28 protein-coding genes and 1 pseudogene (1 of these 29 running past the window's edge) are annotated in these 57,671 nt (G+C 39.7%); 5 read left to right on the plus strand and 24 right to left on the minus strand.

All coding sequences use genetic code 11. The features are described from left to right. Positions 1-544: 544 nt before the first annotated feature. Positions 545-1,795 carry a divalent metal cation transporter gene (locus AACZ88_RS23230; protein ID WP_339715985.1) on the plus strand — a complete coding sequence of 417 codons (1,251 nt, stop codon included), beginning with the start codon at positions 545-547 and terminating at the stop codon, positions 1,793-1,795. A 100-nt stretch (positions 1,796-1,895) separates the two neighbouring features. Here the strand turns inward: AACZ88_RS23230 and AACZ88_RS23235 are convergent, their stop codons facing one another. From AACZ88_RS23235 to AACZ88_RS23285, 11 genes are all read right to left on the minus strand, one after another. Continuing rightward, positions 1,896-4,733 (minus strand): right-handed parallel beta-helix repeat-containing protein, encoded by a 2,838-nt coding sequence (locus AACZ88_RS23235; RefSeq protein ID WP_339715987.1) that lies wholly within the window; start codon positions 4,731-4,733, stop codon positions 1,896-1,898. 9 nt (positions 4,734-4,742) lie between these two features. After that, positions 4,743-6,215 (minus strand): sulfatase-like hydrolase/transferase, encoded by a 1,473-nt coding sequence (locus AACZ88_RS23240; protein WP_339715990.1) that lies wholly within the window; start codon positions 6,213-6,215, stop codon positions 4,743-4,745. A 9-nt stretch (positions 6,216-6,224) separates the two neighbouring features. Next, positions 6,225-6,956, minus strand: a complete 732-nt coding sequence (locus tag AACZ88_RS23245) for a DUF6250 domain-containing protein (RefSeq protein WP_339715993.1) — start codon at positions 6,954-6,956, stop codon at positions 6,225-6,227. A 135-nt stretch (positions 6,957-7,091) separates the two neighbouring features. Beyond that, positions 7,092-9,329: a cytochrome C gene (locus AACZ88_RS23250; RefSeq protein WP_339715996.1), complete on the minus strand. Its 2,238-nt coding sequence runs from the start codon at positions 9,327-9,329 to the stop codon at positions 7,092-7,094. Positions 9,330-9,464: 135 nt separating this feature from the next. Continuing rightward, positions 9,465-10,685 (minus strand): putative glycoside hydrolase, encoded by a 1,221-nt coding sequence (locus AACZ88_RS23255; RefSeq protein WP_339715999.1) that lies wholly within the window; start codon positions 10,683-10,685, stop codon positions 9,465-9,467. 8 nt (positions 10,686-10,693) lie between these two features. After that, positions 10,694-13,450: a six-hairpin glycosidase gene (locus AACZ88_RS23260; protein WP_339716002.1), complete on the minus strand. Its 2,757-nt coding sequence runs from the start codon at positions 13,448-13,450 to the stop codon at positions 10,694-10,696. Between the two features lie 26 nt (positions 13,451-13,476). Further along, positions 13,477-14,841 carry an alpha-L-fucosidase gene (locus AACZ88_RS23265; RefSeq protein WP_339716005.1) on the minus strand — a complete coding sequence of 455 codons (1,365 nt, stop codon included), beginning with the start codon at positions 14,839-14,841 and terminating at the stop codon, positions 13,477-13,479. Between the two features lie 42 nt (positions 14,842-14,883). Beyond that, complete coding sequence (locus AACZ88_RS23270) at positions 14,884-17,718, minus strand: heparinase II/III family protein (RefSeq protein ID WP_339716008.1); 2,835 nt, start codon at positions 17,716-17,718, stop codon at positions 14,884-14,886. A gap of 69 nt (positions 17,719-17,787) precedes the next feature. Next, complete coding sequence (locus AACZ88_RS23275; protein WP_339716011.1) at positions 17,788-20,607, minus strand: heparinase II/III family protein; 2,820 nt, start codon at positions 20,605-20,607, stop codon at positions 17,788-17,790. A 12-nt stretch (positions 20,608-20,619) separates the two neighbouring features. Beyond that, complete coding sequence (locus AACZ88_RS23280) at positions 20,620-22,071, minus strand: sulfatase-like hydrolase/transferase (RefSeq protein WP_339716014.1); 1,452 nt, start codon at positions 22,069-22,071, stop codon at positions 20,620-20,622. Positions 22,072-22,157: 86 nt separating this feature from the next. After that, positions 22,158-23,378 (minus strand): glycoside hydrolase family 88 protein, encoded by a 1,221-nt coding sequence (locus AACZ88_RS23285; RefSeq protein ID WP_339716017.1) that lies wholly within the window; start codon positions 23,376-23,378, stop codon positions 22,158-22,160. 658 nt (positions 23,379-24,036) lie between these two features. Here AACZ88_RS23285 and AACZ88_RS23290 point away from each other — a divergent pair. Both AACZ88_RS23290 and AACZ88_RS23295 read left to right on the plus strand, forming a co-directional pair. Further along, a complete protein-coding gene (locus tag AACZ88_RS23290) occupies positions 24,037-27,297 on the plus strand; it encodes a TonB-dependent receptor (RefSeq protein ID WP_339716019.1) in 3,261 nt (1,086 codons plus the stop codon). 44 nt (positions 27,298-27,341) lie between these two features. Continuing rightward, on the plus strand, positions 27,342-29,096 hold the full coding sequence (locus AACZ88_RS23295) for a RagB/SusD family nutrient uptake outer membrane protein (protein WP_339716022.1): 1,755 nt from the start codon (positions 27,342-27,344) through the stop codon (positions 29,094-29,096). 144 nt (positions 29,097-29,240) lie between these two features. On the opposite strand, the gene AACZ88_RS23300 is transcribed toward AACZ88_RS23295, so the two are convergent. Next, positions 29,241-33,455 (minus strand): two-component regulator propeller domain-containing protein, encoded by a 4,215-nt coding sequence (locus AACZ88_RS23300; RefSeq protein WP_339716025.1) that lies wholly within the window; start codon positions 33,453-33,455, stop codon positions 29,241-29,243. 283 nt (positions 33,456-33,738) lie between these two features. Continuing rightward, a complete protein-coding gene (locus AACZ88_RS23305) occupies positions 33,739-35,409 on the minus strand; it encodes a response regulator (protein WP_339716028.1) in 1,671 nt (556 codons plus the stop codon). A gap of 667 nt (positions 35,410-36,076) precedes the next feature. Here AACZ88_RS23305 and AACZ88_RS23310 point away from each other — a divergent pair. Continuing rightward, a complete protein-coding gene (locus AACZ88_RS23310; RefSeq protein WP_339716031.1) occupies positions 36,077-36,847 on the plus strand; it encodes a polysaccharide deacetylase family protein in 771 nt (256 codons plus the stop codon). Between the two features lie 64 nt (positions 36,848-36,911). Here the strand turns inward: AACZ88_RS23310 and AACZ88_RS23315 are convergent, their stop codons facing one another. From AACZ88_RS23315 to AACZ88_RS23365, 11 genes are all read right to left on the minus strand, one after another. Next, the gene (locus AACZ88_RS23315) at positions 36,912-38,174 is read right to left on the minus strand and encodes a sialidase family protein (RefSeq protein ID WP_339716034.1); all 1,263 of its coding nucleotides are present in this window, start codon (positions 38,172-38,174) and stop codon (positions 36,912-36,914) included. Between the two features lie 73 nt (positions 38,175-38,247). Then, on the minus strand, positions 38,248-39,066 hold the full coding sequence (locus AACZ88_RS23320; RefSeq protein WP_339716037.1) for an aldolase/citrate lyase family protein: 819 nt from the start codon (positions 39,064-39,066) through the stop codon (positions 38,248-38,250). A gap of 58 nt (positions 39,067-39,124) precedes the next feature. Beyond that, positions 39,125-41,824, minus strand: a complete 2,700-nt coding sequence (locus tag AACZ88_RS23325; protein WP_339716039.1) for a sodium/solute symporter — start codon at positions 41,822-41,824, stop codon at positions 39,125-39,127. After that, positions 41,808-43,463 (minus strand): sialidase family protein, encoded by a 1,656-nt coding sequence (locus AACZ88_RS23330; protein WP_339716042.1) that lies wholly within the window; start codon positions 43,461-43,463, stop codon positions 41,808-41,810. The genes AACZ88_RS23325 and AACZ88_RS23330 overlap by 17 nt, the downstream gene beginning before the upstream one ends. 29 nt (positions 43,464-43,492) lie before the next feature. Further along, the gene (locus AACZ88_RS23335; protein ID WP_339716044.1) at positions 43,493-45,217 is read right to left on the minus strand and encodes an arylsulfatase; all 1,725 of its coding nucleotides are present in this window, start codon (positions 45,215-45,217) and stop codon (positions 43,493-43,495) included. A 271-nt stretch (positions 45,218-45,488) separates the two neighbouring features. Further along, entirely contained in the window at positions 45,489-46,682 is a 1,194-nt protein-coding gene (locus tag AACZ88_RS23340; RefSeq protein WP_339716047.1) for a sialidase family protein, read from the minus strand. 29 nt (positions 46,683-46,711) lie between these two features. Further along, the gene (locus tag AACZ88_RS23345; protein WP_339716050.1) at positions 46,712-48,157 is read right to left on the minus strand and encodes a RagB/SusD family nutrient uptake outer membrane protein; all 1,446 of its coding nucleotides are present in this window, start codon (positions 48,155-48,157) and stop codon (positions 46,712-46,714) included. 23 nt (positions 48,158-48,180) lie between these two features. Continuing rightward, positions 48,181-51,450: a SusC/RagA family TonB-linked outer membrane protein gene (locus tag AACZ88_RS23350; protein WP_339716052.1), complete on the minus strand. Its 3,270-nt coding sequence runs from the start codon at positions 51,448-51,450 to the stop codon at positions 48,181-48,183. Positions 51,451-51,571: 121 nt separating this feature from the next. Then, positions 51,572-52,504: a dihydrodipicolinate synthase family protein gene (locus AACZ88_RS23355; protein WP_339716055.1), complete on the minus strand. Its 933-nt coding sequence runs from the start codon at positions 52,502-52,504 to the stop codon at positions 51,572-51,574. 6 nt (positions 52,505-52,510) lie between these two features. After that, positions 52,511-53,212 carry a FadR/GntR family transcriptional regulator gene (locus tag AACZ88_RS23360; protein WP_339716058.1) on the minus strand — a complete coding sequence of 234 codons (702 nt, stop codon included), beginning with the start codon at positions 53,210-53,212 and terminating at the stop codon, positions 52,511-52,513. A 678-nt stretch (positions 53,213-53,890) separates the two neighbouring features. After that, positions 53,891-54,472, minus strand: coding sequence for a TetR family transcriptional regulator (locus AACZ88_RS23365; protein WP_339716061.1), 582 nt, complete (start codon positions 54,470-54,472; stop codon positions 53,891-53,893). 679 nt (positions 54,473-55,151) lie between these two features. Between AACZ88_RS23365 and AACZ88_RS23370 the strand changes: the two are divergent. Further along, positions 55,152-57,671, plus strand: a pseudogene (locus AACZ88_RS23370) (hypothetical protein) (its annotated part continues 1,084 nt past the right edge of the window); the annotation flags it as partial.

Raw genomic sequence — 57,671 nt, forward strand, 5'->3', positions numbered from 1 at the left:
CATCAGCAAGGAAATCCTCGCAAATCAAGACTTCGATGCTTTAAAAAATATCGTTAAGAATACTTTAGAGAGAATCTCGACATTACGAAATTAGTCGTTCTGATTTACCTAAGACCAGTGCTTACCGTTTATAGACCAAGGGACTTGATAGTATTTGTTCAAGCTGGAATTGGTGTGGATTATGTATCCTAACGTTCAAGGCCCATGTTACATCATCTAAGGGCGGGTGACAAATCAACCGCTATGTATTGAATTGAAGAATCAAAAATAATTTATCGACAAAGGTAACATACAGCCATTTTAAGTCCTGAAATACAAAGAAAAAAGTAGTATCTTGATCGAAATCGGAGATTCTATTAGTATGGGGCAGCTAACCTGACATTGGTATGAAAAGAATAATTATTATGTACTAAATACGATTATTAACTCCTGAAAAACATTTGGTGGAAAAACAACAAAAGTTTGAAATATGGTACTAAACAAATGTTTAGCACCATATTTTTTTTTAAATCATTGACATCCCTTTAAAAGTAAAAAAACAATCATGGAATCTAGTAGTACATCTGTTTTACAAAAAGTTAAAGGAGGACTGAAAAATTTCGGGCCGGCATTTTTTATCATCGGCTATGTTGTGGGTACGGGAAGTGTAACTTCTATGGTAATTTCCGGAGCCAATTACGGCTTGAGTCTTTCTTGGGCGCTTTTACTCTCTTGTTTCTTTACTTATTTCCTCCTAATAGCCATTAGCAAATTGACCATTGTTTCTGGAAACACCCTGATGTATAATTTTAAAATTGCTTTTGGCAGACCATTGACCATTTTTATAATTACCGCACTTCTTGTTTCCATCGTTTCCTCATGTATCGGGGTTATGGGCGTGGTAGCCGAAGTCACTATGGAATGGATTTCTGTAAATACATCTATTTCTTTTTTAAATGGCCCTGTCATCGCTAGTTTACTTATTGTTTTATTAATAGGCCTTTTTTGGACAGGAAAGCATGAAAATTTCATTAGAATAATGAGCATTATGGTTGCTTTTATGGCCTTTGCATTCATTATCACCAGTATCATGGTAGTTCAAGAAGCTAGTACAGGTATTCTTGAATTCTTCCCTAAATTGGAAGGAGGGCAAAGCACAGGACTTGTCATTGCAGGAATCGTGGGTACAACTATGGCCGGAGTATGTTTGGCATCAAGAAGTATTTTAGTACAGGAAGAAGGATGGGGGATGAAAGATTTAAAAGCCGAGAATAAAGATGCCATGTCTTCCATGGTCATGACATTTTTTATAAGCCTAGCTATTATGATCAGTGCAACAGGCACACTTTATTTCAAAAATGTGCAGGTAGAAGACGCCACCGATATGATGCACGCCTTGGGGCCATGGGCAGGAGATTTTGCGCTTACCCTATTTACATTGGGTATCATAGCGGCAGGTTTATCTTCTATTTTTCCAAATCTTTTATTATTTCCTTGGTTAATTTCTGACTATACCCAAACGAAACGCAACATGAAAAGACCGCTATATAAACTAATTGTAATCTTAGTGGCCCTATCAGGGCTAATAGTACCCCTTGTCGGCGGTAAACCCGTTTGGATATTAATTGCCTCCCAAGCCCTAAGTCCTTTTATAATGCCTTTAATTACTCTCTTTTTATTGATTTTGCTTAATAGGGAAACTATTATGAAAGAACACAAAATAAAACCAGGAATGAACTTTGCACTAGGTGCTACACTCATTTTTAATTGCTATATGCTCTATGTCGCTTTGGATGGATTCCTGAAATTTATTTAACTTAAAAAGGCAATGTTATAAGTGTAGCTTTGGTTACACTTTGGCCCTTTCTTGCCAACCACTTACCGGTCTTGCCATTATTAAAAAATTCCCTGTATAATCAGTCGACCATTAATTTAAAAATCTTCTCGTTGTAATTTCGTACGGCTCGCAGTTCTATTATTTTACCACTAATTTTTTCTAATACCTTCTTTAGTTCATTAGAATTATCAATATTTTTACCATTCACTGCCTGAATGACCCAACCGCTTTCCAATCCCGATTTTATCCAACTTTTACCCAATTCCGTATCAATAGATTTTATAAAGCATCCAGAGTTATATCCCCCAGATGCATCTATTAAATCTGGATCATCGGCTATGTTGATAAGGGTAGCACCTTTAATTTCAACAGAACTCACGATTTTATGTTCTTCCCTTGCTTTTGAACCCGAGTAGCTACCAGAAAGCAACGTACCCAACCAACTGGGGTGCACTAGCTTGTCGACTTTCTTATAATCTGTTGAAATTACGAACCCAACGGCATGACCCTTTTCATTGAAAGAACGAAATTTCAAGTGGGTAGATCTGTCAAATTTGAAAGGTTGCACATATACGGGGGATGCTAGCGTGGGTTCGGACCCATCTGTCGTGTAACGGGTACTTCCCGATCCACCAATTCTTGTATCGGCAATAAGCGTAACGGATATTTCTTCTTCAAACTCACCACCAAAAGGAACTGCCCTAGTCATTTGATGGCCGAATTCATCCATCGGGAAATTTTTAAATCCCAATTGCAATGCGGGAGAGTTCGCGGCTACCGAATAATCGCCATTTTCCGGGTCTACGAATAGGGGTTGTGCAATTTTGGCGTTTTGATCATAACCTTCGGCTTTCCATTGCTCGAAATTCGTTTCTGTTGTAATCTGTTGTGTTTCCGGAAAATTCACATTCCAATAAAGATTATGGTCATAGTGGTTACTCCACTTGGCATTATCAAGCATTCGTATGGGACGTATAAAAATATCCGTTGGTGCATCTTTACCTGGCACGCTTCCTGAAATAACAAAAATATTCTTATAGACCTCATCTTCCGAAGCCCTTGGCCAAACATGCCAACCAAGGGGAACGGCACTCACACTGATATTATTGAACACCTTACGGAACATACCATCCCGTAATTTTATAGTAGATCCTAGATTGAGGTTATTGTATATCTCAAAAAAACTAGAGCCATCGTCCAAATCGATTGTCCAATTTCCGGCACTTATCGATTTTCTATAATTGGCGATCCGGTTGTTTCTAACGATAACGGGATCAATGGCATCCAACTTTACATATTCCTTTATAAAATCAGTGTCTGCACTCCCCCCTGAAGCCAACCATTGGCGCTCTCTGCCCCAAGAATTAAACGGACCGTGCTCACCTGTTTCACGTACCGTTTCCCATATATCGTTGTGCTCAATAATATGACCACCCCAGGTACCATCATTGATACAAATACCTGCTCTCGGACAATTATAAATGGTATTATGCGCGGCGGTTATTTTATGACTCATGGAAATATAGACCCCGGCCACTTGTTTGCCGTAATCGCCAAAATCGTGCATAATATTATTTTCTACTAAACAATTTTTGGGATAGTCTGGCGATTTAGGACCCGGCTCCAAATCCATTTCCTTTCTCATTTCACTCCAATCCTTTCCATGGATTTCCTTATCGTCCCAGGTTTGATAAAAACGTACGGCATCGGGAGAACCCACCAAACATACCGTGCTTTCCCCAACATGAAAAAATCGACAATTGCTAACCGTATTATTGCGATTATAGCCGCTCATAAAAACCCCGTTGCCGCCCAGGTATTCAAAATTACAATCGGTAATGGTACAATTTTCAGCTCTTTCCAAAAAAATGGCCCCGCCACGATGTATAGCCCAGTCTCCTCGGGCGAGCGGTTCGTAAGCCTCCATAAACGTGGTGTTGCTTTGGGAAAAATCGAGTCCCGTAATCGTGATATGGCTTACCGGTTTTTTACTGTCCCCTTTGATCTGGATCAAATCTTTAAGCACAGGAACTTCGAACACGGCATTCTTTAAATCAATACCTTCTTCCGGATAATAATAAAGTAGTTGCTCTTCTTTATCAAAAAACCACTCCCCAGGTACCGTTAATTCCTCAAAAATATTCTCAATAAAAAACCAAGAAGCGTTTTTCCCCTTTCCGCCAATACCAAATGCCCGCTGTAATTGCCACCCTCCTTCATCTAAAAATATTTTATTTTCACTTGCTTCGACACTTTTTATGCGGTACTGCATATTGCCCCAATTGTGGCTTTGAAAAGCATGAACGATTCCCGTACTGGGGTTTTTCCAGTTTTTGTTGTTAAAGTCTTCAGGCTTTAGGGTAATCCATTCATCATACCTACGATCGGTACCGTCTGCCACTTGCAAATAACCTTTTCCATCTCGCAACGGGTTTTCATAATCAAAATCGGGAAAGCGGGAACGCACTTGACGGTGACCGTTTACAAAAAGCTGGTCAAAAGCGATAGCTGACGGAAGCTTGGCCACGTAAATTCCATCTTTGTACGGTTGCCATTGTAATCCTTTCATGGGGCGTGACCCCTTAATAATCACCTCAGCACCCGGTTCACTTGAAAAAACAACGGGATTTTCTGCAGTACCTGATAATTCAGGACCTAAAACGATGGTCTTCTCCAAGTAATAGGTACCAGTAGCGAACCAAAGGGTTACGGGTTCTTTGCCTGCAAATTTGTGAAGCTCCTCAACCGCACGACCGAAAGTGGCAAAGGGTGCCATTTTCGTACCAATATTTTGGTCATTGCCCTTTTCGGACACGAAAATATCTTGCGCCCCAAATACTTGTATTGAACATAGCAGTACAAGGAATAAGCAAATTTTAGCCCTGTCCGTATATATCGATTTATGTATAAATTTCATTTTGAACTTCTATTTTGTTTGGTTCCAAAGTCGGTATGGATCGTCGTGTAGTTTCATCTGTTCTAAAAGCAGTTGCTCCATTTCGGCTAATTTTTTAGCATATTTTGGATTTTCGGCAAGATTAGTTTGCATTTCGCCCTCTTTCTGATGCTCTTTTAGATACTCATGTGGGTTTTCGGCTAAATTGAAAAGTTGTGTTTCACGTACCGATCCGTCCATCATGTCATATTTTATCAATTTCCAATCGCCTTTTTTCACCGTTCGCATTCCGGGTTTTGTACCTCCTGAATAAACGCCATACATCACTTCCCTGACAGTTTCCTTTTCCCCGTTCAAAATGGGTTTAAAGCTTGTACCCTCAACAGATTCAGGAATCGCTATTCCCGCCAAATCACAAAGTGTCGGTAAAACATCGAGCAAATAGATATTACCCTTAACTCTTTTCCCAGCCGTTATTCCTGGCCCTTTTACGATAAAAGGTACACGCCATGTATGTTCGTATAGGTTTTGTTTCCCCATTAAACCGTGTCGCCCAACCGACATTCCATGATCTGAAGTATAGATTATATAGGTATTGTCCAGCTCACCCATTTCCTCCAATTTTTTTAGCACCTTGCCCAATTGAATATCGATATTCTCTGAGCAAGCATATTCACGCCCCAATTCGTTGCGAACGGTTTGTTCATCCCGATTTTTCCATACGCCACTTACCCGTTCTTCGTCCCTAAGTTTCGGGTGGCCATGAAAAAAAGGATGGGCCTGTAAGTAATTTTCTTGTAATGGAGGCTGCTTGGCATTAGCCGGAGGAAGGGTAAGGGTATCGGTATGATTGACAGCCCCATATTTTTCCAAAAGTTCAGGAGTACCATCGCGAGTATCGTGCGGATGCGAAAAACCAAAGTAAATCAAAAAAGGATCTGTGGCTGCGGCACTTTCCCTATCATTCAAGTAACTCATTACTTGTTTGGCGTGCCAAGCACTGCCACTTTCTTCTGTGCCACCCCTCTTGGTTGCATCGTGTACTACCGTGAATTGCTCATTTGCGGCCGGGTAAGAATTGCCTTTTTTACATGTTCGCATAGTTGCATACCCCGCCCGGTTGAAAACGGCTCCCATGGTTTGCTGTTCTAAACCATCGGGTTCGTCGGGGTTTTTAAAATTACCTCTAGAAGGCAGATGCCAAAGGGTGCGCCCGCTCATAATCATGTGCCGTGACGGGGTACAAACGGCCCCCAACCAAGACCCCATATGCCGCGCACTTTCGAAAACCATGCCCTCATTGGCCAAACTTGAAATGTTAGGAGTTTCCAGTATGGATTCCGGATCATAGGCTTGCAAATCAAAAGGCGATTGGTCATCGACCAATACGAACAAAAAATTAGGGCTTTTTTTCTTTGTGACTTTATCTTCCCCATTTTTACAGGAGAAAATCAAACTCAAAAAAAATATCGGTAATACAAAGATTTTCAGACTACTGTTCATACTACTTTTCTATTCTGATACTAATTCAAATACTTTAAAATTATCTACAGTCATATGGTTGTTTACCGTTCTGAAGCCAAAATGTCCTGATTTATAAGGATTCGGATCATAAAAATCGATGATGAGATCCCCATCACGGTAATACTGAATAATGCCGTCGAAAGCAACGATCTTGATTTGTGTGGTCGTATTCGGTTCTATCAGATATTTTTGGGCTGAAAGATCATGTTCGGGCAACAAGGGTCTATTGCCATCGCCTGTATATCTTCGGAAACGTGTTTTGGAATTATCATGCGCGCCAACCCCCATATAATAAAGGCGGAGGCTATCGTAATTTGAAAATTTGCCACCCCGTTCGCTCGAGTTTGCAAAAAGATTATCAGGATACTCCATATCTTGGGCCATCCAAAAGCAGTTTAGATCCGATACCCGATCTTGAGGACCTTCATTATCGATTACATAGGCATCATAGGTAATCATAATGGGGCCTTTCAACTTTTTTTTCAGCCAAATGGTACACCCCGAAACATCGGTAATTTCCATTTTTCCGTTATTCGATTCCACCAATCCTCCGGGCATCTGCTCTACCTCCCAATTTTGGAGTCCGACTTCGAAAGAATCAAAATACACCATGTTCTTTTTCACCGTTAGGGTATCATTGATACGTTCGCTTTCCTCCTGCCCTGATACTACCGCCGAAACGAACAAAAGCATTACAATCAATAAGGTTTTATTATTCATACGTTTAAATTAAATGTTTGTAATACGTTATATCCTGTGTATCACATTAAATTTTTGAGCACTAATTTTAGAAAAGATTACTACAAATTTTCTTCATTACGAAACCGATTTTCCATAAAAATTCTGCCCTTTGTATCATTTAAGCTCTTCTTTTTCTAATTCTTCCAAAGTCCAGTAATCATCTCTTTCCGCAGATTCATTCCGTGCATCACGTACCACATTTCTATGAACACCATCTTCATCATTCATTGCCCTAATATAACTCATTACATCAGCAATCCATTGATCACTGTTACTCTTTAGAGGCATCATTATACCGTAATCTTTTCCTTCTACCGGTCCAATAAGTCCGTTTAGCAATATTTTACCAAGTGTACCTTTATCACCTTTAACCCGTGGGCTACCGATTAAAGTGGGAGCAATCAGATTTCCATCTTCTGTAGGCAGGCCTTTTAAATCTGAACCATGGCAGGTGATACATAATTGCTTGTAGGAGTCATATCCTCCAAGCACGCTCTTCTTATCCCTCTGACCTCTATTCGCTATTCTTTCTTTTAGCTTGGCCAGTTCTGAATCGTCTTTTTTAAGACTCTCCACTACGGAATGGGATACAATTTCATTTTGACTGTATTTTTCAAAGATGAGATGCAAAAGATCCGTAGCTTTTTGGTCTTTACTAAACCTCAAACTTAATGCGAGTTGGTTTACGACTTCTAAGATAGGGTCATCGATCAATTTTTCTAAATCGGTCAATATGTTTGAATCGTCGGAACTGAAAAAGTTTTCACTCAAACGAATTGCGGTTACCCTGACTCTCGGATCTTCATCCTTAAGTTTAGCAACTATCAATGCTGCGTCAACAATACCCAAGCCCTCTAGAGTCCATAGAGCATGAACCCGCTCTATTCCAAAATCTTTATCGCTTTTGAACATACCATCAAAAACAGATGTATTGTCTTTAGCCATCTCCGTTAATTCTGGAACAACCGATTTATCAGCTTTTAAAATAATAAGTTTCTGAGCGGTATTGCGATACCAACCATTAGGATGCCCTAAAAACGGTAGCAATTCCGATGCATCTTTTCCTAAAAGTTCAGGTTTTTTATCAGGCTTAATATCTTTATGTACAATTCTATAAATTCTACCTTTTCCTATATTTTTGTCTAATCCTTTACGAACAATTACAGGGCGAAGGAAACTTCCTTTTTTTGTCCAGTTGCTTTCTTGAATAATGCCGCGATACATATCTACGATGTATAGGGCTCCATCAGGACCCGTTTTGGCTTGTATCGGTCTAAAATTAAGATCAGTTGAAGCCATGAATTCAGCTTCATCATACGCATTGTAAAGCACTTTTTTACCCTCTTCTATTTTTACTTTTGCACGGCGAATGAGTCGTCCGACAGGTTCGGGAATAAATAAGTCACCATAGGTCGAAGGTGGTAATTTATGACCTCTGAATATCTCCTGACCTGCCACACCCGTAAAATGATTGAGGGTGTTATCTTCACGTAATTTTTTTAGTCCCCCTTGTACATCAGGAGTGCCCACAATTGGCCATGGCTGGACAAATTCTTTAGCCAATCTTCCCGGGGGATTGTAATCTCCATAAGCCGCAGGTTGTTGAAAGCCATATGCAGGATTTTCGCTGCCAGCGGAAGAATAATACATGGTGCCCATGTCATCTTGGGTTAACCCCCATTGACCACTGGCCATATTGTCTAGGGTGTCTACTTCTACTTTTCCTTTGGTAAATTTAAATCGATAAGGATTATAGGTTGTATAAACCCAATTGTCTAAATTCCACAACAACCCGCTTTGTTGGTGTTCCAAGTTTCCTCCACGACGATTAGGATTGTAATATACCCGTTCTTTTTTATCGGCCACCCCATCATTATCTGTGTCTTTATAACTCCATAAATCGTAGGAATAGGTTTCATTAACAATAAGTTCGTTTTCTAATGGTAAAATCATCCTGGGCAGCATAAGACTATCTATAAAGACAGAACTTTTATCCATTTTTCCGTCGCCATTGGTATCTTCGAGTAATTTTATCTTACTTACCGATTTATTTGTACCCGAACCATCTACATCTTGCATATAGGTATTCATTTCGGCAACGAACATGCGTCCATTTCCATCCCATGCTATGGTAACCGGTTCATCTATCATAGGTTCACTGGCTACCAGTTCTACCTCGTATCCTTCTGGTAAATAAAAGGTCTTCATACTTTCTTCGGGGGAAAGAAAATCGGAGACTGCCTCTTTTACAATCTCTGGTTTTTTATATATTTTTTCCGAGTATTCTTTTTCTTGGCAGCATGACAGTAGAGCGACGGCCAAAATCGGGAATAGGTTTTTAAGGTAGGTCATGGTTATGTTCATGTTTGGTTAATTGTGAATGTATCATCTCTATTGATGGAATCATTCTCGGAAAGTAATAATTAAAATTTTATATGTATTATTTATTGAATAGAATTAAACTGGTAAAATGCCCGATATGGTTTCTCAATGCCACGTAATTTTAGCCCTTTTAGTCTCGGTATTCACCCAAACATTGGCATGCTCAAATTCACGTGTAAATATCCATCCATCCGGTTTTTCACGTTTAAAGGCTCCTTTGGGGCGCCCGAGTGGTTTTTGTAAAGCAGGATAATCTACTAGGTTGCCATCCTTTAAGTTCCAACCCCAATTCCATTGAAAATATGAATAAGGCTGTGCGCCAATAAGGTAACAGGCATGGTAGTATTCCAATTGATCCATGGATCGTTGTTCGATCCCATCTGTTTTTGTGGCTCCTATGGTAATATCGCTTTTTCCCTTTCCTTTGGCCCCGAAACGATAGATCGAAATTTTTCCGGCTTTGGCAACACGGACCATATCTTCCCATTCTTTGAGTAGATTTTCTTTATTGGTTACGGTTGCATTATAATGCTCGAACATAAATGCATCGCAGACCGGGAAAACTTCTTTAGTACGGGCCCCATTGTTGCCGACCAAAATTTTATCTGGCCCTATTTGTGCTTTTAATGCCGCCATCATTTCACCTTTGGCTTTTGCCAGTTCGTTTAAATCATCTACGTGATAATCTGCATTTTCGTCTACATTCATGCGATCGACAAAAATGCCATCAGCCCCTGAAATTTTAAGCCCTTCAACTGCCGATGCCACCCACCACTTACGAAATTCTGGATTTAAAGCATCGAAATAGTATGAAAATGCCGATCCGTTCGTTTTTTCCAGAAGTTTTCCGGTCTTAGGGTCAATGGCCAAAAATTCGGCCAATTCTTTGTTTTTGGCAAGGCCCTCTGGTGTAAATTCTTTATTGAACCGAGGAAAGGGCCACGCCACATATGAATTATAATAGAATAGTACTTTGGTTTCCGGCTTTATTTGATGAAAAGCTTCTACTTCGTACTTTGTGCCCATCACTTGGTCGCCAAGCTTATTGTATGCATGTGATTTTTCAATGCAGACAAAATCTGTTCTATTCGCTATAAATTTCGCCTCATCGGTTGTCAATACCCTATCAATATCACCAAAATGATAGTACATGGGCGTCGTTTCCCAACTGAATTCTGGAAAATAGGCCTTCGATTCAAAACTGGAACCGTCACTAATAGCAAGCGTTGATTTTTGTTGTGCGTGCGCACTCAAACTTAGCATGATAAAACAACTTGCCAAGCCTGCCGCTATAATGGACTGAAACTGTACTCGTAATTTTTTCATTTTTCTTTTTAATTTATTTCAATTTTGCGCAATGGCCCTGCACTAAATTTATTTTCTGCATTATTGTCGCTAATAGTCACGGGCACTTCGTTATGCAATAGCAATTCATCTTCTTTAACCTCCAATACGACATTACCGACTTCAGAAGCCGAAATCGTATATCCTTTGGCGGTAACTTCTTTTCCGTTACCCATAAAAATTACCCCATCCCCATTCTTTTCATTGGCGATTAACGTATAGGTGGCATCGGTGGACATCCCTTTATAGTTGATCTTTTTAGTATTGGCCGAAGAAAAAACAAAATCTTCACGACCTGTTTTATGCCTGATATTCAAGCCTACGAATTCAGTACTTCCATTTTCATCTTCAAAACTCGTGATCATTTCAATACTTTTTCCTTCACCTGAAGTGAAAGGCTCGAAAACAGCTACAAATGGATGCTCCCATGCTGCTCCATACTGTCTTGCCGCAAAGGTTAGATAAGGTGCTTCGTCAACGTCATAAGGTAGGCCATGGTTTCCTTTAAAAGCTTTGTTTGGTGGTGACTTCAGTGAAAATATTTCCCTGTTTTCTGCGCCCATCATCCAAAGATTCATAAACACATCTTCTTCTTCATCTGGCCGATCTATTTTCCATTGGGCTTGATAATTTTCGTTAGTTTTAATCGATTTTTTATCCCATTGATAATCAAAAGCATATAAATATCCGCCCGCAAAAGCCATTTCTTCCGTTGGCATCAGCTTTAAGGGTTGCCCGGAAGCATCCAAAACCTCCATACTTTGACCCAAATTATGATAGAAATAATCGTGGAACTTATCGCCTTTGTGCTGTTTTTTAGAACGAAAAACATCAATATAGTAGCCGGTGGCCTCCCCTGTTTTCACAGCACTTACCAATCTCGATTGGTCACTACGGGTTTCAGGTTCTAAAAAGTAAACATCGGAATACGTAATATTCGAATAATAGCCCTCTTTTTTCTCTGACTTAGGATATGCTCCCATCAAGTCAAACGCATGATTACTGAACATTTCGGTATAAGAAGACACGCCATCGACCATCACCGTATTGTGTGCCGGGAACTGCGAATAAAACTCCAAGTATATCGGTTGTAGGTAACCAGCACCTTTTCCAGGATCGCTGCCTTGAACAAAACCCTTGCCATAAAGCTCCAGGTTGATGCCATTGGCATGCATATGGTTTCCTAGTGACGCATTCAAGGATGCCATCATACCATCTTTACCAGTTCCAATACGTTGTACATGCCAACTCACATTGGGCGCGTAAAAAGCTTGGGTGATGTAATCTTTTAAATCGCCCTCTTTGTACTTTGGGTCAAGCTCTAAAGGTTTGCTTGCAAAAAATGAACTTATGTCGGCTTTTGGTTTTCTTATTCTGTCCGCTTTTTCATTCTTGGCAAATAGGCGATACAAACCTGTAAAATCTTCTTCAAGGTTTTCATCATCGTTTTTCTGAGCAACGCGTATTAAATTTGCAAAAGCTTCTGTTTCAATACCCCCGTAATTGGAATCACCAAAAGCAACTGTTTGCCCATTGGGAAATAAATACTGGGGCAACATTTTTACAGCCTTCTGCATTACGGGCATGTAGGGTAAAATATTATGGTCGAAAGTATTGTCGAAATCCTTAATAAAAGTTGTTAAATCTTTAGTTACGCCTAGAGAATACCCCGGACACTCTGCCCAAACACCATTGTTCTTGTCATACCCAAAATTCATAAACTTCGTTAACGACCATTGCCGTGCCGAAGTAACATTCAAAATATAGTCGATGTAATATTTCCGTCCTTTTTGATCTTCATAATACTCATTATCCTTTAAGACCATTGCGGCCTTTAAAATTATCTTTGCCTGATGTAGGTTCCAGTTATTTTGTGGTACTCCATTTTTAATGATCTGATCTGTCCATCTCTTGATGGTTTTGTCATACATCGGAATATTTTCAGCATGGTTCGCTTCAATGTACTGATGTAAAAAATCATAAAGTTCGGCTACATCAATAAGCACATTTTCATGTATTACTTGAAAATTCGTAAACCCGACAAGCGTTTGAATGTGTCCGTTTAACAGATCGATAGGTTCACTTCTATACGACATGCCTTCCAAATAGGTATGCATAATAGCATTGGCAAACTTAGCGTACCGTTCATCGTTTTCCAGCCAATAGACAAATGCCGCATCTCGTGCCAACTCGATTATTTGCTCATTAATGGAGTAAATTACCCTTCCTGTTTTTGATATTTCAGCCCATTCAAAGGGATTCCCCTCTTTGCTTCGATTTGGTAGATACAGACCACGTGGGTCATCCATGTAGGGTAAAATATCTTCCAATTTTGGCGTTCCGTACGGTGTTGTATAGTCTCTTGCACCTACAAAGCGAACCGTAGGAACCGGTGCTTCCCCATCGGCATGCGAATAATTAACACCGTTAACATAAATATTGGTGGCTTTGGTCTTCCAATACATCTGCAGGCGAGAAACCATCCATTCGGGGTCTGTAACATGGCGTTCTACATGTGCATCAATTCGATTGTGGATTCCCGCCAACACGTCTTGCGCCCATTGCTCTTTTTTTATGGTTTTTTCTAAATCCTTTTTTCCTGATTGGGTAATGTACAATCTGGGATACCCCTGCTCAAGATTTTCAGGAAGCGGTATAGTACCTTCAATTTGTGCCTGAACGCTAGAGCCCGCTAGACATATCAATAAGTGAACTGCTATTTTGATATATTTTATATTACCTTTCATCACGTACACTTATCTAAATTGAACCTTTAATTTAAAGTCAATTTTACAACAGAAACTGACGCATCAGGCGCTGATTTAGGTACGCTGATTGTGAATCCTTGGTCACTTGATTCTGTTGTCAACTTCGACTTGGGGTCGGTCAACAAACTTGCCTCTTTAAGTTTAATATCGCCATTAAGAACCAATTTGCCATCTTCCGGCCAATCGAAAACATGGGCGTAAAGCACACCATCTTTTTTAGTATAGCGTCCCCATTCCGGCCTGTCATAAGGGCTAGCCGTAGCACCGTAAATCGCCTCCCCATTTGCTTTGGTCCATGCCCCCATATCATTCAGTCGTCTAATACTTTCTGCAGGAAATCTTCCAAAACCATCAGGACCGATGTTCAATAAGAAATTACCTCCTTTTGAAACGATATCCACTAATTTTTGAATAAGGTCTTCACTACTTTTCCATTTATGGTCAGATGGTTTATAGCCCCAGGATCCGTTCATAGTCATACACGCTTCCCAGTCTGAATCGATTCCTGTAGCCGGAATTTCTTGTTCGGGCGTACCAAAATCGCCTGCAAAATTCCCTTCCATGTCCATTCCTTCCATTCCCATTCGGCCTTTATCAACTCTATTGTTTACTATTGTGTTGGGCTGTATGTCACGGATAAAATCATAAAATTCCTTACCCATTTCGGTCGTATAATCGGCAATCCAGTCCCCATCGAACCAGACTACGCCTACGTCACCATAACCGGTCAATAATTCTTCTACCTGTGGCTTTAGGTAATTTTTAAAATATTTTGGGAACTCTGGATTCACCACGGTCTGGTCTTTTTGCCCCGCATTATAGTTGGGAAATAAATTGCCCTGTGCCTGCGGATGGTGCCAGTCAACGATGGAATGGTAAAAACAGAATATGATGCCCTGTTTTTTGCATGCTTCCGCCAATTCTTTGATGATATCCCGCTTAAATGGCGAGGAATCCATGATATCATAGTCGGATACTTTGGAATCCCAAAGCGCAAATCCATCGTGGTGTTTTGAAGTGATTACGATATATTTCATTCCCGCATTTTTAGCCATGGTCACCCACGCATCTGCATCAAAAAGCTCTGGATTGAACATATTAGGGAATTTTTCGTACTCCTCTATCGTGTAGTCCAACTTGTCCATGGCCCATTCGGCTCCGCCACCCGCTATTTGTTCTCCACGTTCACCACCTATAATTGAATATGCCCCCCAATGAATGAACATACCGAATTTGGCATCGCGCCACCAGGCCATACGTTCGTCATCTGAAAGCTTTTTTACATCGGAAGTTTGTTGCGAAAAAACAACACTGAAGTTTAACAGTAGCAACGTGGCCAGTGTTATGGTCTTTTTTATTTTCATTTTCATTTTGTCTAAATTTAAAATCGATTCTACTTTTGTCTCTCTTTTCTATGACTTTAAAATAATAAGAACTGTATCGTAGCCCTTTTCGAGCTTGAATACCACTTGATCGGGGTTGTTTCTGTTCGTTGTTCCTATTCTGCGCGCCACCATTTTACCATCTTCGTATAATTGAATCTCAGCTTGTTCGATTCCCTTGGGCAAAGGCATATTTATGGTCAGGGGCCTGTCGTTGGAAACCTTGAACCCATTGGGTCTGGTCTCCAAGGAAAAAGTGAACGGTACGCCCGATGAAACGATATCCCACCCATGGGATTCGAATTTTTCCATTCCCGAAAGAAACATAAGCTCAATTTTCGAGTCTTTTGTTGGTTGACGGGTTAAGGAAAAAAGTCCTTTTTGGTAGAAACCCTCACGAACGGTAATATCATTTTCGGAAACATTGAGCACCATTTTATCTTCCGTTATTTTATCGTTCAACAGCACATCGATAAGTTGTGTATTCGGAAATTCTTCTAAGGTAGAATAGGATACATTCGCAATGGGATTTACACCCCCAGACATATAGGGATTGAAAACTACGGCAAAAGGATTTTCCCAGGCAGCCTCTCCCCTCTTGAGTATTAAAGTAGGCGTCGGCTTATCTAATATTTCAATCGGGGCCGTTCCTTTACTCAAGGCATTCGATTTTGGCGAATTGACCTTATAAATGGTCTGGTTCTCACTTCCCTTTACCCATAGCTTCATCAAATTCTCGGGCTTATTTTCGCTTTGCAACGTAAACAGGGCCTGAATATCCCCAGAATTTGCGGCCTTCATTTTATCGGTGAAATAATCGTAGCCTTTTAAATCTCCATGTTTTGAGGATAAATCGTCGGTGGAAACAAAGTCTAAGGGTTTGTTATTTGAATCAAAAATCTCAAACTCCTGGCCTAGATTATGATATATATATTCGTGTTTTTGCTTTGTTTCCTGTTGTTTTTTAGATCTAAAAACATCAACGATATAGGACTTGTCAACATTTGATTTTACAATGGCGGTAAAGCGCTGCTGGTCAGAGATTGTCTTTGGCTCTAAAAACGACACTTTTGAAAAGGTTACCTTATCAAAAGATGGCCTTTCGCCAGATTTCGGATACACATTCTCCAATCTAAAAGGATGATATGTTCGCATCGCCGAATAATCGGAGATGCCATCTACGACAACCGTATTATGGGCTGGAAAACGCGAATAAAACTGCCGATGGTCAGGATGCCAATAACTTGGCCCCCGCCCCATATCGGGACCCAATACATAGTGGTTCGCATAGAGTTCCAAAGAAATTCCATTGGCATGGGCATGATTACCGAACGACCCTACCGTCGATACAAATACAGCGTTTTCGCCGGTGCCCATTCTTTGATTGAGCATGCTGACATTGGGCGCGTAAAACGTTGGTGACATCAAGTTCCCTGTATTTATATTGTTAGACGACGATTGGATTTCGTTCAAGGCATCCACGTAGAAAAACAACTCGAAGAAATTATCGGCTTTTCGTTCATACAGACCATCTGAGACCATTTGCGCTAAAAACCCAGAGATTAATTTTTCCTTATCATTCTGCTTGTATTTTCTATAGTTCGCTACCAACAGTTCGAAATTTTCAGGCGGAAGCGGTCTATGATGTGAATCTCCAAAACCAACAGTATATCCACTAGGAAACAAATACTGAAAAGATGCCAAGGCTGCTTTTTCTACAATAGGAAAATTGGTGAATTCATTGTTATTCGTCGCATGATCCAACAACGTAAAAATTCGCAATAATGTGGTGATAACATGAACCGAATACGAAGCGCTCTCGGGCCATATCGCATTTTCTTGATCGTAAACCAAAAGCGTTTCCTTAATGGCTATTTGCCTATCGGTAGATTTACTGAACGTATGGTCTAGAAAATATTCACGTCCCTTACCATTTTTGTACGTTTTATTTCCTTCAAGAACCAGGCCGATATAAGTAAGAAACCTTGCTTGAAAAAGGTTCCAATTATTGTCCGGTATTCCTTTTTTGATAATCTGGTCTCCCCATTTTTGAAACACGGCCACGGTAGTATCCAAATCGGCATTTTTAGCTTTGAAATAGTTGAATAAAAAATCATAGGTGGTTACCAAGGGTACAACTATTCCTTCGTGAATTACTTCAAAGGTGGCTAGGCCGGAAATATTCTGTTGGTTTGATTTTTCTAAATCGATCGGGGCATCCCTATGAAACATACCATTCATATAGGTAAAGAATACAGGGGCGGCAAACTCTGCATATTTTTCTTGCCCGGTAAGCCAGTAAAAAAAGGCCGCATCGGCCACAAGCTCCATGATCTGTTCGTTGGTATTCTCAATGGCAAATCCAGATTTTGATGGATGTACCCATTCCATCTTTCCGGTTTTCTTATGTTCTAAATACAACCCCCGTGGGTCATCCAAATACGGTTGAACATCTTTTAGGTTGGGCCGCTTATAGTCAGTCGCCCAATCACGAGTGCCCGAATATCGTACGGTCGGCACAGGGGCCTCACCTTCCGAATGTGAAAAATCGCCGCCTTTCAAAAAAACTTTGTTGTGTTTGGTCTTCCAATTCATTTGCAATCGAGAGACCAGCCATTCCGAATCCTTCTTCCAAAATTCAATATACTTTTCAAGTTTTTCCTTTTTTTTATCGACCAGCTCCTTTTTCCATTGAACGGTCTCTATCGATTCTACGAAAACTTCCTTTTCTTGATCGGTAACGTAAATTCTCGGGTGCGCTGTAGTTTGTGCGACCAAAACAGGTATCCCAAGAAAAAAACAGCCTATAATTAGGAGTATTTTGTCTCGCATTGCTTTTATCCTCATGCTTAAATTCAATTGCATTTTATTTGTTTTACCCGCTTTGGCCCCATGTTACTTCACTACAGACATTGACAGGCTTTGGTTACCTGGTTAGGGTTTTGTTTTAAACTCGATCGTTTGAAAATCCATTTTAGGAACAATAAACCGAACCACATCTTTCGTGTCGATAGTTGTGCGCTTTCCTCTTATTTGTTTGTGTGCGTAGGTCAAAGACACTTCATTACCTTTGAATGTATCAGGAACTGTCAATACTGTTGATTCGTTACAGGTCAACTGCACCTTTTTACCATAAACAAGGGCCGCGGCACCCGATTTTTTCCCTAAAACTTCAATAGACCAGCCATCTTTTGTGATTTTTTTCCCAGAACCTAGAAAAAGTGTGGTACTTCCCTTCTCTTCGGTTACCAAGCCGAAGCTTCCCTCGAAATCAATATTTTTATAGCTATAGGCGTTGCTTTTTTCGGAAGAGAATAGCAAATCTTCCCGACCGGTATTATGATCTATTTTCAGTCCTACAAACCCCTTGTCTCCATTTCCAACGTTAAAAGACGCTATGCTTGTTATGGTAGACAGCTCACTTGCCGTTGTAGGTTCATAAATGGCCACGAACGGCCGATTCCATGCCTCACCATACTGCCTGACCACGGTGGTCAACAATGGAGCTTCTTCGATTTCCTTTGGTATCATACCATTTCTGAATGCTTCCGATGGTGGCGATTTGACCCTAAAGACTTCACGATCACTACCACCTAACATCCACATGTTCATGCTCACTTTCCCTTCTCCCTTAATCGATAAATTGAATGTGGCTTTGATGGGATCACTAGTCATTAACGATTCTTCATCCCAGAAATAATCGTACGCTTTTATATTTCCTTCCTTAGAAGATAATTTAGTGGTTGTTTTCAATGGAAATAATTCATCATTCCCATTCTTCAATAGCAATTCCTGCCCCAAATTGTGGTAAAAATAATCGTGGTATTTATCGTTGTTTTCCTTTGTTCGAGATCGAAAAACATCGATATAATAGCCCGTTTCTTCACTGGTTCTAACGATGCCCATGACTCTATTCTGGTCGGCATTGGTACTAGGCTCGTGGAAATATAGATCCGAAAAAGTGATGTCGGGAAAATATCCTGTTTTACGCTCAGATTCGGGATAGAGGGTATTGACTTCAAACGCGTAGTAACTGCGCATTTTTTCATATCGTGATTTTCCATTAACCGAAACGGTATTGTGTGCGGGAAACTGCGAATAATATTCCCGATAATCGGATTGAAAATAACTGGACCCCCTCCCTCCTTCCGGTCCCAGAACATATCCTTTTCCGTAGAGTTCCATGGCAATACCATTGGAATGTGCATGATTACCCAATGAGCCTGCCTGGGAAATCATTAAACCATGTTTGGGGTCGAGTCCGTTTCGCATTGCAACCCAACTAACAGTTGGCGCATAGAAGGTTGCTGTCATAAAATCAGCCTGATTTGCCGGTACGATATTAGGATTCAAAGGTACTTCCGTCTTGTACAAAAAGTTATAGAAAGAATTCTTTGTTTTTTTTTCTTTTTGAGTTTTCTCTTTCCCTTCAAGCATGTACAATAACGAAGTAAATTTCTCCTCTTGTGGTCGCTTATCGAACTTTTGGGCATTGGCCACTAAATCCAGAAAAGGTGCTGTTTCCAGCGGTCCGTAGTGGGAATCACCAAATGCCACAATATATTTGTTGGGATATAGGTACTGTGGCATTACCTCAACCGCTTTGGGAAGAATGGACATGTACGGCAAAACATCAATGTTCAATGCTTCTTGAATTACCCGAGTCAAATGGGTATACCCTTTTGCGACACTTAGGGCATAGCCAGCACTCTCGTTCCAGATTCCGTTATTTTGGTCATAGCCGTATGCCAAAACATCGGCGATCGACCACTGTCTGGCCTCGGTTTCATTGAAAACACGGTTTAGGTAATATTGACAACCCTTACCATCTTCATAAGCACTGTCATCGTCTAATGCCAAAGCCAGTTGTATTACGAAATTCGCTTGATGTAGGTTCCAGTTATTATCGGGTACCCCATTCTTAATAATGATTTCAGCCAATTTTTTCAATGAACCCGTGTAAATTGGGATCATTTCTTTTTTGTTCTCCTGTAGATACTCATACAAAAATTCATAGGTTTCGGCCAGTTCATCTACAATGTTCTCCTTGATTACCTGAAAGGAGGTCAATCCTATAATTCGCTGAACATTACCATTTTTCAGGTCTATAGGTTCGTTTCGATAATACAATCCGTGCATATATACATCGAATAGGTGAGCCGCCAATTCGGCATACTCCTCATCACGTTCAATAAAGTAGACCAAAGCCGCATCACGTGCGATTTTCATGATATTCTCATTGGTATTCTCAATGACCCTGCCCGTTTTGGAAGGTATTACCCATTCCCATTCGTTCGTTTTCTTATTTTGTAAAAACAGGCCTTTATCATCTTCTAAAAACGGTTTTACATCTTCCAATTTTGGCGTTTTGTAAAGTGTCACATAATCGCGCTGCCCCGTAAACCTTACTGTGGGAACGGGTGCACGCCCCGTTGCATGGGAATAGAACTCTCCATCAACGAATACGTCGGTGGCATGCGATTTCCAATACATCTGAAACCTGGAAGACAGCCACTCTGGGTCTTTCTTATATTGTAATACATGCTTTGCGATTTTGCGCTTGAATACGTTGTAGGATGCTTTTATTTCTTCGGAATTCTCAATTTTTTGAAGGATGTTATCCTTGTTCAAATGAGGTGCCAACATTCGCGGATGTTCCCTTTCAATAGCATCTGGGAAGACAAACTGCGCAGCTGCCCAATCACTAGAAAACAGGAAGGCTATCGCAACAATAAGAAAACAGCGTTTCTGCATAAGATTGATATACTAGGGGTTACGTACCCAAATGTAACTACTATCCAAAAGTGCTTGATACTGAATTTCAAACTCCTCCTTTATTTTCTCAAAAATTTCCGGTTCCTTTAAAGATAAATCTTCAGACTCGTTGCTATCGTTCTTTAAATTAAACAAAACATAGTCCGTCAGTTTTGCATTTTTTACCAAAACCTCATTCCCATCGTATAAATTATTTAACCGAGGTACGGTTTCCCCATTGGCTTCAATACGTGCCATTATTTTCCAATCACCTTTTCGCATAGCCACCCTGCGCTCGTTCAAGGCGTTGTAAAATGCCCAAATTAAAGGTTTACTTCGATTAAATTCCCCATTCTCAAGAAGTGTGGTAAACGATTCCCCGTCTAATTCCCTATCGGGTAACGCAGCACCGGAAAGCGCCACAAATGTTGGAAGAAAATCTAAAGCGGATACCACTTTATCGGAGGTTCCGGTAAACGTTTCCTTTCCTATCCAATTGATGATACCAGGCACTCTAAAACCAGCCTCGTTAGTCCATAATTTCATGCCTCTTAGTTCCCCTGGAGTACCGTATGAACGTTTTGCCCTTTGATACCTCATTAAGGTTTCGGGGCCATTATCGGAACTAAACACAATCAAGGTATTATCTATATTATTTTTCTCAAAATAGGCTACCAAACGCCCAACTGCCAAATCGACATTTTCGACATTGGCAAAGTATTCCGCCTCTTCCCTATTCTTAGCCTTGGGCAAATATTTTTGCACCAAATCTTCCGGAGAAGCAATTGGCTCATGTGGTTCGTGAAAGGCGACTTCTAGAAAGAATGGGGCATCATTTTTTCTGCTATCCAACCAATGTATAGCCTCATTGACGATTACCTGGCTACTAAAACCTTCAATCTTACCGACTTCCTCACCATTTCGTACAAAGTTATCAGGGTCTTTATGACTGGGGGAGGCATTGTTATGTGTTGCCATCCAATGGTCGAACCCAAAATCATTCGGTTGTGGCTGTTCATCGGAATTAAACTTCGAACTACCATGCCATTTACCAACCAAACACGTGGCATATCCTACAGATTTTAACAGCGCAGGTATCGTCTGTTCATTTGCTTGTAGATGCACTAAATCTCTATAGTCCTGACTTTTTTTAGGGCCCGGAATAAAATCATAAACGCCTGCTTTATTTGGACTACGGCCAGTTAATAAACCAACGCGGGAAGGCGAACATACCGGTGCTGTCGAATAAAAATTGGTCAGCTTAATTCCTGTTGAGGCCAGCTTGTCTAAATTCGGTGTTTTAATAATAGGATGACCGAATGAAGCTAAATCTCCATACCCCAAATCGTCACATAACAATACTACAATATTAGGTTGCGTTTTTTCTAAACCCTGAATAGCTTGGGCTTGTGATTTCCCTACTATCAGAAAACACATTCCTAAAAAAAGAATAAAAGTTCTCATAAAATTGATTTTAGTTTCAGCATGATAAATTATATGGTGGCTTTTGTAGAAGAAAAACAGCTGCAATAGAGCCATTGATTACCTTTTCAGCTCTTTTGGGCTTTTAACTTCTTTAATCGCAATAGGGCCTCTATATAATAATAGTCTGCATAATTGATGGAATAGTCGATTTCACTACCGGCAGGTTTGTGGCCTGTTGAATGCAGTAAAAATGCCGAATTCTTTTCCTTGCTCAAATAGTTTTCGGAAAGTTCGACAATCATTTTCTCGGCCTTGTCGGCATACATTTTTGCCAAATCAGCATCTTTGGTAAGTGTTGTAAGTTCGAGAAGTGCCGATGCAACCAAGGCCGCGGCCGAAGCATCCCTAGGTGCTTTCGGAATATCGGGTGCACTAAAATCCCAGTAGGGTATAAGATCCTCTGGCAGACGATCTAAGTACACTTGTGCCACTTTTTGGGCCCAATCGAGATATTTTTTATCCCCTGTTTCCCGGTAGACCATCGTATAACCGTAAATGGCCCATCCTTGTCCGCGTGCCCACATACTCTCATCTTCATATCCTTGGTGGGTGACCGCTTTTATTTTTTTGCCGGATTCCCGATCATAGATGACCACGTGGTAGGAAGTAAAATCAGGCCGAAAATGATTTCTCATCGTAACATCGGCATGGCTAGCCGCCATATCATATAAAGACTTATCCCCGCCATTTTTCGACGCCCAGAACAGGAGTTCAAGATTGATCATATTGTCCATAATGGTATTATGCTGTGGCCACTCCATATTGGGAACATCCCGAGGCCAAGAAAGAATCGTACCTACCTTTGGATTGAACAGGGTTGCCAGCGTATCGGCCGCTTTCAAGATAATGTCTTTGTATTCGGGGTTTCCGGTAAGGCGATAGCCATTACCAAAACTATTGAATACCTGAAAACCTATGTCATGATCAAGGGCAGGAGTTACCGACAGTGGTGTTAGGTATCTACTGAAGGCATCAGCCTCTTTTTCCCATTTCTTATCATTTGTTCCTTCATATAAATACCATAAGGTTCCGGGCCAAAAACCACTAGTCCAATCTTTGTAATCGATAAACCGCCATTCTTTACTATCATGGGCTATATTTCTAGGAAGGCTGCTGGAATCATTGGGTATGAGTAGCAATGTTTTGGCAGCCTGATCCGCACAGTACTCCAGTTGTGCATTGACGTTAAAAGTGGAATCCCTTTTTTTTTCGGGTGATACATTACCACACCCCAATGCAAGGGTCAATAAAACCAAAAGGCTTAACAATCGTACACAGTTCCTCATAATTCTGAATGATTCAATTTATTTTCATTTGTCTTTGGTCACTTTTGGGCCGAGACTATGCAATTATAGTTCGATTATCAACAAAGCAACATAAAATATAATCCAAAGGCTATAAATTATGATTCTTTGTCTTGTGGTCTGAAGCCCTACACTAAAACTTTTACATTGCTACCTTATGAAATCATGAGACTTCTGGTAGTGCGCTGTGAATATATTTGTATAAAGCTATTTTAACTTTTCGAGACCTAAAAATGGAAATCTCGAAATTTATTCAGACTGCGACTTTCGCAAGCAGAATTGATAATTGTCTAGTGTCTACTACTATTAACTGCCGCATATTAACGTGGTATTTCGATTAGCAATTGGTTTATGGGGCATAACCATGTCTCTTAGGCAGTAAAAATAATTGAACTATTCTCCCTAAAGAACCGTTCGCCGTACCTCTTGCTATTCGTACTTTTTTTTAGAATTTCTTTCAAAAATTTTCATTTGCATTGCCCACAAGCTATAAAGAACCATAATTTATAATCAATGAACAATAAGTTATCGCTTACTACATCCTTTCTTTTTAACATTGGCTTAACGATTTCAAAGAAAGGTCGCGCACTCTAAACTTTGTTAAATCAACTCAACTTTTAAGAACTTTAAATAACACTTTATGAATACAATTAAAAACTATCAAACTATCCTAAAGTATATGGCAGGTTTGTTAGGAATCTTAAGCTTTCTATGCAGTGGTATGCATACCTCTTTGTATGCTTCAGATCCTGACGCAAATTGGAAGAACTCCATACTGAATATTGAAGTCACACAAGACCTTACGATAAAAGGTACGGTAATCAGTTCCGATGATGGCTTACCCGTTCCGGCGGCCAATGTAATCGTAAAGGGAACAACAAGTGGAACCACCACAGATTTTGACGGAAATTATACTATCAACGTTCCGTCGGAAAATACGGTACTAATATTTTCTTCCATTGGTTTTACGAGCCAAGAGATTACCGTAGGAACCAACAATACCATTAATGTTTCTTTAGAGACCGATGTTAGCGAACTTGACGAGGTAGTAGTTGTTGGCTACGGTACAGCTAAAAAGGAAACCTTGACCGGCTCAATTGAACAGGTAAAGCCAGAGGTCTTTGAAAGTCGAGCGGTAACCAATGTGGCATTGGCTTTGCAGGGTCAATCTCCGGGATTAGTGATTAACAGGAGTGCCTCAAGACCTGGTAATGAAGATATCAATCTACAAATTAGGGGTGCTACATCGGTCAATGGTGGAAGTCCCTTGATCGTTATTGATGGTGCTCCAGCTTTTGATGACAGTGAGTTTTTTCAAATGAATCCAGATGATATTGAATCGATTAGTGTTCTTAAAGATGGCGCCGCTTCAATATACGGTTCTAGGGCAGCGAATGGGGTAATTTTAGTTACTACCAAAAAGGGTCGTGGAAAAATGAAGGTGGAGTTCAATACAATGATTAGAGCCAATTTTATTGGTCTAAACCCTCCAGTTCCTACTATGCAGCAATATGGTCAACTATGGTTGGATGCCGCAGAACAAGATGCCGTTCCTAATTATTGGAATTGGGGCGAAGAAACCGTAAGGGGTTTTGCAGCGGGTGAAGCCAGATTCTATCAAACGCTTCCAGCGGTATGGGGATATGATGGACTCGTATATATGGCACCGGCCAATCGTTTTGATGAATTATATGGGTCTAACTTTGGCCGTCAAAATACCTTGAGTATTTCCGGGAGTTCAGATCAAGCTAGGTACAGGTTATCTATTGGAGAGTCTGAATCTCAGGGTGCCTTAAAAACTGCCTATGACGGTATAAAGCAATACTCGGTAAGGTTGAATAGCGACTATGATGTTACGGAAAAACTAAACTTGACGGCGAATATTGCCTTACAGAAAAATATTACATCAAGTCCGTCACAAGGGTTTGGACGTACACTCGTTGCCCAAGATGCCCCCGTATTTCCTTCAAAAAATCCTCAAGGGCAGTGGTACGGTAATTTTGGCATAGGAGGAACGAATTCAGTAGCCGCAACTTCAGAAGGTGGCAGAGATAATCTCGAAGAAAATCTAGCTAAACTAACACTGAACCTTAACTATGACATAGGGTATGGCTTCAGTGCCATGCTAAATGGGACCTATAACCATGTGAATAGCAGACGGGATGTCTACAATATAGCGGTACCTACATATAATTGGAATGGTGAATTGGTGAATGCGGTAACCAATAATCCAACAATTTCGGCGCTACATATCACTAAATCTTATCAAACCTATGGAGGCTTTCTAAACTATGACAAAAGTTTTGGCAAGCACAATTTTGGGGTAATGGCAGGTATAACTGCCGAAAAAAACGATTTCAAGGCTCTTTATGGGCATAGAACCGGTTTCGTAGATGAGGGTGTATATGATATATTGGTCGCAACAGGGGTTCAGACCAATGGAGGAGCAAATAATAACAATAATAGAGGTCAAGATCATGAAGGACTATTTTCCTATTTAACAAGAATCAATTATGATTATGATGAAAAATACTTGGTAGAACTCGTTGGTAGACGAGATGGTTCTTCCAGATTTGCACCTGGTTTTAAATTCAATAATTATGGCAGTGTTTCTGTGGGTTGGAATGTTCATAAAGAAAAGTTTTTGGAGAACGTAGATGGCTTAAACAACTTAAAAATCAGGGCCAGTATCGGTTCTAGTGGTAATCAGGTAGGTATAGGTCCGTACGACTATGTATCTACCATAGCAACCGGCACTGAACTTTTTGGCGAAGGGGGAACGCTTAGTCCAACTGCTTGGGTTAGTGGCTTGACCACTACTACACGTTCTTGGGAAGACGTTGTCATGAAAAATATCGGAATTGATTTTGCGTTGTTCAACAACAAACTATCCGGTAGTTTCGACACCTATGAAAGAAAAAACAATGGCATGCTTGTAAACGTGACATACCCCGAGGTATTAGGGGCCGAAGCGCCTGAAACCAATAGTGGAAATTTAGAAACCACAGGTTGGGAGGCCGTTTTGAATTGGAGGGGCGGTAAAAATGATTTCTCGTATAACATTGGCTTAAATATGAGCGATAGCAATAATATGTTAGTCAATTTGGAGGGAGGAAACGCTATTCAAGCAGGCTTACGCCGAACCGTTGAAGGGTATCCTCTGAACTCCTATTTTGCCTGGGAAACTGATGGACTATTCCAAACACAAGCTGAGGTTGATGCATATAACGCCCAATATGCCGGCGATGGCTCAGAAGTGCCTACCGGTGCCTCTGCCTTGCGAATTGGGGATTTAAGAAAAGTTGATTTGGATGGCAATGGTGTTATCAATGATCAAAACCCCGATGCAGAAAAAGGGCAGGGTGATGTAAAATTTGTTGGAGATGCCCAAGCACACTACGTTTTTGGTATTAACCTGGGAGCAAAGTATAAAGGCTTTGATTTTACAGCCTTTTTTCAAGGTCATTTAGAACAAACTGTGTATCGAAATGGCGTCTTGCAAGCACCTTTCGTTTTTCCTTGGCCAAACCAGACCGTAGCTTATAATGGTCAGCAGTGGACTCCGGAAAACACTAGCGCCACCTACCCTAGGTTAACAGCGCAGACAGGTCTAGCCCGGTGGAATTGGTTTGAAACTGATATAGCTGCCCAAAACAGTAAATATGTGCGTCTTAAAACACTTGTTATAGGTTACAGTTTGCCATCTGATGTTATAAATAAATTAAACCTGGATAAACTACGTATTTATTTTTCTGGCAATGATTTATTTGAGTTCACCTCATTGATCGATGGTCAAGATCCTGAATCTGGCGTTACCCCGTTGTCAACAGATACAAACATAAATAGGTCAATCTATCCGTTTCAACGTACTATTGCCATAGGTCTAAATTTAGCATTTTAGTTCTTATGATAAGGCAAGTAATAATTAACGAAAAAAATATACAGATGAAAAAAATAATATCCCTATTCTCAGCGGTCTTCCTCTTACTAGTAAGCTGCGAGGATACATTTCTTGACTTACAAGATTTAGATAGTGTAACTGAGCAGGTCTACTTTGACGATCCCCAGAATTTTGAGGATGCCGCAAATCGCTTCTATAGAGGGTTGCATTCTCCATCTCCAACAATGAATGATGGTTGGGACATGATAACCGACTATGGAACGGAATTATCAGGAAGAATTCAAGATTACGGGCAAGGTGTAAATACCGCAACAGATGAAGATATCTATTGGAACAATGGCTACACTTACCTCAGAGAGATAAACCTTTTACTTCAAAAAGCAGAGGAGTATGTCGCCGATGGAGGTGATGCATCTGAAATAAGGGAGTCCATTGCAACTGCTCATTTCTTTAGAGCCTACCAACACTTTAGATTATTAAAACGATTTGGTGGTATACCCCTTGTGACCGAGGTGACCAATGTGGATTCAGAAATTCTATTTGCCCCTAGAAATAGCAGATACGAAGTGGTAGAACAAGTTCTTTCAGATTTAGATTTGGCTATTGCAGGCTTACCCCAAACAGCGACGGGTGCAAATCTTGGAAAAATCAGCAGTATCGCCGCCATGGCCTACAAAGCACGTGTGCTTTTATTTGAAGGTACTTGGGAAAAATACGTCGGTACCGCTACTGATTTTGAAGGTTCTGGAACCGAAGATAATTCCGTGGCCTATATTGCGGCAGCGGTGACTACCGCAAAAGCCGTAATGGACAGCGGTCAATTTGCAATTTGGAATCAAAATGCTGACCCTATTATGGAAAATAATTCTTACAGATGGTTGTTTTCTTTGGAAGGTGCGGAGTCAAACCCTGGTGGTTATACCAAAGCATCAAACAACGAATTCATTATACAAACCATATATGATTTTGGTACGCAGAACACCATAAACAGTCTATTTACCCAAATCAATTTTGGGAGAAATTCACCTACACAGGTCGCATTAGACATGTATGTGAGCGATGATGGGTTGCCTATTGATAAGTCACCCCTATTTCAGGGCTATGCCGTGCAGTCCGACCAATTTATTGATAGAGACCGAAGAATGTGGGCCAATTTTGGCGAACTGGTACTTGAGGGCGAATCTCTTCCGATATTAGCTATCACAGCAGAAAGTGGTACAAATTTATCTAATTGGAAATTCACGACTTGGAATAATTATCGAGTGGTCAGAACAGAAGGGTACAACTATCCCCATTTAAGATATGCAGAAGTATTATTGATCTATGCAGAAGCATTATACGAGCGTGACGGTTCTATTTCAGATTCCGATTTAAATATCTCAGTCAATTTAGTTAGAGATAGGGCTGCGGTAGCCCCGTTAACCAATGCGCTGGTTTCTGCAAATGGATTAGACATGTTGGAAGAAATAAGAAGGGAAAGAACTGTAGAGCTTTATATGGAAGATAACAACCATTGGAATGACATAAGACGATGGGATACAGCCAAAGATTTACTTAGTGACGACCTTATCGGATATGTCATTGAAGGATCTGAATATGAAACCGACTCCTCCCTTTTTGATTCATCGAATGCTATTTTCGGCTTCAAAGAAGATTACCCATCTGGGGTTGGTCCGGTGAGGGCTCTAATTATCGACCCATCATCAAATAGACCATATAACCAAAAAAATTATCTATGGCCACTGCCAATAAATGAAACCGTAATAAACACAAACTTGGTACAAAACCCAGGTTGGTAATCGATATTAACAATAGTTTTTTTGAGTTAGTTTTTCTGGGGAAGCAGCTGTGGTGAGAGCCACAGCTGTTTTTTTGATAGTAAATACAATCTTGTTGCATGGCAACGCTTACTTTGGAAAAGGCTTTTACATTAAAACATACAACTAATCGATATCTACACTGGAACCGGACCTTCCTTTCTTCTCCATAAATTCAGTTGGTGTCAAATCAAATAATTCTTTGAAGGTTTTGCTAAAATAGGCCGTCGAATTAAAACCGGTCATATAGCTCACCTCTTTAATGGAGTATTGATTTTTCAAAAGAAGTTCAGAGGCATGCCTCAATCGCACCGTACGTATAAAGTAGCTAGGGTTATTCCCCGTAAGCGAACTAATTTTTCGATATAATTGTGAACGTCCGACCCCTAACCCCTTTAAAAGATCATCCTGCTTAAACTCCATGTCACCAATATTGTCCAAGACAATTTTTGTGGCCTTGTCTAAAAAAACAGCATCGATATTGTTCGAGGTCACTTCACTCGAGGGAAAGATGCCCCCTACCTCAGAAAATCGTTTTTTAAGCCTTTTCCTGGCCTCTAACAAATTGCTTATCCGAGCCTTTAAAACCTTAGTTACAAATGGTTTGGACAAATACCCATCTGCCCCGCTATGGTACCCTGATACCCGGTCATCGTCTTGACTTTTTGCGGTTAATAGCAATACGGGAATATGACAAGTTTCAAATTCGGTTTTAATGCTTCGACACAATTCAAAACCATCCATCTTGGGCATCATCACATCGCTAATGATGATATCGGGGTAATACTTTCGGGCCATTTTCAAACCTTTTTCCCCATTGGCAGCCTCCTTGACATTGTAGGTGCTTGCCAAATCGTTTGTCAAATGCATTCTCAGCTCCTTATTGTCTTCAACAATGAGTACCGTTGGGAGGCTCGTGCCCTCGGGTCGGGCTTTTTTCGTGACAACATCAATTTCCTCATTGGCAATCAGCATATCATATTCTACGGCCTTCATTGAGTTAATACGAAATTCGTTCTTCACGTTCTCAACCTTTTCCGTCCGTGCTTTGAGGTTTAAAGGCAATCGAACCATAAATTTGGTTCCCTTTTTATGTTGGCTTTCTACCGAAATATCGCCTCCATGAATTTCAACCAATGCCTTTGTAAAATTAAGCCCTATACCAGTACCCGACTTGGTAACATCCAAATTATAAAATCGCGAAAAAATATTCTTCAATTGTTCTTTGTCTAGTCCTACACCGGTATCTTCTACAATTATTTCAACATATTCGCCTGGTTTTTCCTTTGTAAAGAATAGCGAATCGTATATTTTTTCTGTTCGTGACACCTTCTTCATGGCGACCGTAATGGATCCCCCACTATTCGTAAACTTAATGGCGTTGGAAATTAAATTGGTAATTATTTTTTCTACCTTATCTTGATCAAAAAGCGTCGTAATATTTTCCGGATCCGATTTGAACCGGTAGTCTATTTCTTTTTTATTGGCCAAGCCTTTAAAAAGTGAAAAAATATCCTCGCAGAACTTAACGATATTTCCTTTTTCGAGTTGTAGGGGAGACATGCCGACATCCATTTTCCTATAATCCAGCAATTGATTCATTAGATGTAATAATCGCCTAGCACTTCTTTGAATGGTCAGTGCTGAAGATTTGACAGGACTCTTTTCAGGCACACTGGAAAGTATGTTATCGATCGGGTTCAGGATTAAGGTCAAAGGCGTTCTAAATTCGTGCGACACGTTCACAAAAAACCGCAGTTTCATCTGATCTAACTCGTGTCGTTGGTTTTCCCTTACTTTTTGGGTGTAATAATACATTATGGCCCAAAAAAGCAAACCACCTACGAGCATGTAGATACCATACATCCACCAAGTTTTCCAGAAAGGTGGTAAAATCTCGATATTTAATTGTGCGGCCCCTGCATCTTCCCAATCGCCGTCAATGGATGCCTTTACCTCAAAAACATAGTTACCCGGTTGCAAATTGGAGTGGTTGACAACCCTATTGGATCCAATATCAATAAATTCACCATCTAGACCATGCATCTTATAGGCGTATTGTACTTGTTCGGGGTTTTCAAAATAAAGTGCGACGAATTCAAAGGAAATATAATTTTCATCGTACCTCAATTTAAGTTTCTCTCCGGAATTCAATGCCCCATTGATCAAGACTCTGCCATTTACAGTGTCGCCCTGCACCACTTTTATATTATTCAGTTTAAAATCGGTGATTTGGGGATTCAGCACAATGGAAGAAGGAAAAGTAATATCATCTGGGTGAAAGATATTAAAACCGTTAATACCGCCTACCAGAATGCGTCCGTCTTTGGTCTTTTCTATTGATTGGGTCTGAAACTCCGAGCCCTGCAAACCATCATGTACATTAAAGTTTCTGAATTGACCTGTACTCGAATCCAAAAATGATAGTCCGCTTTTAGTCGAAATCCAAATATTGTGATTATCATCTTCCTTAATACCTACGACAAGGTTATTGGGCAGGCCGTTCTGGGAAGAGTACGACCTTATCAGTTTAAGATTACTATCAAGCTTGAATATACCGTTGTCAGTACCCAACCAAATATTTCCGAGATGATCCTCGGTAATATAATTTATTCTATTGCCTTGTAAGCCGTTTTCCCTTACCTCAGAAAAATAGATTTGTTCAGGTACATATTCTTGTATTTCATCAAGGGCAACGACATTCAACCCAAGGGTCGTACCAACCAATAAACGGTTCTTCGAATCAATGAACAGCCGTAACACAGAATTGCTAGACAAACCGTCTTCGTTCAACGAAGTATTCTTATAACTATGAAAAATTTGATTTTGGGGATCGAACAGGCTTATACCCTCAGTGCGAAGGCCGAGCCATAGTCTCTTTTGGCGGTCTTCGACCCCTGCCCATACAGAATTTTGACCAATGGAATTCGGCGCATCGGGACGATGCCCATATCTAACGAACCGCTCTTGTTCAGGGTCGAAGCTGTTCAGCCCCCCATCGAGGGTACAAATCCAAATTTTACCATCTGATGATTCAAAGGTATACAGTATTTTATTGGAACTTAAAGAATTGCTGTTACCATACTCATGGCTGTAATGTCTATATGTCTTTTTTTCCTCGTTAAAAAGATTGAGACCTCCATTATAGGCACTGATCCAAATTCTTTGCTTGTCATCTTGTAATACTGACTGGACGATTTTTTCATTTAATCCGTTAGCATTATCCGGTTGATAATAATAATGGCCGAATGAGTATTTTGAGGGATCTAATTTACTTACACCTTTGTCGTAGCTTCCTATCCAAAGTATACCGCTATTATCTTCCAAAACGGTAGAAGGCTTGTTGTTAGGCAAGGAAAACGGGTCAAAATGATTGTTTACGATTTGATGCTCGACTGTCTTTTTATTTTTATCTAAAAGAAAAAGACCATGACCATCTGAAGATACCCAAATGATACCTTGATTATCCTGATATAGATTTCTAAAGGGTATATGAACATCTGCGAACGAGAGATGGGTAAAGGAATTACTTTTTCGAGACCATAAAACTATATTCGAAAGGTCGTTACCGATCCAAAAATCATCATCAGAATCTACAAACACATTTTTGGGCAAATGATTTAATTCGTAAGGTCGCTCATGATCGATATAAATGCGGTCAAAATTATCGGTCTTCCCGTTATACCGATTTAAGTATGGGCCATCGGTAACTAAAAAAACATCATATTTCTCATCGACAATAATCGAATTCACACTATTCTCGTCCAACGAATTACTATTGGATTCATCGTTCAGATAGTAGGAAACTTCTATTTTGTTTTGTGTTACTAGCTTGCCCTGTAGTCGTATTTTTATCGCGCCATTATTCGTAGCCGCCCATAACACATTGTTTCTTTCGTCGTACAATATATCATTAATAACTTTTCTTGGGCTGTTTGAAAGAGACAATTGGTCATTCAGACCTATTCTATAGAATTTATCGGTTTTTTTATTAAAAACATTTAAGCCGTTGTTCGTGCCAACCCAAATGTTACCATATTTGTCTTCAGTTATGGCATTTATTCTATTATTACTTATCGAGGTTGAATCATTCAGAATAGCACGGTAAATTTCAAACTCGTAGCCGTTATATTGGTTTAGGCCATCGATGGTGGCAAACCATAAAAACCCTTCGCTATCTTGAAATATTTCCGTACATGTACTGCTTGACAGCCCCTCGGCCGTATCAAGATTTTCAAATTTAAGATTAGGGAACTGAGGGTACGTAAGCGGTATGGCCGATAGCCAAATCAGCACAAGAGCAATTCTTTTTACTTTTTTCAAACTTCTACGCTGTCCCATATCATGCCAAAAAGTACTTTCCAACCACTAACTACGTGAGGTCTGGCCCTATTTCATTAGTAATCAAAGTTATTGAAAAGAATTGATTTTTGTTTATTTTTCAATACTTGTAGCATTCTTCGTGGCTCTAAAATTTACCAAAAGAGCGGGTGTCGCGAAGTCTGAAATCACATTCAAAAAAGTCGGAAATCAACCCTTTGAAAATTATATCTTCAAAGTGGTCATTTATTAGGCGATTAAAAAAGTAAAATAGCTTTAACGTGCTTTCTATGCGCCACAGAAACTATTTATGAACTATCTCTTCTATTTTGTTTAGCAGGTCTTCGGGGTCAAAAGGTTTAAAAATAAAACCATCCATACCACTTTCTATCATTTTGTCTTTTACCTCTTGAAACACCGAGGCCGAAAGGGCAAGAATGGGTACATCTGTGTTAAATCTTCTAATTTCCTTAGATGCCGTATAGCCATCCATAACAGGCATTTGAATATCCATCAAAAGTGCATCATACTCATTATCGCGTACTTTGTTTACGGCAAGAAGTCCGTCATAAGCGACGTCTACAACCAAGTTGGCCTTCTCCAGTATCTGTTTGCCCACCATAACATTGATTTGATTATCCTCAACCAACAATACTCTTTTACCCTTGAGATCATGTACCTTTTTTTGGGTAACCTGGTCCAATTCACGACTCGAGGCCAGTTTTAATTCCAGATTGAAATAAAAGCGGCTTCCGTTCCCGACTTCACTTTCAACCTGCACCGTAGACCCCATCGCTTCAATTATACTTTTTACAATTGGCAAACCAAGTCCGGTTCCACCATACAGGCGATTTGTACTGCTGGAAGCTTGTGCAAAGGCCTGCCAAACCTTTTCTTGTTGTTCTTCATCAATGCCAATGCCTGTATCTATGATTTCGGTACGGATAATTATCGTATTATTTGTCGCAGCTTCTTTGACAATTTTCAAGGTCACGCTTCCCTTATCGGTAAACTTAATGGCATTGGAAACTAAATTATTGATTACCTGATTGAAACGAACAATATCTAACCATACTATAGGAAGTTCATCATCAATTTCCAATTCCAGCGTAATTCCTTTACGTAAACAACTGGACTCATGAATTTTTTTTATCTGCTTTACGGCTGCCAATATATTAGTAGGAATCGGATCTAATTCGATTTTTGTTGATTCCATTTTACTGAAATCCAAAACATTATTTAGTAAATTCAGCAGTATTTTTCCGGAGTAATTCAGCGCTTCAATATTCGGCTTTTGATCCTCACGCGGATTCGTATCGCCCAATATATGTGAAAGACCGGTGATGGCATTCAGCGGGGTTCGTATTTCATGGCTCATCATACTTAAAAATCTAGACTTGGCATTTGACGCCTCAATGGCCATCTCTCTTTGATTGTGTATTTTCGAATAAAATCCGGCATTTATCAAAGAAAAATATATTAATTGATAGGTTACTAGAACTATGGTAGTAATAATAGAAATGGGGTAAATGTACCTTCCTGCCAGTACAGGGTCCATATGAGTAGTAGTAAAAAGATTAAAATCAGTAATATATAAGAGAAACCAAAATGTCATCGACAAGCCTGAAAAAATTGCAATAAAGAGCCTTTCCCTTCTGAAAGAAAACAATACAAAAGGTAAGGCCATGGCAAACATCAATATAAATTCTACACTACCGGCCTTTCCTATGAACGAAGCAGTTAGTGTAACACTAAAATTAAAAGCAAGCATATAGATAAAACGGGCAACGGTAAGGCTTCCTTTTCTAGATATAATGGCAGAAAGAATAAAAAGAGGCGCGGTTGCCCCAATGTAGTTGCTTAATTCATGCATATCTAGACCTCTAGCAATAAAAAACCAGATTATGGTTATAATAGTGGTCAACAAGCACAATGTAGAAACAATCTTTATTCTTCTCCTAGAAAATTCTGACATATTATCGATGTATTATTGTAAGGTAAATATAAGATAACGGTTCATGAAAACACAACAACCATTTTGGCTATTAAACTATGGTGGTTAAAGTGGAACTTTTCGCTGTTATGCAATTCTTCTTTTTTAAAACATTTCAGTATAGGTAATCGAAAACTATACATAGGAACTTTCACCTGTAGCCGAACAATTCCCCTAAAAGGGAATGTATAAGGACAAAACGCCTTTTTCATGTTTTTATTTCCGATGAATTCTAAACTCCAGTAAGCTGCCGAGTGATATGTTTTAATGAACTATCTACAATCGATCTTAGGTTGAGAAGTTAAAATTATGCCTTTCAGTTTCCCCTTAATATTTTCTTATTTAAACAATTCGCCTAACTACCTAATTTGAAAACATCTCACTGAACAGCATACAGCTACTTCAGTGTGTAGAACAGAATTTCCGAAAAAATCATTTTGAACGAACCCAACAATTATGGTAAACCTCAATCACTATATTTTACATAAATTTGTTGTGGTATAGCGTATATGTGAAGACATACAAAAATGATTACAAGGGTCAATCCCTATTAAACGCAGCATACCTTTTTCTTTTAAGTTTGACCGTAAAAAAATAAGTGTTCGATGTATAAAAATGCGCCAAATTTAAAGCAATACCATTTTCAATAATGAGATTTTTCAGTTACCTCTTAGTCTTTCTATTAATTATTAGTACCGGTTGTAAGCCAGTTAAAAAAAATATCAAAAACCCGAAAACAGCAATACTCAGTTTCATTTTTGATGATTTGAACACAACGGATGCACATGTCAAATCTATATTCGATGAATTTGATTTTAAACCTTCATTTGCCCTTACCACCAATAAACTAAACCCAAAAACCGCTCCGCTGTACAAGTCGTATTCCGACGAAGGCATCAGTATACTATCCCATTCATATTCACACATCAAGATGCAGGATCCAGTTTTGGTAAACAGGAATACCCTACTGTACGAACTAAAGGAATCAAAAAAAATAATTGAAAGTTACGGCATACCCGTGCTGGGCTTTGTGACGCCGAATTCGTTCATGCATCCTGATTTTTTACCTTTGCTACAGTCGGATTACAATTATGCTTTTACCAACAATAACAAGGATTCTTATGACAATTCGGTCGAAAAGCTTCATCTTTCGCGCTATGGAATTGAAAGTAACATATCAAAATCCGACCATAACATCAGTACCATCAAAGCCCGTATAGATCAAGCCATCGCTAATAAAGAATTGTTAGTGTTCTACGGTCATGCCTTGCCATCTAATTACCTTGATGACTTTAATGCGCCACGGGTAAATGCACATGACTTGAGGGCCATTCTCGCCTACATAAAGCCAAAGGTTTCGAATCACGAATGTCTTGTTTTAACTTCAGATTTGGCGATACAGAAATATTACGAGGATTAGGCAGCTATTAAAAAGCACTTCAAATGTGTAATTTTTAGTTACTTTTTTTATAATTACGGAAAGTTTATTTGAACTTTATGCTACTAAAAAATAGGGTATTGTTATAACCGAGCTTTTTAACTTTAAGAAGTTCAATACTATCTTTAGTTACCTCGGTACCTATACGCTCCGCCGTTGCTAGAATAGCATTCTCATCATCGATGACGTAAGCACTAAAATTGCCCAATCTGGCCCCTCTTTCGGGAATCATTACTCTTTCTGTTTCAGGCATCACTCGTAACGAAGCCGTATCTACCTTGGCCATAAATAAGGGTGCCCTATGCCTGAACACATGGTCATTGTTTGCTCCTTTTCGAGTATACACCAAAAAAAGGCCATACTTATTTGCCAACCAATGTTGTTGGGTATTATAGCTCCCTAAAATACGGCCATCTGTAAACTTCCATTCTACCGGTTCTTCATAATTCAACCCATCTTTACTAATGGCGACGTAAGCAGAATGGTCTGTTCGCATTGTTAGATAAAAGGTGTTTTCATATTTGGTAATCGATGGCTCGTAGATACCTCTTCCAGAATTCATGGAAATAGAATTTCCAACCGTTAAAGCAGTTAGTTCTTCTCCATCAAATTTAAACTTTGCTACACAGGAAGAATTACGCTCATCATTATTGAGCCAACCTCCTTCGTACATAATCGGAAGCAAAATTTCGCCATTTTCTAAATCAAATCGTTGGGAACACCCCGCCGAAGGCCGATATATTGTATCTCCATCCATAGTAGTGGCAGGAAAACCCAAAGTTTTTAACCCTGACCACTTGGAAATTTCAGGATCATAAATAATGTAGCCAGCACCCCTTCCTATTTCAGGATCGGGATACTGCGCTCGATCGTAAAAGAAAATTTTTCCGGTACCGAGTACCTTTCCCGTTTTTTTATGCCACATGGGATATACATCACTGAAGACAGAATCGAAACGCGAAGATTTTTCGGCGTTCCGCGACTTCTCAACCACCGAAGGCGAAGTCCATGTTTTTCCATCCTTTGATAAACTATAAAACAAATCTCCATAATTATCGGACCCCACAATATATTGTTTGCTCATGGTCGCTAAATATTGATTTTGATCCTGCCCATATGCTGTTGCAAAAGTCTGGCTCCATACAAAATTTGAGTTCAGACCTGTTACAATTGTATCTAAATCAACTTTGAACGTCACCTCTTGTTTTTCCTGTATCTCTTGCTTGCAACTTGTAAAGTATGACATACAAAAAACAAGCCCGAGAGCTTTCAGTACACTAATACGTATGACCTTTATGCGATATATCATTATAATTTTTAAATCCTTTGAATTAATGGCTCCCGACAATCATGAAAACCTCAAGAAAGTTGGCTATCCGTTTTTATATGTTAATATCGGCGCTTTCATGATCTACCCCAGCATCTCCTACGGCCCTTTTAAGTTTCGAAAGGGTCTTGTTCATATGAACTTTAAATGAAATTAAATCTGCACCATGCAAGACTATATTAGCGCCAAGGTTTATCCATTTTAATTCACTTTCTATATCCTCGTATATCATATGAATTCCGACACCCTTTCCTTTATTTCGCGCTTTTTCTATAATATCATCTACTGTAGTTATAAACTCTGGTGTCTGATAATTTTCGGGATTACCTAAACTACAGGAAAGGTCATGAGGACCGATTAAAATACCATCTAAACCCTCGACTTCAAGAATCTCTGGTAAAGCTTTTATGCCTTTCTTGCTTTCTATGTTTACAATCAAAACATTATTCTTATTCGAGTCTGCTATATACGACGATAAATGAGCTCCAAAAGCATTAGAGGTTTTTAACTGATCTTTTAGCAAACTACCCTTAACGGGTTTATTTTTTACGGCACCCATCAAATCAAGAACCTGATCGACCGATTCAACATATGGTGCAATAACGCCCGAGGCGCCACCGTCTAATACCATTGATGCTAAATATGGATCTGGGCTGGGAATACGAACAATCGGTGCTATATTCATATTTTGATAAACGACGCACATCCAACTTAATTGGTTCCGGTCAATTGGAATATGCTCGGTATCTATAAAAACAAAATCTACACCCAAGGATTTTACAACTTTAGGCCACATTGGTGATGTAGAAACGGTGAGCGTTCCATAAACCCTTTTTCCTAATCTCAAACATTCAATTATTTCGTTTCCCTTCATTTTTTTATATCATTTGCGCTAGATTGACTAGACATACCTTTCTCAAGGCTACTAGTAATTATTTGTCCCTAAAAACCAGACTTGCGATGTACCCGACCAAAAAACAAGATATTACCCCGGTGGCCGAATACATTAATAGATGCACGGGTTCTGACATCGCCACCAACACCTGTACTACGATGCTAACCGCAATCCCTATCAAAACCCCAATGGAATTGGCTTTTTTGGTAAATATTCCCAAGAGGAAAACCCCGCCCAAGCCACCAATAACCAAACCAAGGACCTTTTGGAATTCATCCCAAAGGGATTTTACATCCATAGTGGCCATCATAAACGCAAAAAGAGTTCCCACGACACCAATTATCAAGGTTGCCCTTCTAGCTAATTTCAGCTCACCAAGATTTTTATTCCAGCCAAATCGAAAATGGATATCCGTGGCATAGGAAGTTGCAGCTGAATTCATACTACTGCTCAAACTGCTCATTGCCGCTGCAAATATTGCAGCAATCAACAGTCCAGATACGCCAGCCGGTAACTCCGAAACTATATACCAAGGAAAAATAGCATCATTATTTTCAAAGGTCGGGTTCATCTCATTGGGGTAATTCTTAAAAAAAGCGAATAAAGTCGTGCCCACAAAAAAGAATATCAAAGTAGCCGGAATTGTCAGAATTGCATTGGTCCAAACACTTTTTTGAGCTTCTTTTTGGGTCTTGGTAGTCAAGTAGCGCTGTACCATTGTCTGGTCTGTACCATAAGTAGTGATATTGGCAAAGATGCCCCCCAAGAGCATTACCCATACCGTAGGTCGTTTTAAAGACCAATCAAGGTCAACAATATTAAATTTATCATTGGTGTCAGCCATTTCAAATATACCCGATACCCCACCATCTATCGTATTGATCATTAATATCAACGACCATATAGCTCCTCCCAACAACACAATCACTTGTACTACATCTGTCCAAATTACCGCTTCTATACCACCGTATATGGTATAAACCATACTTACTACCCCCATTAATGAAATACAAACAAAAATATCAATACCCGTGACCACATTCAATGCGATAGAAGGTAGAAACATTACAACACCCATGCGGCCAATTTGAAACAAAATAAAAGACAAGCTACCCACAAGTCTGATTGTCAGATTGAACCTAGCCTCTAAAAATTCATAGGCAGTCGTGACATTGAGCTTTCTAAAAAAAGGAATAAACCCAAACACAATTAACGGCGCCACCAAGAAGATGGTCATATTGAGCATAAAATAAGACCAATCTGTGGCAAAAGTCTTTGCAGGAATGGCCATAAACGTAATGGCACTTAGTGCTGTTCCAAAAATACTCAACCCGGCTGCCCACCACGGAATACGACCACCTCCCTTAAAATAATCTTCCGTACTTTTTTGCCTTTTTGAGAAAAAATACCCCATCCACGCCAGAATAAGAAAATAAAGAACGATTACCACGATGTCTATGATACCAAGGTGTTCGGCATCTCTATCTATTTTGATTTTGAGAATTTCCGGTGTTCGAACACCGGGTCGAATTTCCCCGGAGGCCACCACGATATCTTCTCCCCATGCGACGGCCGTAGTAGTTACTTGCCCCGTACTCGGCAGCTCACCTAACTCATAAAACTCTTGAGAAATCGTATTAAATCCGAATATTTTTTTCCCAAAACCAGGGTGGTCAACAAGATGTTCTGACAATTGCCCATTGGCTAATTCCAACATTTGACCAACCTCTTCGCCATTTTCCAACTGGCTTTCCAATTTGGCTATCCTGTTTTTAATCTTAATCTCTTTCTTTGCCAGACTACCATCGGAACCTGAGGTAAAAATAATGGAACTTGCCCCAACGGGAAATGCAGTGCCGGCCATTACCTTGAATTTCTGGTCTATTCCTTCAGCAATTACTTTCCATTCATCGGTAGATGGGTTATAAACATGAGCATCGAATAGTGGATCCCATTCCCCATTAAAATCAATATTCCGTCCTGAGAATAGGTAAAAACAATTGTCTAAACCGTTGCTTTGGGCGGCACCCACGGAAAACGCTCTAGGCTTGCCCTTCCATGGGGTTAATTTTTCCCATTTTCCAAGACCATTATTGCCAGCAATCAAATCTAGTTTGAAAAAAGAGTTTTGTGCCGCACCTCCAAAATCGGAAATTCCTCCAGCGACATAAACCGCATTGTCCACCTTTGCAAATGCGAAGTTGGTCAATGGTCGGGGCAAACTAGGTCCGGGTCTAATCTCTATTTGATCAGTCTTAGGGTCGTAGTCTATAAACCAGCTCTCGGAGATACACGTATCTAGGGTATTACCACCAAAACATAAAAGTCCATTATTAGTTTGAATCGTACCTCCGTAGGCGGCCGTAAATGGAATTTTATCAGACGTAATTTGCCATTTGTATTCGCCTTCTTTGCCTTTCTTAAGTATAAAAATATCGTCGTGATATTGCTTTATTCCACCATCCCATGGCATCTTATCAGGAAAATTAGCTCCACCCGCCACAATCAATACGTCATCGTCGACACCGATATATGCTCCCGCGACCCCTGGTTGAATTTGCAGACTAGGGTTGGGGGGCAAATCAGGAAGGTTTGAAAACCCGAAATAACCATCTTGGCTATATGCCGTGACGTGGAAAAGCAACAAAAGAATAAGAAGAAAAAGGAGGCTCGTGCATTTCAAATGCGCAACCTCTTCGAGACCGTCGTCTTGAATTGTACTATTTGATGAGTTCATCAATTTTTATTTTTTGAAATGTCATTTGCACTTGACTTCCTTCGTAAAGAATTCCGATATGATCATTGTCGACAGAGGTAATACATGAATATCCTGAGCCACTCCCCTCATCAAGCTCCATCCAATATTTGTCTGGCCAAGTTTCACCATTATCTAAACTTACTTTTATAGTCTGTTTGATTCGTTTGTATTTGGAATTGGGATTGGAAAACAATAAAATACTCTTTGAAATACCTTCAGTATCCACATAATTATGCCGGTGAATACTGGCCATACATGTAGGCTCTATGAGGGCGCCATGCGAGCTAGGATGTTCTGACCAAGTTTCTCCCAGATCATCTGTAACCATAACCGCCCGACCATTGGTTTCCGATTTATTCTCCCTATTTCGATTGTCTCGAATGTTTAGCATAATTGAACCATCGGAAAGTTCCACAGCCATACATTCGGTTGTGCTATGAGAAGCCGGTTTACTGGTTTTCCATGTTTTCCCACCATCTTTGGTGTACGTAATATTGGAAAATGGAAGACCATTTTCATCTCTTCCTTGTGTAGGCATAACCAAGGTGCCATCTTTGAGAGTAATTCCATGTCCAGGTGCCGGTGCCCAGAGCCACCATTTCGGATTTTTGCACATCTCCGTTAAATTAATGGGCTCACTCCAGGTCTTTCCATCATCAGTACTTTTGGTGATCAGAAATTGACTGCTTTGTTTAACCCCCAACCCTGGTTGAGACCCCTTCGTTCTCCATTGGTGGTTCCATTCTTCACTATCTTCGGTCAAATTTTCTACCCAAATACCATCTGCATTAATTACTCCATGCATCCAAAGCCCGGCCAAATATATCGTTCCGGTGTTCTTGTCTACCAAAATATTGGCATCGCTGACCCCATTGAATTTTTGTGGCAATCCGCCCCATTCTCCCATATCAAGCGCTATACGCATTGGTTCCCAGGTATTGCCCCCGTCGGTTGAACGACTCACTCCAATATCCATATTACCTTGTAGGTCCCTGCGGGAATCCCGTCGAACATCATAAATCGCCAATAAACTACCTTCATTTGTGGTGGTCAACCCTGGAATACGGTAGGTGTGCACATTATCTTCTTGATGTTGTCGTACGGCTACCCCGATACGTTGGCCCACAACACCATCTGAGTTTGACACTCCTAGTTTTTGGTCTCCTACTGTAACAAAATCAATTTTGGCATAGACCTTTTCAGTTACATCTGAATTATCCTCCAATTCATAAGAAACCCAAAAATAATTGTTCCCCTCTTTTAGTGTTTGAGAACCTTCCAGACTCAACTCTTTTGAAGATGGTTTTAAAGATTTAAACAACACCTGATCGCTGAACAATGAATCTTGCCCTGCATAAAAAACACGAACGTTCTTTACATTATCCAAGTTGGTTTCGCCCATATTGAGTTGAATAGCATTTACTGATTCATCTTCAACACTATTATCCAATTGAATTCTTAAAATAGGGTTGTTTTCTTTACCTATTAGTACAGGGTAATTGAATGTTTTGGTGGTAAGCCTTTCATTAACCTCTGGGTCATTTTTACAGCCTAATAAAATTGCCAGAAAAAATAGCAGTATCATTTTCATTACTGAAGTAGTTTGATTTATTTTCATCAATATAATTGTTTAAAAGTGACTTGTTTTCAATATGTTTCGAGATTAAGGTCCCTATAATTGACTACCCCATTATTATCGGCCCAGTGTTTCCAATCTTTTGAAAGTTCTTCAACAATTTCGGGAAATTGTGCAGCTAGGTTATTGGTTTCTGTTCTATCTATTTCTAAATCGTACAACTCCCAATTCCCATGGTTTTCAAACTCCATCATACTAGACCAACTACCGGGATATGCCGATACCAATTTCCACCGATCTCTTATTACGGCCCGATTTCCTTCGTGTTCCCAAAACAAAGGTTCTTTTCTGTCCAACCCGTTATTTCTAAATGATGGCACCAAGCTTATTCCCTGTAGCGCTTTTATAGAGTGGCCATTATTTTCAGTAGGATAGGTTGCTCCTGAGATTTCCAAGCAGGTTGCCATGATGTCCATAACATGCCCCCTTTGATGGCGCATTGTTCCCTTATCTTCTATTCCGTTTGGCCAATGGACTATAAAAGGAGTAGATATACCTCCTTCATGCACCCAGTTTTTGTGCATTCGAAAGGGAGCGTTGGATAGATTGGACCATTTGGGGCCGTAACTACCAAAAGTGTGTTCAGGACCCAACTCCAAACCAACGAAATCACCTGAAGTTACTATTTCGCCGTTCTTTGTCTTTTCTGGAATCAATGGACTTTTCCATGGCGTTCCCCAACGTTCAACAGTATTATTTATATGGCCTTCCGCTGAACCACCATTATCAGATAAAAAGAAGATAATGGTATTATCCAATTGTTCATTAACCTCAAGTGCCCGCATGATATTTCCTATACCTTGATCTATATGCTCTATCATTCCGGCATAAGCTTCCATTCTCGACTCCTGCCATCCTTGATTGGGCTCATCTTCCCATGATATACTCATTCCATCACGTTCCGGTAATTTTGTTTCCGGCCTCAGCATGCCCAGATTTTTCAACCTACCGAATCTCGTACTACGTAAACTATCCCAGCCCTTTGAAAATCTCCCTCTATGTCTATCAATGGCCTTCTTCGTGGCATGTAACGGATAATGGGGAGCAGTATAAGCTAGGTACAAAAAAAATGGCTTTTGCGTTTCGCTTGCTTCATTGATATATGACACGGATTTCTGAGTCAATGCATCGGTATAATAAAACTCTTTTGGTGGACTAATGAAGTTATTATTTTCCATTAGACCAACTGGGTTATATTGACTTCCATAGCCTGGAAGGGTGCCGTAAAACTTATCAAACCCTCTTTGAATTGGCCAGTTATGGGTTGAGTCCAATGGCTTTGTAAAACGGGTCAGATGCCATTTCCCTGCCATATAGGTGATATAGCCGGCTGATTTTAACACTTGCGCAATTGTTACGGATTTTATGCTCAAATCCCCTTTATAACCCTCATAGCCCAAATCGTTCATCATATGTCCAATTCCTGCTTGGTGAGGATACAATCCGGTCATTAAACTTGCCCTTGTGGGGCAGCAGCGTGCTGCATTTCGAAATTGGGTATATTTTAGTCCATTATTCGCTAGAGCATCGATATTGGGAGTTGGTATTTCACTACCATAGCAGCTAATGTCCGAAAACCCGAGATCGTCCAACATCACTATTATAATATTAGGTTTAGAATATTTCCTTGTTATATTTTCTTGATGCTTTGAAAGACATGAAGTAAAAAAAAGTAAAAAAAACATCAAGATTAAACGCACGTAAATTGCTTGTGTGCCAAAGGCGAAATTTGTCATTTATTAAAATCTTTAAAATGGCAGCAATCAAATGAAAGAAGAAATGCCAATTATAAATTCAAATCATTTTTCCTGCATAAAATATTGAGTGCCATTCTTTTTAGAAAAACATGACCATAATGGGCTAGTTAAAAACTTAATAGAGTATTGAAGCAGAAGTCTCCCCCTGCTTCAATTTCTAAAACTAAACTGAACTAAACTAACTCAACTCTTCCAGTTATTCCCGGTAGTTTGTATTTCCCGCGAATCGTATGATGCAATGACGTTACTCTTATTTCATAATGTTTTCAATAGCACCCTGTTCTTGTCTTTTCAACTTCTTTAACCTATTGTTTAAAAGATCCACCGAAAATCGAAAAGAAAGAATATAAGGTTGCTCGCCCGCATCCCAATGGCCATAGGTAGTGCAAACCAAAGTGCCATCAGGTAATAGCTCCGCTGCCGGGTATGTGGAATCCCATCCCTTTGTATTGTCTTTGAAGCGGATTCTAAACTGGCCTTCATAACCATTTTTTAGATCATCCCAGCTTCCGACCCATCCTACCCAATCTCCCTCTGTAGGACTCAGCTCATTACCAGGCCTATTGCGAGGCGTATTATCCCTGAACTGTATCAACAACCGGCCATCGGGCATATATATTCCCTGATGGCGATCACCATTGAGCGATCCAGGCATGGGTTTTGGTTTGCTCCAAGTTTTTCCCTCGTCGGAACTGAACATGATCTGACTATTATAGTTACGGGCGTTCTCCCTTAACAACATGGCAATTTCACTCTTATCAGGACTATAAATTAAGCCCGCTTCACAAAGATGATGGCTTGCGGCCCTATACAATTCTTTCGGTTCTCCCCAAGTGAGTCCCCCATCTAAACTTTCTACCTGATATAAGATCATAGATTTTTCAGGACCACGAATATGGAAAGTTGCCAAATAATGACCCGCTTCCTTTAATGGAATGCAATCGGCCATTGCGACAATTCCTTTGTAGGTTCCGATAGGTTTTAATTCCGACCAATTCTTCCCTTGGTCTTCCGATACCGACATTCGTATGGCTCCTTCTACATGATCTTGGGTCCCACTGAACATAATCAGTCTATCAACACCTTTGGCATCGGTTGTAGGATAGATAGTAGGCACCTCTTTACTTGTCAACCAACTTTCGGGAGTTTTCATACGCGGAGACCACGTTTTACCTCCGTCATTGGATTTTTTCATGACCACGCCTCCCTTTCCATGACCCTTGGGATATACGCAAATTATGGTTTTACCATCTTTTAAGAGCACTGTTGTGGGGTGCCCCAAGTATTGGCCTTTTTCTTTATCGACAACAACTTGCAATGCCTCCTCATTATCTAAATCAATTATGGGAAGATCAAAGCCCTGTTTACCGAATACTTGGGAAAAACCACTCGTAGCTACCAATAGAAAACTAACCTGCCACGCAAAAAACAATACTCTTTTCATCTTTAAATTTTAAAAATTCATACGCATTTTCAATCATAACCTTCCGTTTGTTCAATCAGGGTATTTTCAGCCATAACCGACTGACTTACTGACCAATACAAAGGGGTTGTCATCCCTTGTAAATTGGGAACAAAACTATAGACGTCAATGGTACCGTCTGCATGGAACCTTCTCAGGTCCCACCATCTTTTCGGCTCTAAAAACAGTTCGCGCCCTCTTTCTGCCAATATTTCGAGATTGACGGAACCTTGTTCCATCAAACCTGAATAATCAGCATTTCCCGCCCTATTTCGGACAAGATTTAATGCAATCACGGCATTTTCCAAATCATTTTTTGCCGCATAGGCTTCAGCGCGCAATAATAGCATATCGGCCCACCTGTAGATAATAAAATCATTGGTAAATAAGCGAACCCCATCGATGATCTCTCCGTAATATCTCGTTTGGGAATAAGAAATTATTGGTCCGCCTGATTCTAAATAAAAAGGAAGAAAGGTTCTATCTTGCCTTACATCCGTATCATTAGCGAACAGGCTTCTTGTATGCTCGCTGGGGGAATAGTTGTGTCTGACATTACTACTACTTCCTGGAACACCCGGACTTGCTTCTGGGTCATAATTGACATCCCTGACAGAAAGCGTACTTGCGTAATGATTTCTTACTTCATCACGATCGTTAAAAATCGCAAAAATTATTTCATCATGGTTTTTGGTATCAAAAACATCTGCAAACGAATCTAAGAGCGAGGCCCCTTGATTTTCAATATTCTGAATAGCAGACAAGGCTGCATCAAAATCTGCCGCACCACCACCCAATACTTTTCCCGTCCACATTTTTACATCGGCCTGGAGTGCGTAGGTCGCTGGTTTTGATGCAAAGTTCTTATCGATAAAACCGTCATTTGGAAATAGTGATAGTGCCTCTGAAATATCGGCATTGATTTGTGTAAAAACTTGTGCCACGGGCGACCTTCTGACGACTTCGGTATCCGGCGATATGACGGGTTCTAAGAGTAGCGGCACATCACCCCAAATTTTAGCCATAAAGAAATAGTATGTTGCCCTTAAAAAAAGCGCTTCCGCTTTCAATTGATCTCTATCCGATTCTTTAGAAAAAGCAAGGTCATCGACCACATATAACAAGTAGTTAATATTGTTAATGGCTCCATAATAAGTCGTCCATGAAGTTCCATTGGTTGCAGTAATATTCTGACTCCATGCATCAGATACGGTACCGATTACCCCAACTTCAAAACCATCTCCCCTATCCTCATGATAATACGTATTATTGTAATCATCCTTTAAGTCTCTGTAGATTCCTTGCAACAATGCCTGAGCCTCTTGCCCATTGGCCGGGAAATTTCCAAAAACAATATCAGAAGGTACTTCTGTATCTAAAACATCCTCACATCCGACAAGACCAATTAAAAGCACACAAAAAATTGGGAACCTAAAAATTCTATATAAGTTTTTCATAATCAAATTTTGTTTTCAGTTTATTAAAAAGAAGCAGTTAATCTCAGTCGTAGCTGAAAAGGCCTTGGATATATTCCTTCATCTGTACCATCAAATTGCTCAGGTGTCAAGCCATCATATTTGGTGATGTAGCCCAAATTGTAAAATTCTAAACCAAGACTGGTATTGCTCATTCCTAATTTCCCACTAATATCCTTAGGAAATAAATAGCTCAAAGACACTTCTCTAAAAGATAAATAATCTCCCTTTTTAGTGTAAACATTAGATTGTCTATGATGGTTTCCTGGTCCGTTATCTGCCCCCGAAGCATTATCATACCTGGGCAAGGTGGCGATATCTCCTTGTTCTTTCCACATGGCATCGCTAAGCACGTCGGTATTGGTAACTACATTATTTCTTGAATTGGCATTAGACCTAGCCCTAAAATTATTCCAAATAACGTGACCCATTGCCATGTCTTGTACCAGTCTTAACGTAAACCCTTTATAATTAAGCGTATTTACCATTCCTCCCCGAATATTAGGATCTATATAGCCCATGAATACCCTGTCTCGTGAATCTATAATATTGTCTCCATTTACATCTTTCCAGATAGCATCCCCACCATTTTTGGCGCCACCGTATTGAGACCTATAATACCCAGACATGATTTGATCGTCAGGGGCATTTGCAGCCTCCTCGTCGGTTGCATATACACCTATCATTTCATAGGCCCAAACTCCGTTAGGTCTTTCCCCCTCAGCTAGACCGCCAACACGTTTTTCATTGCCATTTTCATCCCAAATTATGAGCCCTCCGCTTCGGTTTTTATCAAATTCGTTGTCTGGTAATTCGGTAACTTCGCTTTTATTATATGCAATATTTGCAGCCACATTCCAAGAAAAGTTTTCTTTGGCAATAATGGTTCCATTAAGTTCCACTTCCAAGCCTTGATTACTAATGGATCCAAAGTTGCTTCTGATACTACTAAATCCGGTTTGGGCAGGAAGCGGCATATTCAACAACCTGTCTGAGGTTACCTTATCATAATAGTCGAACAAAATATTGAATCGATCCTTGGCGATACCTAAGTCCACCCCAATATTGGTTTGAGTGGTCGTTTCCCACTTCAGATTCAAATTTGGTAGTTTTGAAATTCTAACGGCACTGCCCAAAGCGTATGAAGTAGAGGCAAACCCTCCTTGGGTATCGGAAAGGGCCAAATTGTCGTTTCCGGCCTTACCCCAACTTCCCCTTATCTTAATTTTGCTAATTAAATCTGATTTCCAAAATTGTTCTTTGTGCACATTCCATCCTGCGGATACCGCAGGAAAAACACCAAACCTATTATTTTCGGAAAATCTCGAAGACCCATCACGCCTGATGCTAAAACCTATAAGGTATTTACGCGCATAATTATAATCCAATTTACCGAAAAAGCTCATTAATTTATTCGTAGAAATATCGGAAGAAACCCTTTCCCTTTCGGTCTCGGATGCATTTAAAGTTGATATTAAATCGGTAGGTGCATTACTACCGCTACCACTAAAACTTTCGTAATGATTTTTTACATATTGCGTTCCCAACAAGACATCAAGGTTGTGGTTTTCTTTATAGGTGTTCGTATATTTTAAAAGACCATCCAACATTACCTGATTTTGGGTATCATTAAATCTAGACATAGCCCTGTTGGTTATCTCCCTTGAAGCTCTTTCAAAGAAATTGCCATTGCTTTCAAATCTGTAAACGGAAGCACTTGGCGAAAAAGAAAGTCCTTTTACAATATCCCAATCAAGTCCGATTTTACTACTTGTTCTGAATTGCTTTCTTTCATCATCTTGATAATACAATTCATGAAATATATTTCTTGGTGAGCTGGTATTTTCACCTAATGCGGGTGTACCGTCATCATTCCAAATTCTATAGGTATGTGGTAATCTAGAAGATCTATTAATTGTATTGTTTGTGCTTCTAGGCTGGTCGACATCATTGAACTGGTAGGTAAATTGGCCATTTACCCTTAATTTATCATTAACATTAAATGAGCCATTCATCAAAGTATTAAACCGTGTTGCTTCAGTTCCAATAACAACACCTTCTTGATTTAAGTAGCCCGCACTTATATTATAGCTCCCCATTTCAGAAGAACCATTCATACTAACGTTTATATCGTGACTTACCGCTGTTCTAACCCTTATCTCATTAAGTTCATTATCAAGAAAAATAAGTTGTTTTCCCGTTACGGGATCTGTCATGGTTCTATAGCCATTATTTAAGAGATTGTCGACATAGCCCTGCCCCTCTAAAGCCGTCAAATCATCTAAGTAAGTCAGTGCAACACGCTCAAAGCCAAATTCACCTTTTTCGGTTACCTCTTGCACGGAATAGCCAAAATTGGCATTCGACAACCTTGCTCCAGGACTATTTAAGCTTATACCCTTTTGCGCCGCAATACGAGATACCCGAAGATAGTCTTCCACACTCGTCCAATTATAATCTTTTGCCTGCTGATCCACTCCGGACGAGTAGCGAATATTTATACTTCCCTTACCTGCTCCCTTGCCCGTTATGGTAGTCACTAAAATGACCCCATTAGCCGCGCGAGCTCCATATATTGCAGTAGAAGCAGCATCTTTAAGAACTTCAATCGATTTAATATCACTTGGACTAACTCCATTCAGGTCTTCTCGAAAAACACCATCGATTATATAAAGCGGTTCGTTTGCAGCGGAACGGGGGTCGGTTTGTGTCCCCCCTCGAATATATACCGCTGCTCCAGAGCCTGGCTGTCCCGAGTCAACATTTACACTTAGACCGGCTACTTTTCCCTGTAAAAGCTGAACCGGGTTAACGGCGGGACTATTTTGAATTTCAGTCTGTTTAATTTTAGACACAGAACTAGACATTAATGACCTAGATTGCGTTCCAAAACCAACGACCACTACTTCATCAAGACTTTCTGTAGATTCTTGAAGCGTAATGTCGACAACCCCTCTACCGTTTAATGATATTTCTTGTGTCGCCATGCCCAAATACGTAAAAATCAAAGTAGCGTTTGATGCGACCTTAATACTATATCGTCCGTCAAAATCAGTAGTGACTCCATTTGTAGTGCCTTTTTCTACGATACTGACCCCTGGCAAGGGTACCTCAGAATTATCTGATACAACGCCAGAAACGGTAATTGTGTTCTGTGCAAAACCCGATATAGTACATAGACAAAAAAAGACCATTGGAAAACTTCTGAACATTGCTTTCCTGAGCATAGAAAGAACAATATTCCTTTTCGCTGGTGAATAGCTTGCTTTTTTCATAAATTTGAAGTGTTAAGAATTAATTCATGTTTTTTTGAGTTAATAATTGCCCTGCGCCGCAAACGCGGGGCTTTTTTCTATTCTTATAAATCGATATTTCAACTTTTTTTACTACACTATTTCATTCTAATTGGGGAAAAGAACGGACCATTTCAAAGAACCCCCAATCGCGAAGTTCTGATTCAAAGTTCACCCGCTCATCAGGCGTAAGTTGAGGCATTGGTTTTCGACAAGCCCCACAATCAATACCTAACAACCCCATTAAAGCTTTCCCAGAAACCAAGGCGCCATGATATCGAATCAAAATAGCTATAAACTCGATAGATTTCCGTTGTTTTTTCCTAGCACTCTCGATATCCCCTTTTTGAAAATCTTCGATTATACCGTAATACAGAGGCGCTATAAAATTGTACGTGCTGCCAACGGCCCCTTCCGCTCCAAATGCCAACCCTGCTATCAACAGCTCATCATAGCCATGCAGAATATCCCATTTACCATTGTCCACCGAAAGGCAATTCGACATTTCCATTAAATTGTTATCGGTGAATTTGATTCCGGCAAGATTGGGTATCTTATTTTCTGCCTGGTTCAGAAATTCGGTCATTGAAATATTTACTCCCGATAAGACCGGCATGTGATAATAATAAAATGGAGTTTCAGGTGCGGCCAGCGCAACATCCTTACAAAAGTCCACCAAATCCTCCACATTTTTGGGCCCCAAGAACGGAGGCCCCATTATGGCAATGGCATCGGCACCGGCCCTTGCCGATTCGTAAGCTATTGTCTTGGCACTGGAAAGACTCGTACTCCCCGCATGGGCTATCACACGAAAATCATCAGTTTTTTGGTCAATCCAAGTCTTTATAACCGTCAACCTTTCTTCATCGCTCAACAACATTCCTTCTCCGGTAGTCCCAGCAACGAAGGCGCCTTTCACCCCCATCCCCTTCAGATGATCGGCATACGACTCAATAATTTCTAAGTTCACTGAACCTTTTTCATCCATTGCCGTAAATGGAGCAGCAATCAAACCTTTTGTTTTATATTTTATCATTCTATTTTAATAATTATAAAAGAACTCCCAATAGGGCCTTAAGTGTCTCCTAATTTTTTCTTGGTATAAATTCTTATCACCATCTTTTATCGTTTGCAGCAAATCGCTGTGGGTAACAACACCATCACTTTCCTGTAACTTTTTGTTGATCGGCTCAAAATAACTTTCATAGTTATGTTTGGCAAATACAAAAACGGGTTGCATCAACTCATAGAAATGCAGTATAAAATCGTTTCCGGCTACTTCATATATCTTCTTATGAAATTGCATTTCATCTTCAATGGACAAGTTATTTACCCCAATTGCCTGTTGCCTTGAAATAATCTGCTCAAGCTCAGCAACATCTTTCGCCGTAACATTTGTAAACAAAAATTCAGCGATACCGACCTCTAGCGCAATCCTCATCCCCATCAATTCCTTTATGCTGGGAACACTTAAAAGTTGCGGATCCAATACCTTTTTAAAACCATTCAACAACGGAGGTTCTTTGACGATAATCCCCCTTTTTGTACGTGATTCAATGATCCCCAACATTCTTAGACGACTCAAGGCCTCTCGCACCACATTACGTCCTACGCTGAACATTTCAACAAATTCTTTTTCATTCGGAAGGGGGTCTCCCGGGGTCAGATTATTAGCCCTGATATATTCTATGATACTTTCTTCGACTTGATCTGTCAATGTCGTAATGGCTAGTTTAGACTTCATATAATATCTATAAATCCCTTTTGTCCTACAAATATAACAAAACGGATTAAATGACAAAATTTATTGTGAGAATTAAGAGAAGCCCTTACTTATAAAGGTCATTCGGGGCATCTATTTACAAATAATCGGAGTGTGTTAAGAAACTAATCTTTCTAAAAAAGTCTGGAGTTTTCCTCGGAATCGTAAAAATTAACAAAGTGGATATACAAAATATCCGTATCCTCTTCATATCAAACATTCAGTTTTTTTAACCGTGAAATCAACTTTAACACTATTGAAACGACGACTGGCAGATGAACATAAAACCATCCTCACCAAAAAACAAGAGAAACTTTAACACAACCTTCCCAAGCCCTTTTCATGGCAAGAATGATTCTAAAGGAAATTCGATCGGCAAATATAAATTTCCCGTATTAAGAATCAATACGGCCCACCTATAGTTAATAATTGGTAGCACAGAAAAGACAAGCAAGATTTACAAGAAGCTAGCAAAACCATTTTTAAACGGGCCACTTGGTGCAGTAGAATTTGACCATAAAATCAAGCATATTAAAAGCGTGGTCGTTCGATTAAAGAAGAGAGCAGGATCGACCCAAAAAAGCACCCGTACAAAGCCGTATTTTTCAACCATAATCGCAAATCGACTTTGGGTACATTAAAAACATCGATAGTTTGAAATCAATCCCTTTTGTCGATGCCCCCAAAGATGTAATCGGTTATTTGCTTTTCCAATTCTATACTATTGACCTTTCCTTCTTTGGCGATAGTTAGGCTAAAAAGCCATCTTAATGAAGAGAATACCAAATAAGTAGCCACTTCAAGGTTCATTCGCCTAAACTGTTCTTCGTTTATGCCTTCTTCAATAATACTTTCCACCCGTGACAAATACTCTTTTCTTAATACTTTAAACTCGCTAAGCTTAGGTTCTGATAAATTCCTCCAATCGTACACGAATAGTGCTACTTGATAAGGTTCTTGAATCGTGAACTGTACATGTTTTGAGATTACATATTTCAGTTTTTCGCGTGGAGAAAAAGTAGATTCAATAATATCGCTTATATAGCCGTTGAATTCTGTAAAAATATTGAAAATATAGGTTTCCAAAAAGGCTTCCTTTGAATCAATGTAGTTATATACATTGGGTACTTCAAAGTTGGAGTTTTTGGCAATATCGCCCATCGTAGTCGCTTTGAAGCCTTTCTCATAAATCAATCTCAAAGTATTCTCAAAAAAAACTTCTTTTTTACTGTTTGTCATCATACTTGGGGGAACTCGGTTAATGATATAACTTTTGTGAATTATTTTCAAGTAACTAATATATGAACAAACGTTAATATTGCTAATGATATTATAATTTATTTGTCTTTTGGTGATAAAGTAATTCGCATGCGCATTGAAAAGATTCTTGCTGCCGAATTGTTGAGGGGTATGATTCAATGAAAAAAACAACCCCTAATAATCATATTTAAAGTCAATTAAATCAAATAGTTTAGTGACACAAAACTTGTCAAATACCTTAATTTATCATGATTTAAACTTCAATTTAAAAAATAATAATGGCTAAAATCATGAAGCCTCTCTAGATAAAATACAGCTTATAGTTCCTTAGAAAATTATACTCATATCAAGTGGTAAAAAATTATATCCTTGTCGATTTGAGTGGAGTATTCTTCGATACTTCCGTTAAACTCAACATCTAGTTAACACCATTTAAACTTGAAAATGAAGTATTTACATTGCAAAAATGTAAAGCTTAACAGGATTGGCATACAAAATATTATCGTTCACAACAAAAAATATATTCAGAAAATCTGTTATTCTATTTTTGATTAAATGTTAATTTTTTAAATAACGTTTGTTAATTAACACTGACAATTGAATTCTAATTGAAAGAATAAATTCAACAAAATCACCAACTATATAGTTAAACGCTAACCAAATGGCAACCTTCATTTCGAAAGAAAAAAAGAACTACGACAACCTCCCTAAAAAACAATCAGCTATGATCTGCTGCTATCCACTCAACGTAAAGACCTATAATTCGATAGTATCCATGCCCATGATCAAGGGAATTGGGATACTATTCTTTTTTGTGTTTATGGGAGTTCATCAGTTAAGTGCACAGAATTTTGAAAATGTTGCCGTTACTGGAGTAGCAACTGGCAACAATACAAATAACACCTTATTTTTTGCCAACTCACCGACAATACCTTCTTTAACTTATATTAGGGCACAACGAATAGCCGGACCAGCAAACGGTTATTTTTGGCATAACGCTGATAATATAGTATATACGCATAATAGTACAGGTGCCGATAGAATTAGATTTTCCTTTTTAGATTCATCTCAAAACCCAATACCCCTTAATGATTTTAGATTTGTTATTAATGATATAGATGGACCAAATAATGAATCGTTAACAACAGACTGTGGGGCATCAGTTCGCTTTTCAGGAACTGCCGATCCAACTAATCTCATAATTGATGACACACCTCCCGATTTAAGCGCTACGGGTAGTCAAAACGAAAATAATGGCAGCCGTAGTAGGGTCATGTATGAATATAATGACGTAAATATTGTAGAATTCGGTACTACTGCAAATAATGGTTTTCTAAAGCAATTTGATTTAAACAATAACGACTTTCCTATTGGTCTTCCCTTATATTCGGTTTGTTTAGATGATTCTGATGGTGATGGGGTAACTGATGATATTGATATAGACGATGATAATGATGGAATATTAGATAGTGTTGAATCAGGTGGTTTCGATCCTAATGGTGATAATGATGGCGATGGTCTTCCAAATTATTTAGATACAACAGATAATTCAGGCCAGTCTGCCACTTACATTTCAAGAGCCGACGGGTCTCCAGCAGATTATACAGATTTAAACTCAGATGGTGTACCAGATATTTATGAAGCAAGTCAAGACAACGATAGTTTCCCAAACCACTTAGATTTAGATTCAGATGGTGATGGAATTCCTGATAATATCGAAGCCCAAGCAACTGGATCCTACATTGCACCATCGGGCCTTGATTCTGACAATGATGGGTTAGACAATGCCTATGAAGGCACCGGAAACCAAGGTTTAACCCCAACAAATACAGATGGAATGTTTGGCGTTCCAGATAGTGTGCCTGATTTTTTAGATCCCGATAGTGATAATGATGGAATACCCGATACAGTTGAAGCATATGATACTAACGGCGATGATATCGCAGAAATCACTGCTTCTGGAAACGATACTGATTTAGATGGAATAGATGACAGTTTTGATTTAGATTCGGGTGGTTTGACCAATTCAAATGCGGCGACTAACAATAACCAAACTCCAAATACATTTCCCGATGATGATCCAGCAGGTGGCGAAAGAGATTGGAGAGACCCACGAGATAGTGATGGTGACGGCACTTCGGATAACACCGATTCAGATGATGATGATGATGGTATAGTTGATTTAGAGGAATACTCGGGCTTAGATCCATTCGGAGACGAAGATGGTGACGGTATTTTAAATTTCAAGGATGTAAGACAAGATGTTGGTAATACGGGCGACGGAACTGCAACTATTTATACCGATGCCGACGGTAATGGCCTACCAGATGCATATGATGTTGATAATGATGGGTTGCCAAATCATTTAGATTTAGATAGCGATAGTGATGGCCACCCCGATGCCACTGACCCTAATCCTTATGCACCAACAGTACAAGATGATTATGCCAATGCTACATTGGGGGTTGCCACCAATATAAATATTTTAAGTAATGATGATTACTTGCCCAACAATGACACCAATAATCTAGGCGAAACTACAATTACTAGAACAGGTGGAACCGCAGGCGGAACGGCAATTTTAGATGCTCTGACAGGTGAATTGGCTTATACGCCTTTATTAACTGAGAATGGGTCAACAGTAACCGTAATTTACCAGGTTTGTAATACTGATCCCAATCCAGATGTTTGTGATATTGCTACTGTAAATATTACAGTAACTAATGATCCGGATACTGATGGTGATGGCACCCCAGATTCTAGTGATACCGATGACGATAACGATGGTGTACTTGATGGCGATGATAATGCTCCCTTTGATCCAAGTAGTTGTCAAGATTTAGATGGTGATGGCTGTGACGACTGTTCGGCAACGGCAAATAATGACTTTTCTGTAGGAAACAATTTCGATACGGCAAACGACGGCACCGATACCGATGGCGATGGAATATGTAACAATACCGATACAGATGATGATAACGATGGTGTCGTCGATGCCTCGGATAACGCACCTTTAGATCCAAGTAGTTGTCAAGATTTGGATGGTGATGGTTGTGACGACTGTTCGGCAACGGCGAATAATGACTTTTCTGTAGGAAACAATTTCGATACGGCAAACGACGGTACCGATACCGATGGAGATGGATTATGTGATGCTGGTGATACGGACGATGATAACGAT

The organism is uncultured Kriegella sp. (genome assembly GCF_963975415.1).
Classification (GTDB): Bacteria; Bacteroidota; Bacteroidia; order Flavobacteriales; family Flavobacteriaceae; genus Kriegella.

What these genes read in the sequence shown, in the direction of transcription:
- AACZ88_RS23260 (WP_339716002.1), bottom strand. Translation starts at nt 13,450, where the DNA reads ATGAAAGGTAATATAAAATATATCAAAATAGCAGTTCACTTATTGATA.
- AACZ88_RS23255 (WP_339715999.1), bottom strand. Translation starts at nt 10,685, where the DNA reads ATGAAAAAATTACGAGTACAGTTTCAGTCCATTATAGCGGCAGGCTTG.
- AACZ88_RS23310 (WP_339716031.1), top strand. Translation starts at nt 36,077, where the DNA reads ATGAGATTTTTCAGTTACCTCTTAGTCTTTCTATTAATTATTAGTACC.
- AACZ88_RS23325 (WP_339716039.1), bottom strand. Translation starts at nt 41,824, where the DNA reads ATGAACTCATCAAATAGTACAATTCAAGACGACGGTCTCGAAGAGGTT.
- AACZ88_RS23235 (WP_339715987.1), bottom strand. Translation starts at nt 4,733, where the DNA reads ATGAAATTTATACATAAATCGATATATACGGACAGGGCTAAAATTTGC.
- AACZ88_RS23300 (WP_339716025.1), bottom strand. Translation starts at nt 33,455, where the DNA reads ATGGGACAGCGTAGAAGTTTGAAAAAAGTAAAAAGAATTGCTCTTGTG.
- AACZ88_RS23320 (WP_339716037.1), bottom strand. Translation starts at nt 39,066, where the DNA reads ATGAAGGGAAACGAAATAATTGAATGTTTGAGATTAGGAAAAAGGGTT.
- AACZ88_RS23345 (WP_339716050.1), bottom strand. Translation starts at nt 48,157, where the DNA reads ATGAAAAACTTATATAGAATTTTTAGGTTCCCAATTTTTTGTGTGCTT.
- AACZ88_RS23335 (WP_339716044.1), bottom strand. Translation starts at nt 45,217, where the DNA reads ATGACAAATTTCGCCTTTGGCACACAAGCAATTTACGTGCGTTTAATC.
- AACZ88_RS23285 (WP_339716017.1), bottom strand. Translation starts at nt 23,378, where the DNA reads ATGAGGAACTGTGTACGATTGTTAAGCCTTTTGGTTTTATTGACCCTT.
- AACZ88_RS23295 (WP_339716022.1), top strand. Translation starts at nt 27,342, where the DNA reads ATGAAAAAAATAATATCCCTATTCTCAGCGGTCTTCCTCTTACTAGTA.
- AACZ88_RS23340 (WP_339716047.1), bottom strand. Translation starts at nt 46,682, where the DNA reads ATGAAAAGAGTATTGTTTTTTGCGTGGCAGGTTAGTTTTCTATTGGTA.
- AACZ88_RS23365 (WP_339716061.1), bottom strand. Translation starts at nt 54,472, where the DNA reads ATGATGACAAACAGTAAAAAAGAAGTTTTTTTTGAGAATACTTTGAGA.
- AACZ88_RS23265 (WP_339716005.1), bottom strand. Translation starts at nt 14,841, where the DNA reads ATGAAAATGAAAATAAAAAAGACCATAACACTGGCCACGTTGCTACTG.
- AACZ88_RS23315 (WP_339716034.1), bottom strand. Translation starts at nt 38,174, where the DNA reads ATGATATATCGCATAAAGGTCATACGTATTAGTGTACTGAAAGCTCTC.
- AACZ88_RS23270 (WP_339716008.1), bottom strand. Translation starts at nt 17,718, where the DNA reads ATGCAATTGAATTTAAGCATGAGGATAAAAGCAATGCGAGACAAAATA.
- AACZ88_RS23330 (WP_339716042.1), bottom strand. Translation starts at nt 43,463, where the DNA reads ATGAAAATAAATCAAACTACTTCAGTAATGAAAATGATACTGCTATTT.
- AACZ88_RS23245 (WP_339715993.1), bottom strand. Translation starts at nt 6,956, where the DNA reads ATGAATAATAAAACCTTATTGATTGTAATGCTTTTGTTCGTTTCGGCG.
- AACZ88_RS23360 (WP_339716058.1), bottom strand. Translation starts at nt 53,212, where the DNA reads ATGAAGTCTAAACTAGCCATTACGACATTGACAGATCAAGTCGAAGAA.
- AACZ88_RS23280 (WP_339716014.1), bottom strand. Translation starts at nt 22,071, where the DNA reads ATGAGAACTTTTATTCTTTTTTTAGGAATGTGTTTTCTGATAGTAGGG.
- AACZ88_RS23355 (WP_339716055.1), bottom strand. Translation starts at nt 52,504, where the DNA reads ATGATAAAATATAAAACAAAAGGTTTGATTGCTGCTCCATTTACGGCA.
- AACZ88_RS23275 (WP_339716011.1), bottom strand. Translation starts at nt 20,607, where the DNA reads ATGCAGAAACGCTGTTTTCTTATTGTTGCGATAGCCTTCCTGTTTTCT.
- AACZ88_RS23290 (WP_339716019.1), top strand. Translation starts at nt 24,037, where the DNA reads ATGAATACAATTAAAAACTATCAAACTATCCTAAAGTATATGGCAGGT.
- AACZ88_RS23305 (WP_339716028.1), bottom strand. Translation starts at nt 35,409, where the DNA reads ATGTCAGAATTTTCTAGGAGAAGAATAAAGATTGTTTCTACATTGTGC.
- AACZ88_RS23240 (WP_339715990.1), bottom strand. Translation starts at nt 6,215, where the DNA reads ATGAACAGTAGTCTGAAAATCTTTGTATTACCGATATTTTTTTTGAGT.
- AACZ88_RS23350 (WP_339716052.1), bottom strand. Translation starts at nt 51,450, where the DNA reads ATGAAAAAAGCAAGCTATTCACCAGCGAAAAGGAATATTGTTCTTTCT.
- AACZ88_RS23230 (WP_339715985.1), top strand. Translation starts at nt 545, where the DNA reads ATGGAATCTAGTAGTACATCTGTTTTACAAAAAGTTAAAGGAGGACTG.
- AACZ88_RS23250 (WP_339715996.1), bottom strand. Translation starts at nt 9,329, where the DNA reads ATGACCTACCTTAAAAACCTATTCCCGATTTTGGCCGTCGCTCTACTG.